The organism is Streptomyces sp. NPDC002018, assembly GCF_042890865.1.
Lineage (GTDB): Bacteria > Actinomycetota > Actinomycetes > Streptomycetales > Streptomycetaceae > Streptomyces.
Window position 1 is genome coordinate 1 of sequence record NZ_JBIASO010000024.1, and the last position, 57,671, is coordinate 57,671.

General features: G+C 72.0%; 42 protein-coding genes (1 of these 42 running past the window's edge). 21 read left to right on the forward strand and 21 right to left on the reverse strand.

Going from position 1 to position 57,671, the window contains the following annotated elements:
• Nucleotides 1-237 precede the first annotated feature (237 nt).
• A complete protein-coding gene (locus ACFYYH_RS29990) occupies nt 238-1,131 on the forward strand; it encodes a helix-turn-helix domain-containing protein (protein WP_388557508.1) in 894 nt (297 codons plus the stop codon).
• Between the two features lie 27 nt (nt 1,132-1,158).
• Here the strand turns inward: ACFYYH_RS29990 and ACFYYH_RS29995 are convergent, their stop codons facing one another.
• The gene (locus ACFYYH_RS29995; protein ID WP_388557510.1) at nt 1,159-1,719 is read right to left on the reverse strand and encodes a TetR/AcrR family transcriptional regulator; all 561 of its coding nucleotides are present in this window, start codon (nt 1,717-1,719) and stop codon (nt 1,159-1,161) included.
• Between the two features lie 88 nt (nt 1,720-1,807).
• Here ACFYYH_RS29995 and ACFYYH_RS30000 point away from each other — a divergent pair, with 88 nt between their 5' ends.
• The 4 genes from ACFYYH_RS30000 to ACFYYH_RS30015 all read left to right on the forward strand — a co-directional run bounded on the left by ACFYYH_RS30000 (nt 1,808) and on the right by ACFYYH_RS30015 (nt 8,546).
• Nucleotides 1,808-2,239 carry a PPOX class F420-dependent oxidoreductase gene (locus tag ACFYYH_RS30000; protein ID WP_388557513.1) on the forward strand — a complete coding sequence of 144 codons (432 nt, stop codon included), beginning with the start codon at nt 1,808-1,810 and terminating at the stop codon, nt 2,237-2,239.
• Between the two features lie 442 nt (nt 2,240-2,681).
• The gene (locus tag ACFYYH_RS30005; protein ID WP_388557516.1) at nt 2,682-3,689 is read left to right on the forward strand and encodes a zinc-binding alcohol dehydrogenase family protein; all 1,008 of its coding nucleotides are present in this window, start codon (nt 2,682-2,684) and stop codon (nt 3,687-3,689) included.
• A 402-nt stretch (nt 3,690-4,091) separates the two neighbouring features.
• Nucleotides 4,092-6,992, forward strand: coding sequence for an ABC transporter substrate-binding protein (locus tag ACFYYH_RS30010; RefSeq protein WP_388557518.1), 2,901 nt, complete (start codon nt 4,092-4,094; stop codon nt 6,990-6,992).
• 342 nt (nt 6,993-7,334) lie between these two features.
• Nucleotides 7,335-8,546 (forward strand): L-dopachrome tautomerase-related protein, encoded by a 1,212-nt coding sequence (locus tag ACFYYH_RS30015; protein WP_388557521.1) that lies wholly within the window; start codon nt 7,335-7,337, stop codon nt 8,544-8,546.
• A gap of 52 nt (nt 8,547-8,598) precedes the next feature.
• Here ACFYYH_RS30015 and ACFYYH_RS30020 read toward each other — a convergent pair whose 3' ends face one another.
• Nucleotides 8,599-9,189, reverse strand: a complete 591-nt coding sequence (locus ACFYYH_RS30020; RefSeq protein WP_388557524.1) for a TetR/AcrR family transcriptional regulator — start codon at nt 9,187-9,189, stop codon at nt 8,599-8,601.
• Between the two features lie 219 nt (nt 9,190-9,408).
• On the opposite strand from ACFYYH_RS30020, the gene ACFYYH_RS30025 reads away from it, so the two are divergent.
• Nucleotides 9,409-10,161: an SDR family NAD(P)-dependent oxidoreductase gene (locus tag ACFYYH_RS30025; RefSeq protein WP_388557527.1), complete on the forward strand. Its 753-nt coding sequence runs from the start codon at nt 9,409-9,411 to the stop codon at nt 10,159-10,161.
• Nucleotides 10,162-10,227: 66 nt separating this feature from the next.
• On the opposite strand, the gene ACFYYH_RS30030 is transcribed toward ACFYYH_RS30025, so the two are convergent.
• The 3 genes from ACFYYH_RS30030 to ACFYYH_RS30040 form a co-directional block, all read right to left on the reverse strand.
• On the reverse strand, nt 10,228-10,674 hold the full coding sequence (locus tag ACFYYH_RS30030; RefSeq protein WP_388557530.1) for a pyridoxamine 5'-phosphate oxidase family protein: 447 nt from the start codon (nt 10,672-10,674) through the stop codon (nt 10,228-10,230).
• A gap of 91 nt (nt 10,675-10,765) precedes the next feature.
• Nucleotides 10,766-11,641, reverse strand: coding sequence for a universal stress protein (locus ACFYYH_RS30035; protein ID WP_388557662.1), 876 nt, complete (start codon nt 11,639-11,641; stop codon nt 10,766-10,768).
• 109 nt (nt 11,642-11,750) lie between these two features.
• Nucleotides 11,751-12,818: a nitroreductase gene (locus ACFYYH_RS30040; RefSeq protein ID WP_388557665.1), complete on the reverse strand. Its 1,068-nt coding sequence runs from the start codon at nt 12,816-12,818 to the stop codon at nt 11,751-11,753.
• A 362-nt stretch (nt 12,819-13,180) separates the two neighbouring features.
• Between ACFYYH_RS30040 and ACFYYH_RS30045 the strand changes: the two genes are divergently transcribed.
• The 5 genes from ACFYYH_RS30045 (at nt 13,181) to ACFYYH_RS30065 (ending at nt 18,614) form a co-directional block, all read left to right on the forward strand.
• Complete coding sequence (locus ACFYYH_RS30045) at nt 13,181-13,870, forward strand: CBS domain-containing protein (RefSeq protein ID WP_388557532.1); 690 nt, start codon at nt 13,181-13,183, stop codon at nt 13,868-13,870.
• Nucleotides 13,867-14,739 carry a universal stress protein gene (locus ACFYYH_RS30050; protein ID WP_388557535.1) on the forward strand — a complete coding sequence of 291 codons (873 nt, stop codon included), beginning with the start codon at nt 13,867-13,869 and terminating at the stop codon, nt 14,737-14,739. The genes ACFYYH_RS30045 and ACFYYH_RS30050 overlap by 4 nt, the downstream gene beginning before the upstream one ends.
• 178 nt (nt 14,740-14,917) lie before the next feature.
• A complete protein-coding gene (locus ACFYYH_RS30055) occupies nt 14,918-15,961 on the forward strand; it encodes a zinc-dependent alcohol dehydrogenase family protein (protein ID WP_388557538.1) in 1,044 nt (347 codons plus the stop codon).
• On the forward strand, nt 15,958-16,725 hold the full coding sequence (locus tag ACFYYH_RS30060) for a pyridoxamine 5'-phosphate oxidase family protein (protein ID WP_388557540.1): 768 nt from the start codon (nt 15,958-15,960) through the stop codon (nt 16,723-16,725). Before ACFYYH_RS30055 ends, ACFYYH_RS30060 begins: the two co-directional genes overlap by 4 nt.
• Nucleotides 16,726-16,895: 170 nt before the next feature.
• Nucleotides 16,896-18,614, forward strand: a complete 1,719-nt coding sequence (locus ACFYYH_RS30065) for a GAF domain-containing protein (RefSeq protein ID WP_388557543.1) — start codon at nt 16,896-16,898, stop codon at nt 18,612-18,614.
• Nucleotides 18,615-18,783: 169 nt separating this feature from the next.
• On the opposite strand, the gene ACFYYH_RS30070 is transcribed toward ACFYYH_RS30065, so the two are convergent.
• From ACFYYH_RS30070 to ACFYYH_RS30095, 6 genes are all read right to left on the reverse strand, one after another.
• The gene (locus ACFYYH_RS30070; protein WP_388557545.1) at nt 18,784-19,488 is read right to left on the reverse strand and encodes a response regulator; all 705 of its coding nucleotides are present in this window, start codon (nt 19,486-19,488) and stop codon (nt 18,784-18,786) included.
• 192 nt (nt 19,489-19,680) lie between these two features.
• A complete protein-coding gene (locus ACFYYH_RS30075) occupies nt 19,681-20,367 on the reverse strand; it encodes a CBS domain-containing protein (protein ID WP_388557548.1) in 687 nt (228 codons plus the stop codon).
• Between the two features lie 177 nt (nt 20,368-20,544).
• A complete protein-coding gene (locus ACFYYH_RS30080; protein ID WP_388557551.1) occupies nt 20,545-21,147 on the reverse strand; it encodes a cadmium resistance transporter in 603 nt (200 codons plus the stop codon).
• 244 nt (nt 21,148-21,391) lie between these two features.
• Nucleotides 21,392-22,159 carry an SDR family NAD(P)-dependent oxidoreductase gene (locus ACFYYH_RS30085; RefSeq protein WP_388557554.1) on the reverse strand — a complete coding sequence of 256 codons (768 nt, stop codon included), beginning with the start codon at nt 22,157-22,159 and terminating at the stop codon, nt 21,392-21,394.
• Between the two features lie 94 nt (nt 22,160-22,253).
• The gene (locus ACFYYH_RS30090) at nt 22,254-23,930 is read right to left on the reverse strand and encodes a hypothetical protein (RefSeq protein ID WP_388557557.1); all 1,677 of its coding nucleotides are present in this window, start codon (nt 23,928-23,930) and stop codon (nt 22,254-22,256) included.
• A gap of 14 nt (nt 23,931-23,944) precedes the next feature.
• A complete protein-coding gene (locus ACFYYH_RS30095) occupies nt 23,945-25,777 on the reverse strand; it encodes a flavin-containing monooxygenase (RefSeq protein ID WP_388557560.1) in 1,833 nt (610 codons plus the stop codon).
• 129 nt (nt 25,778-25,906) lie between these two features.
• On the opposite strand from ACFYYH_RS30095, the gene ACFYYH_RS30100 reads away from it, so the two are divergent.
• Nucleotides 25,907-26,491, forward strand: coding sequence for a TetR family transcriptional regulator (locus tag ACFYYH_RS30100; RefSeq protein WP_388557563.1), 585 nt, complete (start codon nt 25,907-25,909; stop codon nt 26,489-26,491).
• 75 nt (nt 26,492-26,566) lie between these two features.
• Here ACFYYH_RS30100 and ACFYYH_RS30105 read toward each other — a convergent pair whose 3' ends face one another.
• Complete coding sequence (locus ACFYYH_RS30105) at nt 26,567-28,108, reverse strand: FAD-dependent oxidoreductase (RefSeq protein WP_388557566.1); 1,542 nt, start codon at nt 28,106-28,108, stop codon at nt 26,567-26,569.
• 385 nt (nt 28,109-28,493) lie between these two features.
• Between ACFYYH_RS30105 and ACFYYH_RS30110 the strand changes: the two genes are divergently transcribed.
• A complete protein-coding gene (locus ACFYYH_RS30110) occupies nt 28,494-28,820 on the forward strand; it encodes a plasmid stabilization protein (RefSeq protein ID WP_388557569.1) in 327 nt (108 codons plus the stop codon).
• Nucleotides 28,821-29,028: 208 nt separating this feature from the next.
• Here ACFYYH_RS30110 and ACFYYH_RS30115 read toward each other — a convergent pair whose 3' ends face one another.
• Complete coding sequence (locus ACFYYH_RS30115; protein ID WP_388557572.1) at nt 29,029-31,308, reverse strand: catalase; 2,280 nt, start codon at nt 31,306-31,308, stop codon at nt 29,029-29,031.
• 414 nt (nt 31,309-31,722) lie between these two features.
• Entirely contained in the window at nt 31,723-32,709 is a 987-nt protein-coding gene (locus tag ACFYYH_RS30120) for an alpha/beta hydrolase (protein ID WP_388557667.1), read from the reverse strand.
• 185 nt (nt 32,710-32,894) lie between these two features.
• Between ACFYYH_RS30120 and ACFYYH_RS30125 the strand changes: the two genes are divergently transcribed.
• Both ACFYYH_RS30125 and ACFYYH_RS30130 read left to right on the forward strand, forming a co-directional pair.
• Nucleotides 32,895-33,791, forward strand: a complete 897-nt coding sequence (locus ACFYYH_RS30125; protein ID WP_388557575.1) for a helix-turn-helix domain-containing protein — start codon at nt 32,895-32,897, stop codon at nt 33,789-33,791.
• A 121-nt stretch (nt 33,792-33,912) separates the two neighbouring features.
• Nucleotides 33,913-35,586, forward strand: a complete 1,674-nt coding sequence (locus ACFYYH_RS30130; RefSeq protein WP_388557670.1) for a GAF domain-containing protein — start codon at nt 33,913-33,915, stop codon at nt 35,584-35,586.
• A 147-nt stretch (nt 35,587-35,733) separates the two neighbouring features.
• Here ACFYYH_RS30130 and ACFYYH_RS30135 read toward each other — a convergent pair whose 3' ends face one another.
• Nucleotides 35,734-36,303, reverse strand: a complete 570-nt coding sequence (locus ACFYYH_RS30135) for a pyridoxamine 5'-phosphate oxidase family protein (protein WP_388557578.1) — start codon at nt 36,301-36,303, stop codon at nt 35,734-35,736.
• Between the two features lie 263 nt (nt 36,304-36,566).
• Between ACFYYH_RS30135 and ACFYYH_RS30140 the strand changes: the two genes are divergently transcribed.
• The 3 genes from ACFYYH_RS30140 to ACFYYH_RS30150 all read left to right on the forward strand — a co-directional run bounded on the left by ACFYYH_RS30140 (nt 36,567) and on the right by ACFYYH_RS30150 (nt 39,453).
• Nucleotides 36,567-37,298: a response regulator gene (locus tag ACFYYH_RS30140; RefSeq protein ID WP_388557580.1), complete on the forward strand. Its 732-nt coding sequence runs from the start codon at nt 36,567-36,569 to the stop codon at nt 37,296-37,298.
• A gap of 372 nt (nt 37,299-37,670) precedes the next feature.
• Complete coding sequence (locus ACFYYH_RS30145; RefSeq protein ID WP_388557583.1) at nt 37,671-38,285, forward strand: hypothetical protein; 615 nt, start codon at nt 37,671-37,673, stop codon at nt 38,283-38,285.
• Between the two features lie 274 nt (nt 38,286-38,559).
• Nucleotides 38,560-39,453, forward strand: a complete 894-nt coding sequence (locus ACFYYH_RS30150) for a universal stress protein (RefSeq protein WP_388557585.1) — start codon at nt 38,560-38,562, stop codon at nt 39,451-39,453.
• 218 nt (nt 39,454-39,671) lie between these two features.
• On the opposite strand, the gene ACFYYH_RS30155 is transcribed toward ACFYYH_RS30150, so the two are convergent.
• The 3 genes from ACFYYH_RS30155 to ACFYYH_RS30165 form a co-directional block, all read right to left on the reverse strand.
• On the reverse strand, nt 39,672-40,109 hold the full coding sequence (locus ACFYYH_RS30155) for a universal stress protein (protein ID WP_388557588.1): 438 nt from the start codon (nt 40,107-40,109) through the stop codon (nt 39,672-39,674).
• A 184-nt stretch (nt 40,110-40,293) separates the two neighbouring features.
• Nucleotides 40,294-41,265 carry a universal stress protein gene (locus ACFYYH_RS30160; RefSeq protein WP_388557591.1) on the reverse strand — a complete coding sequence of 324 codons (972 nt, stop codon included), beginning with the start codon at nt 41,263-41,265 and terminating at the stop codon, nt 40,294-40,296.
• A 308-nt stretch (nt 41,266-41,573) separates the two neighbouring features.
• Nucleotides 41,574-42,917: a lysine N(6)-hydroxylase/L-ornithine N(5)-oxygenase family protein gene (locus tag ACFYYH_RS30165; protein WP_388557594.1), complete on the reverse strand. Its 1,344-nt coding sequence runs from the start codon at nt 42,915-42,917 to the stop codon at nt 41,574-41,576.
• 77 nt (nt 42,918-42,994) lie between these two features.
• Between ACFYYH_RS30165 and ACFYYH_RS30170 the strand changes: the two genes are divergently transcribed.
• Together ACFYYH_RS30170 and argB are read left to right on the forward strand one after the other, a co-directional pair.
• A complete protein-coding gene (locus tag ACFYYH_RS30170) occupies nt 42,995-43,942 on the forward strand; it encodes a methionyl-tRNA formyltransferase (protein ID WP_388557597.1) in 948 nt (315 codons plus the stop codon).
• Complete coding sequence (argB, locus tag ACFYYH_RS30175) at nt 43,939-44,847, forward strand: acetylglutamate kinase (protein ID WP_388557600.1); 909 nt, start codon at nt 43,939-43,941, stop codon at nt 44,845-44,847. Before ACFYYH_RS30170 ends, argB begins: the two co-directional genes overlap by 4 nt.
• Nucleotides 44,848-44,931: 84 nt before the next feature.
• On the opposite strand, the gene ACFYYH_RS30180 is transcribed toward argB, so the two are convergent.
• The 3 genes from ACFYYH_RS30180 to ACFYYH_RS30190 are packed head-to-tail and all read right to left on the reverse strand — an operon-like array spanning nt 44,932 to nt 47,870.
• Nucleotides 44,932-45,768 (reverse strand): ABC transporter ATP-binding protein, encoded by an 837-nt coding sequence (locus ACFYYH_RS30180; protein ID WP_388557673.1) that lies wholly within the window; start codon nt 45,766-45,768, stop codon nt 44,932-44,934.
• 18 nt (nt 45,769-45,786) lie between these two features.
• Nucleotides 45,787-46,878, reverse strand: a complete 1,092-nt coding sequence (locus ACFYYH_RS30185; RefSeq protein ID WP_388557603.1) for a FecCD family ABC transporter permease — start codon at nt 46,876-46,878, stop codon at nt 45,787-45,789.
• 2 nt (nt 46,879-46,880) lie between these two features.
• The gene (locus ACFYYH_RS30190; protein ID WP_388557606.1) at nt 46,881-47,870 is read right to left on the reverse strand and encodes a FecCD family ABC transporter permease; all 990 of its coding nucleotides are present in this window, start codon (nt 47,868-47,870) and stop codon (nt 46,881-46,883) included.
• Between the two features lie 206 nt (nt 47,871-48,076).
• On the opposite strand from ACFYYH_RS30190, the gene ACFYYH_RS30195 reads away from it, so the two are divergent.
• Nucleotides 48,077-57,671 carry the 5' portion of an amino acid adenylation domain-containing protein gene (locus ACFYYH_RS30195; RefSeq protein ID WP_388557609.1) on the forward strand. Its footprint extends 9,572 nt past the window's final position, so 9,595 of the gene's 19,167 nt are visible here — the first part of the coding sequence; its start codon is at nt 48,077-48,079; the stop codon falls past the right edge of the window.

The window sequence follows — 57,671 nt, forward strand, 5'->3', positions numbered from 1 at the left end:
GAACTGCAGATACTCCTCGCGATCTGGACCGGCGCCTGCCCCACCTGTCACCGCGACATGCCAGACCTCGCACCAACATGACCAAGCACTACTAGGAGCTGTCCGGTCGGTCCGCGCCGGGGCCCGCGACGCCCGGCACAGCACTGCTCATACGTACCGATCAGCACCGGGTCCGGCCACGTTCCTGGGAATGACAGGGCCAGGCACAGGGCTTTTCCGGTCGTTACCGTTGCGGTCATGGACAGCAGCGACAACCGGATCGGTGAGTATCTCCGCGCCCGGCGCAATCTGGTGCGGCCGCAGGACGTGGGGCTGCCGGGCGGCGGACTGCGTCGCGTGCCCGGACTGCGTCGCGAGGAGGTGGCGATGCTGGCCGGTATCAGCGCCGACTACTACCTCCGACTGGAACAAGGGCGCGATCACCGCCCCTCGCCGGAAATCCTCAACGCGCTGGCCCGGGTCCTGCGACTCGACGCCGAAGCGGCTGCCCATCTGCACCGGCTGGCGCAGCCGCTGCCCCGCAAGCGGACGGCACCGAAGCCGGAGCGGGTGCCGACGAGCATTCGCCAGCTGATCGACGGCTGGCCGGACAATCCCGCGTATGTGCAGAACAGGTTTCTGGATGTCCTGGCCGTGAACGCACTGGCGGCGTCCCTGTCTCCGAACTACGCCCCCGGAATCAATCTTCTGCGGGCCGTCTTCCTCGATCCCGCGGAGCGTGAATTGCGCAGGGACTGGGAGGAGGTGACGGCGGAGGGAGTCGCCAGTCTGCGGACCCTCGTCGGGCCCGATGTCGACAATCCTCGGCTGGTGGAGCTCGTCGGAGAGCTTTCGGTCCGGAGCGAAAGATTTCGGCGATTGTGGGGCCGCTATGACGTGCAGCCGAAGAGGGGGCGGGTCAGCCGGCTTTCCCATCCCCAGGTCGGCGATATGGATCTCCACTCCAACAAACTCGCCATTGGCGGTACCGACGGCCTGATTCTGGTGGTTTTCCATGCCGAACCCGGCAGCAGGAGCGCCGAACTGCTGGCGATACTGGGAAGCCTGACCGCGTCCGGCGGCACGGCGGCGCGGGAGCGGGAGCGGGAAGATCCGGTCACCGATCCGTCGACGAGCGGCGAAAAGGAATAATCCGCTCCGCGGGGCGTCGTACGGTGGTCAGCCGGTGGACGGCGATCGCTGGGCGGAGGGGGCGGTGGTGAGCGCGGTCACGATCACGTCGAGTGCCTTCTCCCTCCGGTCCGGTGTGTCGGCGACCTCGACCATGCGTACGAACATCGCGAGGTCGTCGTCCGTGATGTCGGGGCGCAGCCCGTCGGCCTCGCGCAGGCGCGCCGCGACCGGCGAGACCACACTGATGATCAGGCGCTGTGCGTGCCTGCCGGCCCCGGGACTGAACGCGGCGAGCTGAGCGAACAGTGCGATCTCCTGCGGGGTCATGCCGCAACTGTGCGTGAAGACGTACCGGAACGCCTCGCGCGCGTCCTCGATCCGGTCGGCGCGCTCGGCGTTTCGGCGGACGTCCGCGATCAGCTCGTCGAGCATCGCCTCCACCAGGTCCTCCTTGCGGGGGAAGTGCCGGTACAGGGTGCTGGCGCCGAGGTCCGCCCGGACCCGGGCAGGCCCGTCGACGCCGACGAACTGCGCACGGCCCTCGCGGCAGCCCGCCGTCCCGCCCGGTAGGCGCCCCCGTCGTCCCGCCCGGTAGGCGCCGGGCAAAGGGCACCCGGGTACGGCCACCCGGGCCTGTCGTAAACACACCGTGCGGGCTGGAATACGCGGTGTCCCGCCGCGGGTTGGGGTCGGTATGGCAGACACACACTTCGACCCGCACGCGCTGCTCGCGCGAAGTCAGCTCGGCGTGCTCGCGACGATCAAGTCCGACGGCCGTCCTCAGCTTTCCCCCGTCATGCCGTCATACGATCAGGCCGCCGGTGTCGTCCGGGTGTCGACGACCGCGGGGACCGCGAAGATCGCCAACCTGCGCCGGGACCCACGAGCCGCGCTGGAGGTGACCAGCGCGGACGGCTGGGCATGGGCCACCGCCGAGGGCACGGCCACTCTCGTCGGGCCGGGGACCGACCCGCACGGTCCCGAGGTGGAGGCCCTGGTGGAGTACTACCGCGCCGCGGCCGGCGAGCACCCGGACTGGGACGAGTACCGGTCGGTCATGGTGTCCGACCGGAGAGTGCTGATCACGATGACGGTCGACAACGTGTACGGCACCAAGCTCCGTTGACGTCCCGCCAAGCTCCGTCGACAGCCGGCTGACCGCCCGAACCTCCGGTCGCGGAGGACCGGAACGCCCTTCCTGCCGCACGCCCGTCCCGCCGAACGCCCTCCCTGCCGCACGCCCCTCCCGCCGCACGCCCGCCCCCTGTCGCGAAGCCTTCGGATCCACCCGGTCCGGCCGGCCAGGTGGTGCGGGCGTGCCGCCTCCCGGAGTAATACACCGCCTCGCCGGCGCCGGGGCCACCGACCGGCCGTCTCCGCCGCTCACCTCGCCACAGCAGCGACGGGCGGTGCTCTCCTCTGTCACTGTCGCCTGTTCGGAAGGCGCGTCGGACGGGCTGAAGCCCGGTACCGGCGGCAACGTGTATGCCACCGCCCACGAGCACGGCGCCGTCCACGGCACACGCGCCCGACCGGGACAGCCGCGAGAGCACACAGAGGAGCACACCATGACGACGACCACGATGCGGGCGATCGCCTCCTACAAGGGACTGCCGGTCGACGACCCGGAGAGCCTCCAGGACGTCGAGGTCCCCTCGCCGACGCCACGGCCCCGCGATGTCCTGGTCCGGGTCCAGGCGGTGTCGGTGAACCCGGCGGACGTCAAGAGCAGGAGCGCGCTCGCACCGACCGACGACCCGAGGATCCTGGGGTTCGACGCGGCAGGCGTGGTGGAGGCCGTCGGCCCGGAGGTGAGCACGCTGTCGGTCGGGGACGAGGTCTGGTACGCGGGCGATATCACCCGTACGGGCGCCAACGCGGACCTGCACGCCGTGGACGAGCGGATCACCGCCCGCAAGCCCGCGTCCCTGAGCTTCGCCGAGGCGGCCGCCATGCCGCTGACCACGATCACCGCGTGGGAGGCGCTCTTCGAGCGTTTCGGGCTGACCGCCGGCTCCACCGGGACCCTGCTGGCGCTGGGCGGGGCCGGCGGCGTCGGGTCGATCATGATCCAGCTCGCCAAGGAACTCACCGGGCTCCGGGTGCTGGCCTCCGCCACCCGGCCGGAGTCACAGAAGTGGGTGAGGCAGCTCGGCGCCGACGGGATCGTCGACCACCACCGTCTCGTGGAGTCCGTCGGCGAGACGGCCCCCGAAGGACTCGACTACCTCTTCAGCCCGCACTCACGCGGGAACATCGAGGCGTTCGCGCGGATCGTACGGCCCTTCGGCCATATCACCGCCATCGACGAGCCCGAGGGACTGGACCTGCTTCCGCTCAAGCCCAAGAGCATCGCCTGGCACTGGGAGCTGATGTTCACCCGGTCCATGTACCGGACCGAGGACATGAGCGAGCAGGGAAGGCTTCTGGAGACCGTCGCCGGACTGGTCGACGGCAAGCGGATCCGCACGACCCTCACCACGACCATCGACGACTTCTCCGCCGCCGGCCTGCGCGAGGCTCACCGCCTGGTCGAGTCCGGCCGCACCACCGGCAAAGTCGTCGTCACCCGCTGAGCCGGCCCGGTCGGAGCCGACGGAGGGCGAAGGCGCGGGCCGCCTCGGGTCCACCATGAAGCGGAAACCGAACGGCTCACCCGGTGCCGACGCACGAAGGGCCGATTCGGCTTCCGCGTCACCGATACCCGGGCGCCGATAAAAACCGGCGGCACGTGCCGCTGTCACGTAATTGCCGAAGCGCGCCGATCGTCTTCGAAGAACACCCCCGAAAGGCGGAGCCCCACCCTCCGCGGTTTACCGCCCTTTCCTTGTCTACCGGTTGTGCATCGTCGCCGCTCGGGACACCTCCTCCCCTTCCGGCAGCGGTTATTCTCGCAACTCACCAGTGGTGAACGGGGGGTTGCTTTGACAAAGCGGAACCGGCGTGGCCCTGCGGAGTGCGGGCGGGAACACCTGCGGATGTCTTCCCAGGCGGGGATCGATGTCCAGGCCCATATCGAGACACTGATCCATGACTTCCGCACCAGCGATCCTTTGATGCCCGTGATCGTTCTGCACGCCGAGGAGTCCAGCCAGGACGAACGGGTGGGCAGGCTCGTCGAGGAATTACGCGCCGGGCAGGAGGCGCACGGCACCCGATTCGCCGTTCCGCCCAGGGCGTCGGAGGAAGCGGCCGAGCCCGTACGGGCCGCGCATCTCGTACAGAAACTGGGCGAGCCACGGCGCTGGGACTCACCGGGGGCGCTGTACCGGCGCTATGCCTTCCCCCGGCTGCGGCTGGTGCGCGCCATCGAGGAGGCCGTACGGGAACTGGACCGCGACGGACCGCCGCCCTCGCCCACCACACCCGACGCGGAACGCGAGCAGGAGCAGCGGCTGCTCGACCAGCTCGCCAAGCAGCGCTGGCGGCCCAGGACGGGGTCCCGCTGGCGGGCCGGCCCCTCCCTCTTCGACACCGCCCATGTGCTCCCGGCCAGTGTGGTCGCAGGCCTCGCGGTGCTGCTGGCCAGTGTGGATCTGTGGGTGGCACTGGCCGCGGTACTCGGCATCCTGGCGCTGCTCACGGCCCTGAACTACTGGCTGCCGGGGCGCGCGCCGATCTTTCTCTGGCTGCGCCGCGAGAGCCGCTGGTTCCTGACCACGACCTTCCTCCTGCCCGTCTCCGGTCAGCAGCCCTCCGAGGTGCGGCTGCTGCATCCGCTCCGTTCCTGGAGGGCCATCGCGGCGCGCGCCAACGATGTGGCGGACAGCCTGCGCGAGGGCGGGCAGGCGCAGCTCCAGCTCCATGTCCTGGCCCTTCTCGAAGATCTGCGGGACAACCACCGCCGCCGTAGCTGGGACCTGCGCGGTCTCAAACGCATCCGGCCCCCGATGCTGTTCCTGCCCGGCGCCGATGAACAGGGCGGGGGTTTCGCGCTGATCAAGGCGGTCAGTGATGTGCGCAGCGTCCGCAGTGAACTCGACCCGCTGCTGCTCGTGGCCTCGGTGGCCAAGGACGAGGTGCGCCTGCTCGACCAGAGTCACTCCGCCCACCCGGCCCACCCGGCCGCCCAGGTCTCCGACGGGCTGCGGGACAGCATCAGACGGGCCCACCAGGAGTGGGAGCACGGGCTGCGGGCCGGCCAGTCGCCCAGCAGGTCAGGGGCGGTGCCGTGGGAACTGCGCATCGCGCTGCCCACCGAGGAACTGCGGCGCCTGGAGGAGCAGCGACGCTGGTGCACCCGTGCTCCGTCGCGGCCGGCCCTCGCCCGTCTCGTCTGGTCGCTGCCCGTCGTCTCCCTCGCCGGACTGCTGATCGTGGGCTCACTCGGCTACTCCTGGTGGAATCTTCAGGACCGCTACTGCTCCGCCGGAGTACTGACCGCGAACCACGACACGGAGCTGGTCAAGGGAGTGGGCGGCACGGACGAGTGCATCGGGATCGCCACCGGCGGCGTACGGTTCGCCCACGAGGGGGAGGCCGGTGACACGGGCACGGCCGACGACGCGGTCCCATGGACTCTCGGGCAGATGGAGGACCGGATCCACGCCGAGAACGCGAGGATCGAGAAGGAGCACAAGGGCTCCTACGTCACCGTGGTGTACGCCGGACCGCTGAGCACGTCCCCGGAGGCCGGGCGGCCCCCCGTGAAGGGGACCGAGGAACTGGCCGGGGTCTATCTGGCCCAGGCGGCGATCAACAGGAAGAACAGCGTCAAACTCCGTGTCCTGCCGGCCAACGGCGGGCTCGACATGAGCCGGCAGAGGACGATGGCCGACAGGATCGCCGCCTACGCGGAGAAGGATCCCACCGTGGTGGGTGTGGTCGGGCTGGGGCGCGATCTGAAGACCAGCCTGGCCACCGTGGAGCGGCTGGTCGAGGCGGGCCTGCCCGTGGTGTCGGGCACCAACTCGGCCGCCTATCTGCCGCGCCAGATGCCCAACTGGTTCAGCCTCGCCGCACCCGACAACTGGCAGGCCGACCAGCTCGGGATCCTCGTCCGCCAGCTCCGTACCGAGGGGAGGCCGCAGTCCGCCGCCGTCCTCGCCCGCGACACCAGAGGCAGCGACGACCTCTATACCGACGAACAGGCGTACTACGGCCGGAGGATGCTGACGAGGGAGGGTTTCACCACGAGGGAACTGCGTTACCAGGTGAGCGTCGAAACGGCGTCGCTGGAGAACCAGGTCGAGAAGCTCTGCGAACAGGGCGATCCTCCTTCCGTCATCTATTTCGCGGGCAGGACCGAGGACGTCGGCCCGCTGATGACGGAGCTGAGTTCGAGGTGCGGCGACCGGGAGATCGCCGTCATCACGGGCGACGACCTGTCGAAGGCGAATTTCGAACGGGGTGAACCCATGGCCCAGAAGGTGACGCTTTACCACGCTTCCCTGGCCGATCTCGAAACGCCCGCCGGGGGCACGCTCTTCTACACGGACGCCGAGGAGTACCTTCCCGGCCTCGACGGCGAGGACGTCTCGTACACGAGCCCCTTTCTCCGCAACGGCCAGACCGCCCTGTCGCACGACGCGACCCGGGCGCTGTACGAGGCCGCGAGCCGCAGCCGCAGTCAGAAGCCGCAGCGGCCCCTGACCGAAGGCGCGAGCCGCGGCCCGAGCCGAGAACCGCAGAACCGCGCCACCACCTGGGTGAACCTCAGAACGGTCAGCCTCAAGAACATGGCCACCGGCACGATCGACTTCACCAGGGCCCCCGTGTACGGCGACCGCGAGGGCCACGGCATCGCGCTGGTCCGTGTGCGCAAGGGCGACGACGGTGCCGTCGTGTCCACGAAGCTGTGCGCCAGACCGGCGGGCAACCTCGCCGCCCTGACGGAGGAGGGCTGCGCCATCGACGCACCGGACACCCCGGGCTCCTGACCCCCCGGGATGAGCCTCGCCGCGGCGAGGGCGCCGCGGCGGGCGGCGAACGGGGGCCGACTGTGCGAAACCGCTGGTCACCCTCGGTCGCCGGGCGATGGCAGAGCGTTTGCCGTCGGGGAGCCGGTGTCCTATCGTCGGATCCAGTCGACGGGTGGCACCGGGGCGGGAGAGGGTCCGGCATCCGGCATCCGGCATCCGGCATCCGGCATCCGGCATCCGGGGCACCGGCGTACCGGCCACCGGGGCCCCGCGAGGGACGGCCACCCGAGGACCGCTCGGCCGACGCGTTTCCGGCAGGAGACAAGCATCCAGATCGCCTTCTCACAGAATGGCGGAGACATGCTTCTACGACGTCGCACCCTGGTCGCACGCCGTGCCCTCGTCTCGGCGGCGACCCCCGTGGCCCTGACTCTGCTGCTGTCCGGCTGCACCCTCGACGCGGGCGCCGCGCCCCGGGCCGTCTCCACGGCGTTCGGTGGCGGCGCGGCCGGTGGGCGGCTGGAGCCCGTCGCCTCGTTCGACGGTGCCATGCCGACCGGGGTGACCGTCTCCCGTACCGGCAGGATCTTCGTGAACTTTCCGCACTGGGGGGACAAGGTCCCCTACTCGGTCGCCGAGATCCGCGACGGGAAACCCGTCCCCTACCCGGACCAGGCGATCAACGTCGCCGACACCGGTGACCCCGTCCGGCATTTCCTCGGCGTCCAGAGCGTCGTGGTCGACGCCTCCGACCGGCTGTGGGTCGTGGACACGGGACGTATCGAATGGGCCGACGCCCCCGTCGGGGGCCCGAAGCTGGTCGCGGTGGACCTGCGGACGAACAAGGTGGTCCGCACCATCGTGTTCCCCGCCACGGTGGCCGGGCCCCGCAGCTTCATCAACGATGTCCGCTTCGACCTCACCCGGGGCAAGGCCGGCACCGCGTATCTCACGGACGCGTCGACGGACGGCCCGAACGCCCTCATCGTGGTCGACCTCGCCACCGGTGAATCCCGGCGCCGGCTGAACAACGACCCGTCCACCCGCCCGGTTCCCGACTTCGTCCCCACGGTGGAGGGGCAGCCCCTGCTCAACCGGCCGGCGAACGGGCCCACCAGCCCCATCAACGTCGGGGCCGACGGCATCGCGCTGAGCCCCGACGGAAAGTGGCTGTACTACTGCCCGCTGTCCAGCCGCACCCTGTACGCCGTGAGCACGGAGGCGCTCACCGACTTCCGCCGGACCGACGCGCAGGTCGCGTCGACCATCCGCGATCTCGGCACGAAGGGCATGTCCGACGGTCTGGAGACGGACAGCGCGGGGCGTGTCTACGGGGGTGACATCGAGCGGAACGCGCTCGTCCGCCGCGAGACCGACGGGCAGTACCGCGTCCTCGTCCGTGACGACCGGCTGATCTGGCCGGACACCCTGTCGGTCGCCTACGACCACTATCTCTACGTCATGGCCAACCAGCTCAACCGTCAGGCGGTCTACCACGGAGGCGTCGATCTCCGGCGCAAGCCGTACACGCTCTTCCGCCTCCGGATCGACAGCGGTCCCGCCCGACGCTGAAACCGGCCGCGCCTCCCGGCGTCCGATCGCCGCAGGCCGTGCCGGGCACGGCCTACGAGCGGGGCAGCAGGGAGAGCGCGGTCTCGGCGATCGCGCGCAGGGAGTCGGGGCTGCCGCCGCCCTTGCCGAGTGCCTCGATGCCGCGGAGGACGGCGAGGAGGAGTGCGGCCAGCCGGGCGGGGTCCGCGTCCTGGCTGATGTCGCCCGCCCGCTGGGCCGCGGCCACGCAGGAGGTGAGCAGTTCCTCGATGGCCCGGAACGTACGGCGGGCGGTCGCCGTGACCTCCGGATCGTGCTCGGAGAGCTCCGCGGTGCCCTTGGCGAGCAGGCAGCCGCGCAGGCAGACGTCGGCGGCGGTGGCGTTCGCCACGGCCAGCACCTGGGCGCGCAGCCGCTCGAAGGCGCCGTCGTCAGGACCGTCGAGCGACCGGCGCACGGCCTCGACCAGCGCGGCGCAGTAGCCGTCGAAGGTGCGCAGGAACAGCTTGTGCTTGTCGCCGAAGGCGCCGTAGAAGCTGCCCTTGCCCAGACCGGTGGCCGTGAGGATGTCGTCCACGCTCGTCGCCGTGTAACCGGTCGACCAGAACCGGTCCCTGGCGATGCGCAGGACCTCGTCCTCGTCAAAGCTTCGGGGTCTCGCCATGCGCTCATCCTAACGATTCTTGACCGCATCGTCCAGAACGGGCTACGTTATGGACGAAGCAGTCAAGAACCCCGTCGACGGAGGTCGACGGAGTTACGGGCGCGCCCCGGAACACCCGGCGGCGGCCCGGCCCGGCTCACGCGTTCATCCCGTGACTCGCGCACCAGACGCACACGCACGCGGCCCCCGTGACCGCGCACCCTCGGAAGGACATCTGTCATGCACCCCATGGACGGCAAGACGGCCCTGGTCACCGGCGCCTCCAGCGGCATCGGGCGGGCGGTCGCCAAGCGCTTCGCCGACGACGGCGCACGCGTCTACCTGACCGGCCGGCGCAAGGACGAACTCGAAGCCGCCGCGGAGGAGGCGGGCCCCGGCGCGGTCGCCGTGCCGTGCGACGTCTCGCGGGCCGCCGACCTCGACCACGTCATGGACGTCATCCGCGGTGACGGGCGGCGGTTGGACGCCGTCGTGGCCAACGCCGGCCTGGGGAGCCTGGCCGGCCTCGCGGACGCCACGGAGGAGGAGTTCGACCTCACCTTCGGGGTGAACACCAAGGGCACCCTGCTGACCGTGCAGAAGTCGCTGCCCCTGCTCACCGGGACCGCGTCGGTGATCCTGCTCGGCTCGACCACCATCTACCAGGGTGTCGAAGGGATGGGCCTCTACGCCGCGTCCAAGGCCGCGATACGCAGTCTCGGCCGCACCTGGGCGGCCGAACTGGCCCCGCGCGGCATACGCGTCAACGTCATCACGCCGGGCCCCATCGCCACCCCCGCGATCGCGAGGCTGGCGGAGATGAACGGACAGAGCACCGAGGCCTTCCACGGGGCACTCGGGGCCCAGACCCCGCTGAACCGGATGGGCCGCCCCGAGGAGGTCGCGGCACTGGCCGCGTTCCTCGCCGGGCCGGAGAGCTCGTTCATCACCGGTGCCGAGTACTTCGTCGACGGCGGGCAGCTCCAGGTCTGAGCCGCCCCCGGGGCGAAAGGGCTCCGCCGGTGGGGGCCGGGCCGACCCGCCGCCGGAGGCCGCCGGTCACCGGCCGGCGGCCGGCGCGGGACCTATCCGGCGGCCCGTCATCCGGGCGGGGAAGATCGCGAGCCAGAGCCGGCGGTCGTCGCCCGCCCAGGGGGCGGTGTACGCCTGCTGGTCCAGCCCACGGGCGGCCGCGTCCCCAGTCACGGCGTGCGCGGTACCGATGACATTGACACTCCATCCCTGGCGCACCGCGTCGTCGACCTGGTCGACCTCGAAGACGACCTCCTGGTCGGCGGCGGCCGCCGCGGCCGTGCCCGGGGCCGTTCTGTACGCCACCGAACCGTCGTCCGCCATCACATAGTTGACGGGGACGACAGCGGGACCGTTGCGTGTGGACACGGCTACCCGGCCGACGCCGTGCGTGGAGAGCAGGGCACGGCACTCTTCCGTGCTCAGCATCGCGAACTCGGGCCCGTGCGACTGCTTCTGGGTTCGGCTCGTCATGGTCGACCACATCCCTCGCTCTGCTCCGGCTTCTTCGTCTGCCGTCTGCCGTCTGCCGTCTGCCGTCTGCCGTCTGCCGTCCGCCGTCCGCTCAGTTCAGGTCCGGGACGACCGCGACCGGGCAGGCGGCGTGATGCAGCACCGTGTGATTGACCCGGCCGAGCTGGAGACCGACGGAGATGTGCCGCCGCTTCGCCCCGACGACCAGCAGATCGGCGCTCGCCGTCTCGTCGAGGAGCGCCTGGTGGGCCGTGCCCTGTACGAGCTTTCGCCCTACGGCCACGTCGGAGTACTCGTCATCGACCACCCCGAGCACCTGGTCCACATACTCGTCCGCCTCCCGCTGGTCGGCCCCCGCCCGCTCTCCATCGGCCGACGGGTACGTCACGCTCTCGTAGGCCGGGCGGCGCCAGGCCCGTACGGCGAGGAGTTCGCAGCCCCTCAGTCGCGCCTCCCGGAGGGCGAACCGCGCCGCCGCCGCGCTTCCGGCGGAATGCCCGACGCCGAGGACCACGCGGTGGTGGACCGACCGCCGGTCGGGTTGGTCGCCACGGACCACGACCACGGGACAGTGGGCCCTGGCCGCGACGGCCAGGCTCACGGAGCCCAGGAGCATGGCCCTGATCGGGCCGTGTCCGCGCGGTCCCAGCACCACCAGGGCCGCTTCCGGCGCTTCTCTCAGCAGCGCCGTCACTGGGTCCTCCGGCTGTATGTCGGTGGACACCTTCACATCGGGGGTGATCCGGTGCACACGCTCCTCGGCGGTGGCGACGAGATTCTCCGCGAACACCTGCTCGGAGGGGCGGTCGGCGCCGAGCCTCGGCCGTACTCCTTCGTAGTGCTCCCACAGGGAGGCGTGGACCAGTCGCACCGGCAGCCCGGAGCGCTCCGCCTCGGCCGCCGCCCAGTCGACCGCCCGCAGGCTGCCCTCCGATCCGTCCACTCCCACGACCACGGGAAGCTCCATCGCGCTCACCGTCCTTCCTGCTCTCGCGTGTTCTCACGGGTCCACGTGTGTTCTCGTGTCTCCGTGTGACTCCTCGTGTCTCGTCGCCGCGTATGCCGTGGAACGCCGGTCAGTTCCCGACCGTCAGTACGTCCCGCAACGGGCGGCGCGGTGTGCCGGGGCCGCCGGGCCCGTATCCCAGGCGCAGGACCATCTGGACATGGCCGGAGCCCGAGACCGGGTCGCGCAACAGCCATCGCAGTTCGGACCGTTCCAGGGCCTGGGTGGCGGGTGAACCGGTCACTCCGTGCAAGGTGGCGAGGAGCAGGACGCGTTCCATGGCCTGTCCCGCACGCAGCCAGTCGGCCGGTCCGTCTCCCGAGGTGCTCAGCAGGGCCAGTTGGGGCCGTTTCTCGAAGTCCGCCACGGGTCTGCCGGGCACCGCGCCCGTGCCCGCGAGGTCACGGGCCGGAGCGGCGCCGGCCCGCTCGCGCGGTCCGAAGGCGTAGTCGGGGACTCCGTCGGAGGGTGAGTCCGACGCGGCGTTCCAGGTCCACCGGTTCAGCTCGGCGTCGCGCTCGGGTTCCATCCGGCTGTAGGCCTCGGCGTCCCGGATCAGTTCCAGAACGGCTTCGAGGTGGGGGCCGGTGGGAAAGGTGAGTTCGGCGCCCTCCTGCCGGGCGGCCTCGCCGAGCGCGCGCCGTACCTCCGGTGGGATCTCGCGGTCCGTGAAGGGGTAGCGGCTGGTGTGCCGGTCGTGGATCGCCGGGTACAGCGTGGAGAGCCCGTGCTCCGCTGCCTCCCGTGCCTCCCGTGCCTCCCGTGCCTCCCGTGCCTCCTGTGCCTCCGCTGCCTCCCGTGCCTCCCGTGCCTCCTGTGCCTCCTCTGAGTCCCGGGTGTCCTGTGCCTCCCGCGCCTCCTCCCGCGCTTTCTGCGTTTGCGTGCCGGTCGCCGCGGAGTCGAGCCGTACGGTCGCCAGCAGCGTCGGGGTGTGCGGGTCGGGCAGCAGTGCCGTCACCGGGCGGAGGCCTTGGTGGACGGCCGCGACCCGCAGATTCAGCAGCGCGGCACCGCACCCCAGGTGCAGGCCGGATGTGGTGGGGTCGGAGTACGGCATGGCGCGACCGAGGTCCGCGGAGAGCGTGAGGGTACGGCCGGCCCGGGTGTAGTGGAAGCGCCAGGGCTGAGCGTTGTGCATGGAGGGTGCGGCGGTGGCGTCGAGGACGAGACCGCTCACCGTTGTGACATCGAGTGCTGGTGACAACACGGCTGCTCCCGGATAGATGACGCTCCTTGCCTCCAGCGTGCTGCCGCCGCCCGGTTCACGGCAGGGGCCGTAAGGCCCTGTCCGGAGACCTGTCGGCCTGACACGGGTGGCTCTGACACGGAAGGTTCTGACGCGGGAGGTTCTCGTCCGTGAGGAAGGGCTCTTCTCCATGGCGAAGGGCCGAGTGGCTCCTGTCGTCCGGCGGCGACGGCGGAGAGCCTGGAGGTGTGGCCGCGTCCGGCGGTCATGGCCGGAGATCACGGTCATGAAGGGCCATGGAGGGAGTGAGGGACATGGATCACCGCAGGATCGGTGAACTGATGACCCGCGACGTCGTGAGCGTGCGGCTCGATACACCGTTCAAGGAGATCGCCAGAACACTGGCCGACCATGACATCAGCGCCGTACCCGTACTCGATGACACGGGCCGGCCCGTCGGCCTCGTGTCGGAGGCCGATCTGCTGCGCAAGGCGGCCGACCGGTCGGATCTGTCGGGCAGGACACCGCCGCCGGACCTGGAGGCATGGGAGCGCGCCAGGGCGGAGGGAAGCACCGCGGAGGAGGTCATGTCCGCCCCCGTGGTCTGTGCGCACCCCCACTGGACCGTGGTGGAGGCCGCCCGCCTCATGGCGGTGCGGAACGTCAAGCGTCTGCCCGTCGTGGACGAGACGGACACCCTGTCGGGCATCGTCAGCCGCACCGACCTGCTCCGGGTGTTCCTGCGGCAGGACCGTGCCATCCGGGACGAGATCACCCACGATGTCCTGGCCGGAACGCTCGGCCTCGCGCCGATGGCCGTGACGGCCGATGTCAAGGAGGGCGAGGTCATGCTGCACGGCACGGTGGAGGACAGCCGACTGATCCCCGTCCTGGTACGGCTGTGCGAGAGCGTGGACGGCGTCGTCTCCGTCTCCGAGGACCTGAGGCACCCGGTGTACGACATCGGCCCCACCCCGGGCCCGCGCCGCGGGGCGCCGTCATGACAGCGGTCGTCACCGTCGGCCTGGACGGCACCCCCGAGTCCCTCTCCGCCGCCCGCTGGGCGGCCAGGGAGGCGGAACTGCGCCATGCGACGCTGCGCATGACGCACGCGTGGATCCTGCTGTCGGCCGAGCCGACGGGGTCGGCCCCGGAGAGCGAGCAGAACTACTGGCCCAAGCGGATCATGAAGGAAGCCCTCGGCGCCGTCACCTCGGCCCATCCGGATCTGCCGGTGATCGAGGACCTGGTCGCCCAGGACCCGGTGAGCGCCTTGCTGGACGCCGCGGGGGAGTCGCGGATGCTGGTCCTCGGCTCACGGGACATGGCACCCATGGCCAGCTACTTCCTCGGTGATGTGGGTCTGCATGTGGTGGCGAGGGCCGACAGCCCCTCGGTCCTCGTGCGCGCCAGGGAGGAGCGGGACGCCGCCGCGTCCGTGGCGGACGACGGGGACGTGGTGGTGGGGCTGAGCCTGCACGGTCCGTGCGAGTCCCTGCTCGCGTTCGCCTTCGACAGCGCCGCCCGGCGCGGTGTCACGCTGCGGGCCGTCCACGGCAGAAGTCTTCCGGCGCCCGCCTACACCCGTGGTGGCCTCGATCCGTACGACTCCGGAACGGCGGCCCAGGACGCGCGGCGGGAGCTCCACGACGTGCTGAGCCCCTGGCGTGAGAAGTTCCCGGACGTGCGCGTGGCCGGCACCGTATCGACGGAGAGCGCGGCACGAGCGGTCGTCCGGGGCGCGGCGGGCGCCGGACTGCTGGTCGTCGGGCGCCGCAAGACCCGGCCCGTACTCTCCCCCCGGGTCGGACATGTCCTCTCGGCGGCCGTGCACCACGCACCGTGCCCCGTGGCCGTCGTCCCGCACGACTGACCTTCCCGTGCGGCCCTTCCCGTGCGGCCCGTACGACTCGTACCGGACGGGCCGGAGGGGCTACCGGCCCTCGCGCGGGAACCGCTCGGCCCATGCGCCGAGCGGGCACGCCGCCGCACTCTGGGCGTAAGGAGATCGCCGGCGAAGGGTCGCCACGGACCCGGAGGAGATGCGCGACATGAAAGCATTCGTCTTTCACGGGCCGGGGCAGGCCTCATGGGACGAGGTCCCCGAACCCTCCCTCAAGGACGGGGCGGACGTGATCGTCCGCGTCGACTCCGTCACCATCTGCGGCACCGATCTGCACATCCTCAAGGGGGACGTCCCGGAGGTCGTCCCCGGGACCGTTCTGGGCCATGAGGCCGTCGGCGAGGTCGTGGAGACGGGCGGCGACGTGCGTACCGTACGGCCCGGCGACCGGGTTCTGGTGTCCTGCATCTCGGCGTGCGGGCGCTGCCGCTTCTGCCGCGAGGCCCGCTACGGCCAGTGCCGCGGCGGCGGAGGCTGGGTCCTGGGACATCTGATCGACGGGACACAGGCCGAGTACGTCCGGGTGCCCTTCGCCGATCTCTCGGTCCATCCGCTGCCCGGCGCCCTGGACAGCCAGGACGCGGTCCTGCTCGCCGACATCCTCCCCACCGCGTACGAGGTGGGGGTGCTCAACGGCCGGGTCGGGCCCGGCGACACGGTGGTCGTGGTCGGGGCGGGGCCCATCGGTCTGGCCGCCATCGCCACGGCCCGGCTGTTCGCACCGGGCCGTATCGTCGCGGTCGACCTGGATCCGTCCCGCCTCGAAGTGGCACGCAGGCTCGGCGCCGACGCGGTGGTCAACGCGGCGGAGGACCCCGCGCGTCTGGTCGAGGACCTGACCGACGGGCTCGGGGCCGATGTGGCGATCGAGGCGGTCGGCGTCCCGGAGACCTTCGAGCTGTGCACGCGAGTCGTACGGCCGGGCGGTCATGTCGCCAATGTCGGGGTGCACGGCAAACCCGCCGTCCTCCATCTCGAAGACCTGTGGATCAAGGACGTGACCATCACCACCGGGCTGGTGGACACCTTCTCCACCCCGATGCTGATGGGGATGACGGCCGCCCGCCGTCTGCCCACCTCGTCGCTGGTCACCCACAGTTTCGAACTCGACCGGATGGAAGAGGCGTACGGGGTGTTCTCCGCCGCCGGGAGCGGAGCGCTCAAAGTCGTTCTGGAGAGGCCCACGGCATGAGTTCCGGAGAGGCCCACGGCATGAGGGAGGCGAGCGGGATGCGGGAGGACGCGGGAGGTGACGGTCCGCGGCCGGAGGGCGGCCCGACGCACCAGGCCGACCTGGGCCGACGCGCCGAGGCGCGGCGCCGGGAGCTGGGGCTGACGCGTGCGGACGTGGCGCTGCGGTCGGGCGCGGCGCCCGAATACATCCGGTACGTGGAGGAGCGGTCGGCGACGCCGGGCATCGGTTTTCTGCTCCGTCTCGCGTACGCCCTGGACACCACGGTCGCGGAACTGACCGGTGCCACGGCGGACCTTCCGGCCGGTACGGGCGAGGCGGCGCACGCCCCCGAGCTGGTCACGCTCGACGCCGAGGAGTGCCGGGAGCTCCTGTCCACCCACGGCGTGGGCAGGGTGACGGTGACCCTCGACGACGAGCCGGCGGTCTTTCCGGTGAACTACACCGTCGACGGTGACCTCGTGGCGTTCAGGACCGCCGCGGACGCCGCTCCGGCGGCAGCGGCGGGCTGTCGCACCGCCTTCGAGGTGGATCACATCGACGACGCTCTCAGCCAGGGCTGGAGCGTCCTCCTCGTCGGCACCGCACAGCGGGTCACCGACCCGCGGCGGGTGCGCGGCCTGGAGGAACGGGCGCACACGGCGCCCTGGGCGGGCGGCGACCGCGGCCTGTGGATCGCGGTCACTCCCGCGCGTATCACCGGACGCCGCATCCTCACGCACCACGGCCGGCCCGCCGGCGCCCCGCCCCCGCACGCTCCCTGACCCGTACGGCAGGCCGGACCGGGACCGGGCGTCCTCGGTGTCCTCGGCGGCCTTGCGAAGCCCGGCCCCTGGGGGTGTTTCGTGTGCTCGGGATGCCCCGGCACCGTCAGCCGTTACGGTGGAAGTGCGGTCGGCGGTGGGTTCGAGGCGTCGGGCGTGCCGGAGGATCCGTGGGTGACGACGGGAACACGGGGGCGGAGAACGCCCCGAGGCGGCCGGATGCCCTCCCGGCGGAGGTGCAGGCCCATCTGGACGCGGTGCGGCGTGATGCCCCGGAGTCGTTGCACGGGCTGCTCCGCGCCGTGCTGTCCGTGGGGCGTGAGCTGGATCTTCCCCAGGTGCTGCGGCACATCGTGGAGGCGGCGGTCGTGCTCGTGGACGCCGAGTACGGCGCTCTCGGAGTCATCGGCGAGAAGCCGCGGCTCGCGCAGTTCCTGCCGGTCGGCCTCACGAAGGAGCAGGCCGACGCCATCGGCCACCTGCCCGAGGGCCACGGAATCCTGGGCGAGCTGATCCGCCACCCCGAGTCCCTGCGGCTGTCCGAACTGTCGGATCATCCGGCGTCGTACGGTTTTCCGTCCCGCCATCCGCCGATGCACTCGTTTCTCGGGGTACCGATCCGGGTCCGGGACGAGGTGTTCGGCAATCTCTATCTCACCGAGAAGAGGGGCGACAAGGACTTCGACGACGAGGACGAGGCGGTGCTGTCCACTCTCGCGGTGGCGGCCGGTGTGGCCATCGACAACGCGCGGCTGTACGAACGGGCCCGGGACCGCCAGCGCTGGCTGGAGGCCAACGCGGAGATCGTCGCCAGTCTGCTGTCAGGAGCGGACGAGACCCAGGTCATCCCGCTGATCGTGGACCACGCGCGCCGTATCCTCACCGCGGACCTGGGGGCGCTGGCCCTGCCCGACGAGGGACAGGACAGGCTGCGCGTCGCGCTCGCCGAGGGGGTCGACGCGGAGGCACACCAGGATCTGGTGCTTCCCCGGGAAGGCTCGTTCGTCGGGGCGGCGCTCCACGCGGGAGAGCCGCTTCTGAGCCCTGACGTCCAGAGCGATCCGAGGATCACCGCGGGCCCCCCGCGATGGAGGGGACTGGGTCCCGCCGTCGCGGTGCCGATGATCGCCGGCGACGGGGTGCGCGGTGTGCTGCTGCTGGCCCGGGTCCATGGGAGCAACCCCTTCACCCCGGCCGAGACGGCCCCTCTGCTGGCCTTCGCGGGACAGGCGGCCCTCGCCATGGAACTCGCCGCCCGGCGGCGCTCCGCCGAACAGCTCACGCTTCTGGAGGACCGTGACCGGATCGCACGCGATCTGCACGACCTGGCCATCCAGCGGCTCTTCGCGACGGGGATGACCCTCCAGAGCACCGTCAGATTCGTCGAGCATCCGGCGGCGCGGGAGAGGCTGCTGCGTGCCGTGGACGACCTGGACGAGACCATCAAGATCATCCGTTCGACGATCTTCGGTCTGCGCGCCCATGACACCGGACGTGCCCGCCAGGGGCTGCGGGTCCGGGCGACCGTGGTGGTGGAGCAGGCCGTACGGGCCCTCGGCTTCACCCCGTCGCTGCGTATGGAGGGGCTGATCGACACGGATGTGCCACCCGCCGTCGCCGAGCATGTGGTCGCGGTCCTGGGGGAGGCGCTGAGCAATGTCGCACGGCACGCGCACGCGGGCGGGGCGGAGGTGTCCCTCGTGGTGCGCAAGCGCCGGCTCACGCTGACGGTCGCGGACAACGGGACCGGTATGCCGCCGGACCGCCACCGGAGCGGTCTGGACAATCTCGCCAAGCGAGCGGAGGGCCTGGGCGGCACGATGACGGTCGAAGCCCCTGCTCAGGGTGGTACGCGCGTCGTATGGACGGTACCGATCGGCCCGGAGTGACCGGTACCGATCGGCCCGGAGTGACCGGTACCGATCGGCCCGGAGTGAACGGTACGGGCAGGCCCGGTCCGGTCGGCACGGACCGAACCACGAGGCCCGGTCCGCCCGGGTGGTGCTGTTCCGTCGGTGCTGCTCCACCGGTCCCACGGGCCCAACCGGTCCTACGGGCCTACTCCGCCGTGTGACCGTGGCCGACGGGATACGGGTCGGCCTGTGTGGCGAGGACGGCGGCCTGGATGCGGCGTTCCACGCCGAGCTTGGCCAGCAGGCGCGAGATGTGGTTCTTGATCGTCTTCTCGGAGAGATAGAGCCGCCTGCCGATCTGACGGTTCGTCAGGCCCTCGCCGACCAGGGCGAGGATCTCCCGCTCCCGGGGGGAGAGTTCGGACAGGGCGTCGGATTGCCGCTCCCGCGTGGTGTCCTCGCCGCGCAGACTGCTCATCAACCGGGTGGTGGTCGCCGGGTCGAGCATGGACCGGCCGGAGGCCACCGTACGCACGGCCGTCACCAGATCCGCTCCCTTGATCTCCTTGAGCACGTATCCGGCCGCTCCGGCCATGATCGCGTCGAGCAGGGCATCGTCGTCGTCGAACGAGGTGAGCATCAGACAGGCCAGGCCGGGCATGCGCGAGCGCAGTTCCCGGCAGACCGTGATCCCGTCGCCGTCGGGCAGCCGTACATCGAGAATGGCGACATCCGGCCGCAGGGCCGGGCCGCGGGCCAGGGCCTGGTCGATCGACCCCGCGTCACCGGCCACCTCGATATCGGGCTCCGCGTCGAGCAGATCCTGCACACCACGCCGTACGACCTCGTGGTCATCGAGCAGGAACACCCGGATCGGCCTCTCGGGGGAGAAGTTCCGCACCTCGTCCATGTCGTTCCTCCGCGCTGTGTGCTGTGCGCTGTCGCGGTCCTGTCGCCGTCGCGGTCCTGCCGCCGACGGGGAACCACCGCTCCTCCATCCTGACTCGCGTCCCAGGGGCGGACCAGGGCCGAACGGGTCCCGCGTCGCAGCGTGTGGCCTGCCGTGTCCCGGCTCGTGTGCCGTACCGCGTGCGGGAACGGATCAGGACCGGGCCCCCGCCGCGCGGGACGCCATCGGCTCGACGCCCGGACCCACGAGCGCGCACTCGACGTCCACGACCCCTTCGACCGCGCGCGCCAGACGGGCCGCGAGCGGGACGAGAGCGGTGTCATGGATCCGGCCGCTCAGTGTGACCACTCCGTCCACGACGGTGACCTCCACGCTCTCCCGGGACACCAGGAAGAGGCGCTCGACGACCTCCGCGCGTACCTCCTTCGCGAGATCCTCGTCCGGCCTCAGGAACACCTTAAGCAGATCGCACCGGCTGACGATCCCCTGGAGCCTGCCCGAGGAGTCGACCACGGGGAGCCGTTTCAGGGAGCCCCGCGCCATGGTCCGTGCCGCCTGGGCGAGGGTGGCCTCCTTCCCGACCGTGAGGGCGGGAGCGCTCATCAGGTCCCCGGCGGTCGCCCCTCCGGCCTTGCGCAGATCGTCGAGGCGCCGCATCTGTTCCCCACGGCTCGGGTCCGCGTCCCGGAACTCCTCCTTGGGCAGCAGATCCGCCTCGGAGACCACTCCGACCACCCGGCCGTCGCCCTCCAGGACCGGCAGGGCGCTCACGTTCCACCGCTCCATGGTCCCGACGATCTCCTTGAAACCGGCCTTCGGGCCCACCGCTACGACGGTCCGCGTCATCACATCGCCCACGATGTGCGGTGTGTGGTGCATGGTTCCTCCTCGACGGGTCGACCGGCGTCCGTGACACGACCGTGCCGCGCCGGCACCACAAGCCTCGGTCCGCCGAACCTCCCGGCCCAGGGGCTGACCGGCTCTGCCGCCGGTCCGAACGGCTCAACCGGCCGGCCAGCCGGCTGAGCCGGACGCCGCACGCGCGGCGTCGGCGGGTCAGAGGCCGAAGGCGCCGCCCTCGACGAGGATGAGCAGCCCGATGGCGATCAGGACCAGGGGCAGCAGGATGTGTCCCCATCCGCTGAGGGCCTTGGCGATGACGGGCCGGGTGGCGAAGAACATGCCCGCAAGGCACCACACCCCGACCAGGATCAGGAAGACGACGGCGTACACGCTCATGGCGCCGACGCCGGCGGTGGCGAGGACGGGCACGTACACGCCGATGTTGTCGCCGCCGTTGGCGAAGGTGACAGCCGCGACCTCCCACGGGCCGGGCCCGCCGCCCCCGGTGCCGCTCTCCTCCTCCACACCGCCGTTCCTGTGACTCCGCCACGCCCGCCAGGCGGCCTTGAGGCCCAGGGCCAGCGGCAGCAGACCGAGGTAGGGGACGGCGGACCCGGGCAGGAAGGTCGCGCCGAACGCCGCCGCGACGGCGACGGCGAGGATGGCCGCGAAGCCGAGATACTGCCCGGCCACGACGCGCCTCGTCGCCCCGGAGTGCCCGGCGCCCTGGGCGAAGAACAGCGACAGAATCAGAATGTCGTCGATGTTGGTCACGGCGAACAGACCGACCGCCTGTCCGATGATCCCCAGCTCCACTGCCCGCGCCCCGCTCCCGCTCGTCCTTCGCGACCCGGCGACTCTACGGGGGCCGCGCGCCCCGACGCCGGGGGAGGCCGAACGGGGCTCGTTCCGGCCGGGGTTCGGGCTTCCGCGGTGGTGTCGCTGCTGCGGGACACGGGACACGGGACACGGGACACGGGACACGGGACACGGGGGGCGGGACACGGGACACGGGACACGGGGGCGGGGCGGCCCAGGTCGCCCCGGAGGAAGCGGCTGGTCAGGTGGCGGCCCAGCCGTCGTCGACGGGCAGAACGGCGCCGTTGACGAAGGCCGCGGCGTCGGAGGCGAGGAAGACGATGGCGGCGGCCTGCTCCTCGGCGCTGCCGATACGGCCGATGGTGGTGCTGATGAGCGGCCCGATGGTCGCCGGGCCATGGGCCCCGGGGCCGGCGTCGACCCGGATGTTCGTCGCGGTCGGGCCGGGCGCGATGGCATTGGCGCGGATTCCCTGCTTCCGGTACATGACCGCGAGGTTCTTGACGAGGCCAATGACCCCGTGTTTCGACGCGGTGTACGCGGCGCCCGCCGCGCCGCCGCGCAGACCGGCTTCGGAGGCGGTGAAGACGAGGGAGCCGTGCCCCGCCGCCAGCATGTGCGGCAGGACCGCCCGGGTGAGCAGGAACGGCGCGGTCAGGTTGATGCGCAGGGTGCGCTGCCACTCGTCGTCGTCGGTCTCGCCGAGGGCCGACATACGGTCCATGACGCCCGCGTTGTTCACCAGGACATGGATACCGCCGAAGGTCCCGACGGCCGTGTCCACGACCCGGTCGACCACCCGCTGGTCGCTGAGATCACCGACGACGGCCACGGCGGTGCCCTTCGCCCGCCCGATCTCCTCGACGGTCGCCTCGGCGCCCTCCCGGTCGAGGTCGGCGACGAGAACGCGGGCGCCTTCGTCCGCGAACCTGAGGGCGGCGGCCCGGCCGATACCGGACGCCGCCCCGGTGACGATGACACCGCGTCCCGCTGGATCGGTGGTGTTCATGGTGTGTTCCTTTCCGGCCCGCTGACGACCGGGGCCACGGCCGGCCTCGGTGGGAGTGCTGAGCTGCCGCCTCACCGCTGGAGAGGCGGAAGCGTCAGTGCGGCGTGGTGCTCCCTTCACCGGCGGGGGCGCCGTGAGCCCCGGGCGGCGACAGCCGCAGTACGGTGCCCTCGCCGTCGGCCGACAGGAGGAGGGAGCCGTCGGGCGAGGCGGCGAGACCGGCGAACCGGCGGGGCGAGCCGGGCAGGCCGTGCGCGAAGAGCGCCGGTTGGGTGCGCGGGGTGAGGCCGGGGGGCGGTCCTACCGCCAGGTCCTCGGCGTCGATCCTGGTCTCGCCCGTCGTGAGGGAGATGGCCCGCAGCCGCCGCGTCCCGGTCTCCACCGTGAACAGCTCCTCACCCAGGACGGCCAGTCCCTGCGGCGCGCCAAGCCCCTCCGCGACGGCCGCCGTCTCCCCGCCGTCGATCCGGAACACGGCACCGGCCCGGTCGTCACTGACGTAGCAGCGCCCCTCGCCGTCGAAGGCCACGTCCACGGGGTGTTCCAGCCCCTCGGCGAGGACGGTGACGCTGTCGTTCCCGTCGATGGCCAGGACCCGGCCCGCGCCCGTCTCCGCGACGACGAGCCGGCCGTCGGGGGCGACCGTGATTCCCGTGGGCCGGTCCAGTCCGCTCGCCCGTACCCGTGTCGTCCGCTGTTCCGGGTCATGCGTGCGGACCTCGCCGTACTGCGAGGTGAGATGGAGGAGCCCGCCCTCGGCGGTGATCCCGTGGGCGAAGGGCATGAGGGCGTGAGTCGTCACCCCGTCCCCCTCGCCCTCGCCCTCCACGGGCCCGTCGGGGGTGGCCAGACGGTAGTGGTCGGCCGCGTAGACCCTGCCCGCCAGGTCGACCGTCACCCCGAAGGGACCGTCGAGTCCGCGGGGAACGATGTCCCGTGTCCGCCCGTCGGGGTGCATCTCCGTGACACCGCCACTCGCGTAGCTGGAGACGAACATGCGGTTCTCCGCGTCGAACGCCGCGTTGTCCAGCCCCGCGACCCCACTGGTGACGAGCGAACGGGAGCCGGTTCCGTGCAGGTCGAGGCGGGTGACGATACCGGCCGCGCCACGTGACAGGACGGTCAGGACGCCGCCCCGGTCGAAGCGGACGGCGACCGGTTCGTGCACGTCCTCCGCGACCAGCTCCGGCGTACCGCCGTCCGGGGGTATCCGCCAGACCTGACCGCTGACCATGTGCGGGTAGTACAGACAGCCGTCCGGGCCGAGCTGCATCGCGTTGCCCAGGGCCAGCCCCTCGGTCAGCACCGCCGGGTCACGGCCGTCCGGGAACAGCTCCATCAGCCGGCCGTTCATCTTCATCTCGTTGACGAAGAGCCGGTCGCCGACGCAGGTGATGCCGTTGGGCATCTTCACCTGATCGGACACGAGGGTGTACTCCCCGCCAGGACCGCGCCGCCACACCCTGCCGGGCACCAGGTCGGCGATGTACATCGACCCGTCCGCCCCGAAGGCGAGGTCGTCGGGCGACTGGACCGGACCGTCCATCGGCACCACCACCTCGATGTCCCCGTCGGCGGGATCCACGGCGCTGATCTGTCCGGCGAGGAACTGGGCCACGTAAAGACGCCCGTCGGGCCCGAACGCGACACCGTTGGAACCCCACAGCCGGTTCGGGGGATTGAGCCTCCTCACCTTCCAGCGGTCGCTCACCGCCCGCCGGCGGCCGGTCCCGTCGTATCGGCTGGGACATACGGTTTCCGATTCCGTCATCTCCGCGCCCCGTCTCACTCGGCCTCGACGAGCACGTCTCGCATGCCGCCCTCGGCGCGCCATCGCCTGAGCAGGTCATGGAACGCGACGGGCCCGTCTCCGTAGGAGTGGCTGCGCTCCCGGGGCATGCCTTCGTTGTTGTAGTAGCCAGGAGTGCACTCGGCCTGGAACGTGTACAGGTCGGCCGCCTTCTGACGGATCGTGTCCACCCAGGCCGCCTCCGCCTCGCCGGAAGGCTCCACATAACGGGCCCGGCTCCTGCGCGCCTCGGCGACGACCTCGGCCACATGCGTCGCCTGCTCGTCGAGGACATGGGCGAAGTTGACGGCACTGGCGTTCTGGAGCGGACCGAGCTGGAAGAGGTTGGGGAAGCCGTTGCTGTAGAACCCGTGCAGGGTCTTCGGGCCCTTCTTCCACGCCTCGGCCAGGGTGACGCCTCCCCGGCCCCGTACCGGCAGAAGACCGGAGAGGATTCCCGAGACGCCGACCTCGAAGCCGGTCGCGAAGATGACGCAGTCGACCTCGTAGGCGGTCCCGCCGACCACGACGGAGTCCTCGGTGAGGCGTTCCACGCCGTGGCTGTCGGCCGTGTCGACCAGCGTGACATCGGGCCGGTTGAACGTCTGGAGATATGTGTCGCTGAAGGTGGGCCGCTTGCACATGTAGCGGTACCAGGGCTTGAGCGCCTCGGCCGCCGCCGGGTCCTCCACGAGGGCGTCGACCCGGGCGCGGATCTCGTTCATCCTCTGGAAGTCGGCGATCTCGTACGCCCGCTCCCGCTCCTCCGGCGGAACGTCCGCGTAGCTGTCGCTCGGGATCAGTTTCTGCTGGAGCCGGGCGCTGCTGGTCCAGCCGTCGTCGACCAGGTCCTCGTCCACCCGGCCGCCGGTGACGAGCCTGAGGAAGTTGTCCATGCGGCGCCGCTGCCAGCCGGGGGTCAGCGAAGCGGCCCAGTCCCCGTCCGTGGGGCGGTTGCCGCGCGCGTCGACCGAGGAGGGCGTGCGCTGGAACACGTACAGATGCCGGGCGCCGGCCCCGAGGTGGGGCACGCACTGGATGGCGGTCGCGCCGGTGCCGATCAGGGCCACGCGCTTGTCGGCGAGCCGGTCCAGATTCCCGTCGGCGTCACCGCCGGTGTACGCGAAGTCCCAGCGGCTGGTGTGGAACGTATGTCCCTTGAAGGTCTCGATACCGGGGATGCCGGGGAGCTTCGCCTGGCTGAGCGTGCCGCTGGCCACCACCACGTAGCGGGCCCGTATCCGGTCGCCGCGGTCGGTGCTGACGATCCATTCCGAGTCGTTCTCGTCCCACCGTAATCCGGTCGCCCGGGTCTGGAAACAGGCGTCGCGGTACAGGTCGAAGGAGCGTCCGATGGCCTGCGCGTGCTGCCGGATCTCTTCCCCGGGCGCGTACTTCCACTTCGGGATGTAGCCGACCTCTTCGAGCAGCGGCATATAGATGTACGACTCGATGTCGCAGTGGATGCCGGGGTACCGGTTCCAGTACCAGGTCCCGCCGAAGTCCCCGCCCTTCTCGATGACCCGGATCGAGTCCACGCCCGCCTGGCGCAGGCGCGCACCGGCGAGCAGCCCGCCGAGCCCGCCGCCGACGATGAGTGCTTCGACCCGGTCGTGCAGCGGGTCACGGGAGAACGAGGGATCGGCGTGCGGGTCGTCGGCGTAGTAGCCGAACTCCCCGTCCGTGGGCCGGTACTGGCGGCTGCCCTCCGGCCGGATCCTGCGTTCCCGTTCGGCGCGGTAGCGGGCGCGCAGGGCCTCGGGGTCGAAGCCGAGATCCTGGGGGCCGGTGGGGGTGGTGGGGGTGGGGGAGGTGTGGGGGGCGGACATATTTGTCCTGTTCCTCTCTGTAGTCCGTGGTGGTGAGCCACTGGAGCGCCCCCGTAGCCTACAAAATTTTGCCCAGTGCGCAAGATTGCCCTGTGTGCATCTTCAGGGCGGCGGTATGCTCGCCGGGTGATGTCTGCCGGCGGCCTGCGTGAACGGAAGAAGGCGGCGACCCGTCAGGCACTCCATGACGCGGCCGTACGTCTGGCCATGGAGCACGGAGTGGAGAACCTCACGGTCGAGGCGATCGCCGACGCGGCGTTCGTCTCCCGGCGGACCTTCTCCAACTACTTCCCCTCCAAGGAACGGGCACTGCTCCACCGCGACCGGACCCATATGGCGCGACTGGTGGAACTCGTCCGGGCGCGTCCCGAGGGGGAGGCCCCGCTGGAGGCCCTGACCCGCGCCGCCGAGCAGTTGGGCGGCGAACGCCCCGAGAGCGCCGCCGAGGAGCAGAGCTACCGCACCCTGCTTCTGCATCCCGCGCTGCTCACCGAACTGGTGGCCACCTACACCGCGCTCGAACGGGATCTGGCCGCCGCGGTGGAGCAGCGCTTCCGGGCAGGACCGGACACCGCCCTCCAGGCCCGGGTGCTCGCCGCGGCCTTTCTGGCGGTGCTCCGCGTCGTCGGCCAGGCGGCCCTCGAACAGCCCGACCGGAACGTCGCGGACTTCATCCGGATGGCGACCCCCGCGACCTGGCAGAACCTTCGCTGAGAGGGCCTGCGGGGAGCGAGTTCCGGGGGCACGGCCCGGTGCGCCGGTACGGGCCGGGCGCCGGAGCCGCTACGGTCACCCTTCCGGCAGCGGCACTTCTTCGAGCGGCCGGACGGCGGGCCCGTGGAGAACCGCTCCGTCGACACCGAAGCGTGAGCCGTGGCACGGGCATTCCCAGGCCGTTTCGGCCTCGTTGAAGGCGACCAGACATCCCAGATGCGTACAGCGGGCGGACACGGCCGTGGCCGTCCCGTCCTGATCGCGGTAGACGGCGCAGCGCCGTCCTCCCACGCGTACCACGGCGCCGGTGCCCGGCGGGATCTCCGTCACCGAGTCCACGTGCGTGGTGCGCAGCCGGTCACCGACGAAGTGCCGTGCCACGTCCGCCTGTTGTCTGATCATGGTGGGGGCTTCGCGCAGGGTACTCAGCAGCCGGCGGGGGTCGTACAGCCCCGCCCACTCCGGCTCGTCGCCCTCGATGAGCCGGGTGAGCAGCGAGCCGGCCATCACCCCGCCGCTCATGCCCCAGCCGCCGAAGCCGGTGGCGACATAGGTGTGGCGGGCGCCGGGGTGGAACGGGCCGACCAGCGGCACGGTGTCGGTGGAGTCGTTGTCCTGGGCGGCCCACCGGTAGGCCGTGGCTCCCACGGGGAACCGCTCGCGCATCCAGGCGTCGAGGCGCCGGAACCTCTCACGGGTGTCGCCGGTGCCGGGCGTGAAGCTCTCGCCGGTCACGATGAGCAGCCGCCGGCCGTCGGAGAGGGGCGCCGAACGTACGGAGCGTTTCCCCTCCTCCTCGGTGATGTACATGCCCATGGGTGCCTTGTCGGTCGGCAGGGGCGCGGCCACGACCAGTTCGCGGCGCGGCGACAGCCGGGTGAAGAGCAGGGCCCGGTCGAAGAGCGGGTAGTGGGTGGCGACGACGATGTCCCTGGCCGTCACGGTGCGCCCCGACTCGGTGGTGAGCCGGCCGGGGCCGCCTTCCGACAGTCCGGTCACGCGGGTGCGCTCGAAGACCAGGCCGTCGTGGGCCCGGATGTCCTCGGCCACGGCGAGCAGATACACGCGCGGATGGAACTGCGCCTGGTCGTCGACCCGGACCGCGCCGCTGATCCCGAACGGCAGCTCGCTCTCCGTCACATACGCCGCCGGCAGGCCCGCCTCCGAGGCCGCCCGCGCCTCCGCCTCCAGAGCGGGGACCCCCGCGGCGTCCGTGGCGTAGGTGTAGGCGGGGACCCGTTCGAGGTCGCACGCGACACCCAGCTCGGTGACCACCCCGGCCAGGTGCTCCACGGCGCCCTGCTGCGAAGCCGCGTACCACCGGGCGGCCTCCCGCCCCCGGGTCCGGCGCAGCCGGTCGTACACCAGCGTGTGCAGCGCGGACACCTTCGCGGTGGTGTAGCCGGACACTCCGGTGGCGATACGGTCGGCCTCCAGCACGGCGACCCTCCGGCCGGTCCTGGCCAGTTCCCGGGCCGTGCTCAAGCCCGCGATGCCACCGCCCACCACCGCCACATCGACCTCGATGTCCTCGTCCAGGGACGGGTACGAGGTGGAATCGCTGGTGTCCATCCAGAAGGACTCGTCGTATCCCGGCAACTGCGTGGGATGGGTCATCGTCTCGGCCTTTCGGTGCGCGGGCGGGGAGGTGCCGGACCGTCGGCCGGGCGGCATCCCCGTGAGGCCACCGGTACCCCGTCGTCCGGCCCCACAGGCGTTCGATGGTCCGATCATCGCCCCGCGCGCCCGCCGGCCGGGGAGCGCCGGGCACACGTACCGCCGCAGAACCCCTCCAACGGCGGACAGGGGCGGGGCGGCGCCTGTACGGCCCCGCCCGGGTCGCGCGAGGTCGGCCGGCGACGTCCAGTGGACATGAGGGAAGTGGACATGAGGGCGCGGTCCGCGGGCCGATGTGAGACGCGTGGCTCAGCGGGTACGCGCCCGGAACGGAAGCGTTCGGTCCATGACCGGGCCGGTACCGCATGCGAGGAGGAGGAGCGTCATGCCGCGTGGTTCGAGTCCCAAGCGGGAGCGTCAGTACGAGCACATCAAGGAGGGCGCGGAGAAGCGGGGGGAGTCCGAGGGCCGGGCGAAGGAGATCGCGGCGCGCACCGTGAACAAGGAGCGTGCCCGGTCGGGTGAGTCGAAAACGGCGAGCCGTACCTCGACCCGGGACCCCAAGTCCGCCTCCCAGCGCGGGGGACAGCGCTCCCACAGCGGTGCCCAGGGGCCGACCAAGGACCAGCTCTACGCCGAGGCGCGCAAGCGCCATATCGAGGGCCGCTCGACGATGACGAAGGAACAGCTCGCCAGGGCCCTGGGCCGCTGAGAGCCCCACCGGGCCGGGTCCGTACCCGCGTGCGTCGCGGATATGGCCCGGCCCGGCCCGTACTCCCCGTCCGGCCGGGCGGGTGGCCCGGGGACGCGGGCGGGGACGGGGGCGGGGCGGAAGAATGGCGGGGCGCAGGAGTGCGGTGCGCCGCCGCGCAGGAGTGCCGTGCGCCGCCTCCGCCCCGCCGGAACACCTCGGACACCGATCAGATGCCGACCGGGAATCGCTCCCATACGCGGTGACGGCCGAGCAGCCGGGTGATCTGTTCCAGGGTGGCGCCGCCGTCGGCGCCCCTCACCACACCCGGGGCGTCCGCCGGGATCCCCGCCATGTCGAGGACCGGCTCCGCGCCGCCCCAGCCGCCGAGGGCCTTCCCGTGGCGGAAGGCCTCCGCGAGCATCAGCAGGACCCGGGGATCGGTCGCGGTGCCCGAGGCGGGTGTGCCGTTGCCCGCCTTGGCGTCCCGGGCGCCGTAGGCGTCGGCGCCGGGACCGGGCGCGCCGGCCAGCAGGAGAGCGTCGTACTCGACGGAGCGGGCGGTGGCGTAGGTGCGCTGGACGGCGATCGGCTCGCCCTCAGAGTCGAGCTTTCCGCCCGCCGGCGCGATCACCAGCGGAACCATCCCCGCGGCCAGCACCGCCCGGCGGACGGCGCGTACACCGTCGAGATCCCCGCTCTCGTCGGTCACGATGCCGACGACCCGCCCGTCCAGCGGCCAGGTCCGGCCGAGCTGGGACAGGGCGGGGCTGGGGTCGGGCGTCAGGAGCGGCACGGAGGCCTCCGGGGCGGGCAGGCCGAGTCCCGCGGCGACCTGCTCGCACAGTTCCGGGTCGATGTTGGCGAGGACCTTCAGGGCCCGCTCCTTGATCGCCTGCTCGTAGCACTTGTTCAGTTCGAAGGTGTAGGCCGCGATGATGTGTTCGCGTTCGACCGGCGTCATGCTGAGCCAGAACAGCCGGGGCTGGCCGAAATGGTCGTCGAAGGAGGCCGGCGCGTCACGGACCTTCTTGGCCGGGGGGAGTTCGAGGGGCACCTCGATGTACGCGCCCGTCCCGGGCCCCGCCTGGAACGGGCAGCCGCCGTCGAGGGAGTTCGGACGGTACGGCGCGGCTCCGCGGTGCACGGCCGTCTGGTGCATGCCGTCGCGGAGCATGTCGTTGACCGGCGCGTGGGTGCGGTTGACCGGGATCTGGCCGAAGTTCGGTCCGCCGAGCCGGCTGATCTGGGTGTCCAGATAGGAGAACAGCCGTCCGGTGAGCAGCGGGTCGTCCGTGATGTCGATGCCGGGTACGAGATGGCCGGGGTGGAAGGCGACCTGCTCGGTCTCGGCGAAGTAGTTGGACGGATTCGCGTCGAGGGTCAGCAGCCCGACCGGCCGGACGGGAGCCAGTTCCTCGGGAACGATGTTCGTCGGGTCGAGGAGATCGATGCCCTCGAAGGTCTGCTCGGCGTTGTCGGGGAAGGTCTGGACGGCCAGTTCCCACTGGGGATGGGCACCGGCCTCGATCGCGTCGGCGAGGTCGCGGCGGTGGAAGTCCGGGTCCATGCCGTTGATGATCTGGGCCTCTTCCCACACCAGTGAGTGCACACCGAGCCGGGGCTTCCAGTGGAACTTCACCAGTGTGGTCGCGCCCTCGGCGTTGACCAGCCGGAACGTATGGATGCCGAAGCCCTCCATCATCCGGAAGGAGCGCGGGATGCCCCGGTCGGACATGTTCCACAGCGTGTGATGGGTGGCCTCCGTGTGCAGGGTGACGAAGTCCCAGAACGTGTCGTGCGCGCTCTGCGCCTGCGGGATCTCCCGGTCCGGGTGGGGCTTTCCTGCGTGGATGACATCGGGGAACTTGATGGCGTCCTGGATGAAGAACACCGGGATGTTGTTGCCGACCAGATCGAAGGTCCCCTCGGCGGTGTAGAACTTCGTCGCGAAGCCGCGCGTGTCACGCACGGTGTCCGACGACCCACGGGAGCCCAGCACCGTCGAGAACCGTACGAAGACCGGTGTCTCGACGCCCTCGGCGAGAAAGGCCGCCTTGGTGATCCCCGCCGCCGTGCCGTAGCCCTGGAAGACGCCGTGCGCGGCGGCCCCCCGGGCGTGGACCACCCGCTCGGGGATGCGTTCGTGGTCGAAATGGGTGATCTTCTCCCGCAGATGATGGTCCTGAAGGAGGACGGGGCCGCGGGGGCCCGCCTTGAGCGAGTGGTCGGTGTCGTACAGCCGGGCGCCCTGGGCCGTGGTGAGGAACGCGCCTGCCTGGGCCACGGCCGCCTGGTCGATGCCGGTGGTCTGTCCCGTCGGGCCGACCGTCGCGGGGCCGCTCTGATCCGGCTTGGGCGGCAGCGGCTCCCGTGGCTCGACCGGCTCCGCGACCGGGGGCGACTCGGGCCCCGGCTTGCCCGGGATGCCGTCCGCGGGGCCGGTGTCACGGCGCAGGGCACCGGCCGCCGTCCTGGCGGCGGCCTTGAACGGGTTCTTCTCAGTCATGGTTTCTCCAACCGTGGGGGCGGTGTCACAGCCATGACCTGCGAGGCGGTCTCCGAAACGGGCCGTCAGCACATCGGAAGGGCGGCGAATCCGCCGCATGGGCCGGGTACGCGGGGGCCAGGGAGGTTCCTGAGCCGTGCGGCGGGTGGGCCATCCGGCCGTCATCCGGGGTGACCGCCGACCCCGATCCGCCGGCCCTGGCCCGCCGGCCCCGCCGGCCCTGCCCCGGCGGCCCCGATCCTCCGTCCCCGACCGCCGGCCCTGGCCCGCCCCGCCATCTCCGATCCGCTTGGCCCCTGGCCCCATGGGCCCTTCCGGCTCCCCGGTCTCGGCCCCGGCCCCTGGCCGACGGGCATGCGGCCGAGGGGCTCCCACGTGACCGGCCGGTCATGACCGGGAACGACGGTCACGAGGTCAGGGGCGCGGTCCCGTCCCGACCAGGTGGGTCCCGAAGAAGTCGGTCAGCTTCGCGACCGCTGTCGGCACGTGTTCCTCCCTGTCGTACAGGTCGACGTGGGTGGCGCCGTCGATCCGGAAGAGTTCCCTGGGCTCCCGGGCCTTCTCGGTCGCCTCACGGGAGAAGTAGTCGGTGACGGCCTCGGATCCAACGATCATCAGCAGCGGGCGGGGCGCGATGAGGTGGACCAGGTCGAAGGCGTCGAACTGCGCGAGCAGATCGATGCTGCGCAGCGCGAAGAAGTTCGCCGACCGCGGGTGCCGACCGCGCGGAGTGCGGTAGTACTCCCAGCCGTCGTAGGTGTGCCGCACCAGGCTCCTGGCCCGCTCGCCGCGCTCCGGCGGGGTGTCCGGGTGGATCTGCTGCGCGGGCGCGGGCTCGCCCCGGCCCTCCTCGGTGCGCGCGGCGGCGGACGCGTCCAGCATGGCCTGGAGGATCTCCGGCTCCTGCCCTCGGCCGACGCCCTCGCGGAACGAGCTGCCGGTGCATACGGCGCTGATGGTCGCGACGGCCCTGATCCGGTGGTCGGTGGCCGTGGCCGGTACGACATAGCCGCCCGAGGCGCAGATCCCGAGCGCGCCGATGCGCCCGGCATCCACCTCGTCCCGTCCGGTCAGGAAGGTGACGGCGGCCTTGATGTCCTCGACGCGGTGGAAGGGGTCCTCGAGAAGACGGGGCTCACCCTCGCTCTCGCCCTGGTGGGCCGCGTCGAAGGCCAGGGTGACGAAGCCCGCGCGCGCCAGGCGCTCCGCGTAGAGGGCCGCCGTCTGTTCCTTCACCCCGCTCATCGGGTGGCCCACGACGATCGCGGGACGGCCCCCGCCTTCCCGTCCGCCGGTCCGGTCGGTCCCGTCGGTCTGTTCGGTCGGGTCGGTCCCGTCGGGGGTGTAGAGATGTCCGGCGATCTTCAGACCGGCGCTGGGAAAAGTGACGTCTGTCCTCACGGTGTTGCTCTCCAGCCGTACGAGAAAAAGGGTGGCGGGGCTCGCGGGGTGCGAGCGTCGGCGGCCCCGAAGCCGGTCGGCCACGTCCCTCACCGTCGCGCCGCCCGCCACGGGGCGCCAGGGAGGGATCTGCCTATGCGGACCAGTACCAGGCACATGGCCGCGGCCCGACGGAGACTGGACCCATGGAGCACCATGGCGACTCGTCCGGTGGGAACCGGCTGGGCGACTTCCTGCGCGCGCGCCGCGCCGCGCTCGACCCGCGACGGGCGGGCATGCCGGACGACGGCAGAGCGCGCCGGGTGCCGGGCCTGCGCCGTGAGGAACTGGCCCAGCTCGCGCATGTGAGCACCGACTACGTCGTACGGCTGGAGCAGGGCCGGACCCGCCGTGTGTCACGCCCGGTCCTCGACGCGCTCGCGGACGCGCTGCGGCTGGCGGCGGACGAGCGCGCGTATCTTTTCGCCGTGGCCGATGTCACCCAGGCCACGCCCGCACGGCGGCCCGCGGAGCAGCGCGTCGATCCGCAGTTGCTCCGGCTGCTCGACGGCATGCCCGACATCCCGGCCCTGGTACTGGGCCGCCGCCAGGACGTGCTGGCCTGGAACTCGGCGGCGGTGGCCCTGCTGACCGACTTCGGGGCGCTGCCCCCGCACGAGCGCAACCTGTTCCGGCTGACGTTCCTCCACGACGCGTTCCGTTCCCTGTACGACGACTGGCCGCGCGTCGCGCGCGAGTGCGTGGCGGTGCTGCGGATGGAGGCGGGCCGTCACCCCGACGACCCCGTCCTGACCGCACTGGTCGACGAACTCGGCGCCCGGGACGCGGACTTCAGGACCTGGTGGGACGACCACCAGGTCCGGGGCCCCCGAGAGCTGACCAAGACCTATCGCCACCCGGTGGTGGGCACCCTCACCCTCGACGTCCAGCAACTGTCCGTCGAGACCCGGCCCGACCAGCGTCTGGTCGCCTACACCGCACCACCCGGTACCCCCGCCGAGGAAGCACTCCGCTTCCTCCTCCAGTGGTCCGCCCACACCACCGACCGCCGGCACGACCCCACCGACCCGAACACGCCCTAGGCGCGGTCCGGTCGCTGTACTTCGCGTGGCGTTCGGCGGGGGCGGTTAGTCTGGCTCCCCACGTCGGGAGACCGGAGGTTACGGGGTGGGCGAACGGGATCCGTTCTCGCAGATACCGAAGATGCGGCTGGACGAGCTGCTGGAGGAGCTCCAGGCGCGTATCGACGCGGCCCGGGGAACGAGGGACCGGATCCACAGTCTGCTGGAGGCGGTCGTCTCCGTGGGGCGGGAGCTGGACCTCGCCCAGGTCCTGCGCCGGATCGTGGAGGCCGCCGCCGTACTGGTCGAGGCGCGGTACGCGGCTCTGGGCGTCATCGGCCCGGACGGCCGGACCCTGTCGCAGTTCCTGACGGTCGGTCTCACGGAGGAGGAGATCGAGGCCATCGGACCGCTGCCGGCCGGACACGGTCTGCTCGGTGAGCTGATACGCAAGCCGGAGTCGCTCCGGATCGAGGATCTGGGCGCGCACACGGCGTCCTTCGGCTTCCCGGCCCACCACCCGCCGATGCGTACGTTTCTCGGCGTCCCCATCCGCGTACGCGACGAGGTCTTCGGAAATCTGTACCTGACCGACAAACAGGGCGGCCAGGACTTCGACGCGGAGGACGAAGGCGTCATCTCCACCCTCTCGGTGGCGGCGGGCGTCGCCATCGACAACGCCCGGCTGTACGAGGGAGTGCGGCGCCAGCAGCGGTGGCTGCGGGCGAACGCGGAGATCACCAACAGCCTTTTCTCGGGCAGTCCACGGCTGGAGGTCCTGGGTCTCATCGCCGACCGCGCGAGGGAGATCACCGGTGCCCGGCTCGCGGACGTGTCGCTCCCCGTGCCCGGCACCGACAGCCTTGTCGTCGAACTCGCCGTCGGGACGGAGGGCGAGGAACACCCGGGTCTGGTCGTACCGGTCGACGGCACACTCGCCGGCGCCGCCCACCGCTCCGGCGCGCCGGTCACCACGGCCTGCCTGGCGGACGACGACCGTTACGCCGGCGGCCCCCACGATCTCACCGGGCTGGGGCCCGCCGTCGCCGTCCCGCTCGGGGCAGGGGAACAGCGGCTCGGCGTGCTGCTGCTGGCGCGGGCCGCCGGCGAACCGGTTTTCACCGCCGGTGAGATCGACCCGCTGCTCGTCTTCGCCGGGCAGGCGGCGGTCGCCCTGGAACTGGCCGAACGCCGTCGCGACGCCGAGCAGTTGACGCTGCTGGAGGACCGCGACCGCATCGCGCGGGACCTGCACGACCTGGCCATCCAGCGGCTGTTCGCCACCGGGATGACCTTGCAGAGCGCGGCGCGCTTCGTGGAGCACGCGGGCGCCGCCGAGCGGGTCGCCCGCGCCGTCGGTGATCTGGACGAGACCATCAAGATCATTCGAAGTACGATCTTCGGCCTGCGTGTCAGGGACGAGACGACCGGGCACAGCCTGCGGGCCCGTGCCGCCCGCGCGGCGGGCGAGGCCGCCTCGGCCCTGGGGTATCCGCCGCGCCTGAGCATGGAAGGGCTGCTGGACACGGACGTGCCGTTGCCGGTCGCCGACCATGTGCTGGCCGCGCTGGGGGAGGCGCTGAGCAATGCCGCACGGCACGCGCACGCCACCCGGGTGGAGGTGGACCTCCAGGCGACCGACGGAGAGGTCGTCCTCACCGTCACCGACAACGGCCGGGGCTTTTCCGCCGACGGCCGGCGCAGCGGGCTGGAGAACCTCTCCGAGCGCGCCCGGAGCGTGGGGGGAACCTTCACGATCGAGACCCCCGCGGACGGCGGCAGCCGGCTCGTCTGGCGCGCCCCGCTGCCCCGGTGAGGCGTCGGCCGGCCCGCCGGGCGACTGTCGCCCGCGGCGCGAGGCGGGCCTTGGGGGCGGGGCCTGGGGGGGCAGGGCCGTAGGGGTGAGGACCGGGGCGGAGGGACGGGGCGGAGGGACGGGGCCGCCGCTGTACGACGACGGACGCTATGCGGCTCCGGTGGGCGAGGCCCCCGTGGACGCCGTGCCGGTGGTCGCTGAACCGGCGGGCGCCGTACCGGCGGGCGCCGTCCCCAGTGGGACCGCGTCGACCGGAGCGGAGACGAGCCGGAATCCGGTGACCAGTTCCGGCCGGATTCGCAGCGCGTCCGTCATGGCGCGGGAGACCCAGGGCCGGAGCAGGCTCTCGTAACGCCGCAGATCGGCCGGGTCCTCCACGACACGCGCGTACCCCGTGACGACCACGCTCCAGCCCAGATGCCGCTCGGGATCGATGGCGTCCGCCTCGTACGCCACGACGGCACCTGGCCGGCCGTCGGCCGGGTCCGTCAGCGACGCGAGTGCCGCACCGTCACCGAGCCGGATGATGATGTCCTCCCCGTCCAGGAGGTGGTTCACCGGACGGACCGCAGGCAGGGCCTGCCGGGTGAAGACGATGCGGCCCAGGGAGACACTGCGCAGCAGACGCAGTGCCTCCCCGCGGTCCAGCGGCTTCATGTGCCGCGGCGCCGACGGCTCCGGAACGCCCGGCCACGGCCGCGTGGTTGGGTCACTCATCATGCACACCCCTTGCTCCCGCCCTGTCCGGTCACGCACACGCTGCCGGACAGTCAGCGTCCCCTTCGACCTGCCACCTACGACAGGGCCGAACGGACCATGCCGCGCGGGGACGGCGCCCCGGCCGGGTCCGGACGCGCCGCCCCGGACCCGGCCGGGGCGCGCGGAAGGGCCGAACGGCCCTGGCCTTCCGGCCCGTTTCCGGGGACGATGCGGGATGCCGGTCGCCGAGGGCGGGGCCCAGGAACGTACGGGAGTGCGCCATGACTGACAGCGGGAGCGGTCCGGACGCGAAGACGCCGGTGAGCGTCTTCCTCCTCGACGACCACGAGGTGGTCCGCCGGGGCGTGCGCGACCTGCTGGACGCCGAACCCGATCTGTCCGTCGTGGGGGAGGCCTCCACGGCAGAGCAGGCGCTCGTCCGCATTCCCGCGCTGCGCCCGCGGGTGGCCGTGCTCGATGTGCGGCTGACGGACGGTGACGGCGTCGCCGTGTGCCGGGAACTGCGCTCACGCATGCCCGAACTGGCCTGCCTGATGCTCACCTCCTTCGACGACGAGGAAGCGCTGCTCGACGCGGTCATGGCGGGGGCGTCCGGCTATGTGCTGAAGCAGATCACCGGCACGGATCTGGTCACCGCCGTACGGACCGTCGCCTCGGGACAGTCCATGCTCGATCCCGGTGCCACCACCCGCCTGATGGCACGGTTGCGCGGTGGGCCCGCGCCGCAGGCGCCGGAGCACGCGCTGCCCGATCTGACCGAGCGCGAGTGGGACATCCTCGCCCTGGTGGGGGAGGGACTGACCAACCGTGAGATCGGAGAACGCCTCTACCTCGCCGAGAAGACGGTGAAGAACAACATCTCGCGGCTGCTGGCCAAACTCGGGGTCGAACGCCGTGTGCAGGCGGCGGTGCTGGCCACCGAGGCGCTCGCCGCGCAGGAGCGCCAGGGCGCGGGACAGCCGCCGCGGCCCGAAGGCCGTACGCACCGCTGAGTCTTCACGGGCCGCTTCCGGCCGCCTCGTTGCCCGGTTGTCCGGTCGCCTCGTTGTCCGGTTGCCCTGCCGCCCCGATGCCTGTCGCCCGTTACCCGTCGCGTGCGTCGTGCCGTCGTGCCGTCGTGCCGTCGCGCCCTCGCACATCGCTCAGTCTTCGGCGGGCCGTTCCGGCTGTCCCCGCAGGCCCGTGCCCGCCCGTATGTCTCCGGTACCGCCCTCTCCCGTAGAAGCGGCTCAACAGCCCTCCGTAGAGGGGCCGTTCGGCCCGCGGGTCAGGGCCACCTGCCAGCAGCGCGCGAGGGACGGCCGGCTCGATAGTGAACACGTAAGCGACACCGGGCGTTCAGCCCCGCTGAGAGGATCACCATCATGGCACTTCACGAGGGTTCGCACCGGCCGCTCATCTCGTGGTCCCGGCCCAAGGACCAGGGCGCGACCGCCGTGGACGCCGCAGAGGCCGTCTCGGCCACGGTCCTCGCCAGGACGTTCGCGGTGGTGCGGCTGGCCCTGGGCGGCGTCTTCCTGTGGGCGTTCGCGGACAAGGCCTTCGGCTGGGGGTACGCGACTCCCGCCGGGCGGGGCTGGATCGACGGCGGTTCGCCGGCCAAGGGCTTCCTGAGCGGTGTCTCCGCGGGGCCGCTGGAGGCCACCTTCCACGCGTGGGCCGGCCAGGCATGGGTCGACTGGCTGTTCATGCTCGGTCTTCTCTCGATCGGCGTGGCCCTGGTGGCCGGCGTCGCGCTGCGGCTCACCGCGGCGGCGGGCACGGTGATGATGGCGTTCATGTGGGCGGCGGAGTGGCCGCCGGCCAGGCACCTCTCCGACGGCGCGCCCAGCATGTCGAGCAATCCGCTCATCGACTACCACCTCGTGTACGCGGCGGTCCTGATCACTCTCGCCGTCGCCTACGCCGGTCGTACCTGGGGTCTGGGCCGGCTGTGGGAACGGCTTCCGATCGTCAGCCGCAGCCGCTGGCTCCACTGACCGACCGACAGCCGAGGGGCCGGGACACGCGGTTACGTGTCCCGGCCCCTCGGCATGTCCGACGGAGCCCGGCAGCCACCCGCATGTCATCGCCTCCCGCCTCCCGCCGCCTGCCACCGGCCGAGGGCCGTTCGCCCCGTCCACGGGCCGTTCGGACCTCGGGCCGGGGGACCGGCGGCCCTGCTGCCGGCCACTGCCGCGGCGGGACGATACGAGCGAACGAACGGCCCCTCCCCGTACGGCTGTTCCGCCCGACAACCCAGGAGTGCGCATCATGCTTCGACCGGTCACCGCAGGAGTCGACGGGTCCCCCGAGAGCCTTGCCGCCGCGCGCTGGGCGGCGGCGGAATCGGTACGCCGCGGCGCGCCGTTAGGGCTCGTCCACGCATGGGAGTGGTCCTCGCACCCGTCGGTCTCGGTGCCGACCGACACCGGCCAGCGCCACTGGGCCCTTCGCATCGTGCGAAAGGCCACGGACCATGTCCAGAGCCGGTACCCGGAGCTGAACATCGAAGGCCGGCAGGTTCCCGTCCCCGCCGTCACCGCGTTGCGGGTGGCGGCCCGGGAGTCACAGCTCCTGGTCCTCGGCAGCCGGGGGATCAGCGGTTTCGCCGGCTACTTCCTGGGGTCGGTCACCCTGCGCGTGGTCGCGCGGGCCGACTGTCCCGTCGTGCTCGTCCGTGCCGGACAGCGGAGTGAGGACGAGCATCTCCCGGACGCGGACGGCGGTCCCTCGGCCAGGACCCCCTACCGGGAGGTGGTCGTCGGGGTCGACCTCGGTCACCCCTGCGACGAACTGATCGAGTTCGGCTACGAGGCCGCGCGTCTGCGGGGGACCGGCGTACGGTTCGTCCACGCCTTCAGCCCGTCCCCCTTTCACCGGGCGGGAACCGGGACGACCGGCGGGCCGGGGCCGACGGCGGAACGCCGGCAGCTCCTCGAAGCGGTCGTGGGGCGGTGGCAGGACAAGTATCCGGACACCGCCGCCACGGTGATTGCCACACCGGGCCGGGCGGCGCCTCATCTGCTCCACGCCGCGACGGAGGCCGGGCTGCTCGTCCTCGGCCGTCACCGCCGTCCCGAGCACACCGGCCCGTACAGCGGTCCGGTCACGCAGGCGGCCCTGCACCACGCGCCCTGCCCCGTGGCCGTGGTCCCGCACGACTGACCGGCCATCGACCGGACCGGCCATCGACCGGACCGGCCATCGACCGGACCGGCCATCGACCGGACCGGCCATCGACCGGACCGGCCATCGACCGGAACAGCCATCGACCGGAACGGCCGAAGCCCGCGAGGCGGAAGGCCGTTGCCGGTCCTTACGCCTCGCGGGCTTCGGCCCGCCTCCAGGTGCCCGCTGTCGGGCGCCCGGCCGATCAGGGCGGATCAGTCCGCCCTGACGATGACCACCGGGCACTGGGCGTGGTGCACGCAGTGCTGGCTCACGGATCCGAGCAGTGCCTGGGTGAACCCTCCGTGCCCACGGTTCCCCACCACCAGCAACCGCGCCCCGCGAGCCGTGTCGAGCAGTGCCTGACTCGCGTCGCCGGACAGCACATGCCGGCGGACCTCCACCGAACTGTTCGGATCCAGCGCGCGGGAGAGGCTGTCATTCAGTGTCTTGCCGGCCCACTCCGAGAGATCGGCCTCCGCCGGCATCACGGGCCAGCCGTAGGCCGCCGGATACTGCCAGGCGATGACCGCGTCGACCACACCCCCCACCAGTTCCGCCTGGGAGACGGCCCACCGGAGAGCCGCCTCCGACGACGGTGAACCGTCCACACCGACGACGATGCGACCTGATGCGGATTCCTGCGTGTCCATGGTGTGCGTCCATTCGTGAGAGTTCGACCGCTGCGGATTCGACCACTGCGGATTCGATGTCTCCAGCGTGCTCGCGCCGACGGGCCCGGGGACAGGGCCGCCCGTCCCGAGCCGAGGGACCACCAGCCCTGTCCCGGCGCGGAGGATGTCCTCAGGGTGCCGCGGGGCCGTCGGCTCCTCCCGCTCACCGGTCCACGGGGACGACCAGCACCTGGCAGCGGGCGTGATGGAGCAGGGCGTGCAGGGTGTGTCCCGGGCGCAGCCCCGTACCGCCGTGGCGATGGCGGGCGACCACGATGACATCGGCCTCGGCGCCCGCGGCGATCAGGTCACGCACGGAGACCCGGGAGACGACCTGTGCCTCCTCATGCCGAGGGCCGTCGAACGAGCGGCCCGCTTCCCGCGCGGCCGTCGCGTCCACGGTCTCGGCCGTCTCGGCCGTGCCCGCTGTCTCGGCCGTGCCCGCCGCTTCCGTCGTGCCCGTTCCGCTCGTCGTGCCGGCCGCTTCCGTGGTGCCCGCCGCTTCCGTTCGCCCGTGCCCCGTGCTCCGCAGCCGGCTGTCCGTCTCGGCACACGGGACCTCGGGGAGCGGCCCGTCGTTCCCGGTGTGCAGGAAGCGCACGCGCGCTCCCCTGCGTGCGGCCTCCTCGAAGGCGACCGCCGCCGCTTCGATGTCGGCGTCGCTCTCGACGACCAGCAGAACGCCGCCGGTCCCGCCCGTCCCGCCCGTCCTGCCGGTCCCGCCCGTCCCGCCCGTCCCGCCCGACCGGCCCGCGCGGGCACCGGCGCCCACGATCAGCAGGGGGCAGCGGGTACGTTCGACCAGCCGACGGGCCACGGAGCGCGAGGCCAGCGAGGCGAAACCGCCGAGGGCACGGGTACCGACCACCGTGAGAGCCGCGTGCTCGCCCCGTGCCACCAGCGCTTCCACCGGATCTCCGGCCACGGGTGTGACCCGGACGGAGAGGTGGGGCGAACGTTCCCGGACCCGTGCCACGGCGGCGGCGAGGATCGGCCCCGCCACATCCAGGTCCGGCACGGCGTACACGATCTCCAGGGGGAGCGAGCGGCGCGTCGCCTCCTCGGCGGCCGCGTCCTGCGCGCGAGTCGAGACCATCGAGCCGTCGACACCCACGACCACATGGCGTTGGAGCATGTCCACCCTCACTTCCGGCGGTGTTCCCGATGTACGGTCGCTCCTCAGCGTCGGGTGCCGGGTGGTCCGGCCGGCAGGGGCCGACCGGCCGTCGGACGGCGCGGACCGGCCCTCACCTCCACGCCGGGAGGCCCTGCGGAACACCGGTCGTACGGAATGCCGGTCTCACGGAACACCGGCCGCACGGAACGCCGGTCTCACGGAACCACCGGCCGCACGGAACACCGCTCCTCACGCAACGCCGAAACGGGCGTGGGCACGCGGCCCGCCCGCGCCGTGTGCCCACGCCCGATGTCCTCCGCCGTGTGTCAGGGCGCGTCGACCGCCGCCGAGAAGCTCCTCGTACGGCGCTCCGCCAGCAGGGCGTCGCGTATCTCCCCCGCCCGTACCGCCGTGTTGGACAGCAGGGTCGAGGTGATCCCATGCGTGTGCTCGGTGCCGCCCTGGAGATAGACGCCCGCCGTCACGTTCGGGGCGGTCACGACCTGGTGGTCCCGGTCGACCAGGAGCGCGTCCTCCTCGTCGCGCAGGCAGAGCTTGCCGATCCCGCCGAGGCGCTCGCCGAGGTCCTGCGGCCGGTAGCCGGTGGCGTGGACCAGGATGTCGGCGGCGAGTACCTCCCGTTCACCGGTGGGCAGATACTCCACGGTGACGTCGAGCCCGTCGTCGTGCGCCTCGACCTCGCGGATGCGGGAGACGTTGAGCATCCGCAGCCGCCGGTTCCCCTGAACCTTCTCCTGGTACATCGTCCGGGACAGGGACTCGATCAGGTCCATGTCCACCACGGAGTAGTTGGTGGAGCGGTGGTAGTCGAAGAGCGCCTGCTTCACCCCGCGCGGCGCGTTGTAGTAGACGTCGACGGCCTCGGGATCGAAGATCCGGTTGGCCATGGGGCTGTCATCGGCCGGGGTGTACCCGTACTTGGCGAAGACGGAGCATATCTCCGCGTCCGGGAAGCTGCGGTGGAGGTAGTCGACCGCTTCCGCCGCGCTCTGCCCGGCACCGAGCACCACGGCCCGCCGCACCGGAGTGCGCCGGCCGGTCAGCTCGGTCACCCTGGGCAGCAGTTCGCTGTTGTGCCAGATACGGTCCGACAGGACGGTCCCCGGCGGCAGATGGGGCTCCATACCGGTGGCGACGACGATGTTGCGGGCCCGGCGCACGGTCAGCCGCTCCGGGTCGCCCGCCTCGCGGACGGTGATGTCCAGCCAGCGCACCTCGCCCTCGACCGTCACCGGGTCCACCGAGACGACCTCCGAGCCGTACTCCACGAGATCGTCGACCCGGGCGGCGGCCCACTCGAAATAGTCGTGGAACTCGATGCGCAGCGGGAACAGGGTCTTCTGGTTGAGGAAGTCCACCAGTCTGCCCCGGGCGCTCAGATACGACAGGAAGCTGAAGTCGCTCGTGGGGTCCCGCATCGTGACCAGGTCCTTGAGGAAAGAGACCTGCATCGTGGCGTCGTCGATGAGCATGCCCCGGTGCCAGCCGAAACGGGGTTGCTTCTCCAGGAATCCAGCGCTTATTCGTTCATTGTCCGGAACTTTCGCATTGTGCTCCTGGACTGCTATCGCGAGAGCCAGGTTCGACGGCCCGAAGCCGATACCGAGTACGTCATGGATGAAGTCCGGCCCGCTCTGCAGTGGGTTCACCGCGTCATCGCCTCCCTAAGTGACTACATATTAGGTAAGGTAAGGCTAACCTTGCAATGTTTGAGGAAGGATTCACCATGCGGGTCGTCATGTTCGGCTACCAGACCTGGGGTCACCGAACGCTCCAAGCGCTGCTGGACTCCGAGCACGAAGTGGTCCTGGTCGTCACCCACCCCAAGAGCGACCATGTCTACGAGAAGATCTGGGACGACTCGGTGGCCGAACTCGCCGAGAAGCACGGCGTGCCGGTGCTCCTGCGCAACAGGCCCGACGACGAGGAGCTGCTGCGGACTCTGCGCGAGGCGGCGCCGGACATCATCGTGGCGAACAACTGGCGTACCTGGCTGCCCCCGGAGATCTTCGACCTCCCCCCGCACGGCACCCTCAATGTCCACGATTCGCTGCTGCCCGCCTACGCCGGCTTCTCCCCGCTGATCTGGGCGCTGATCAACGGCGAGCCGGAGGTCGGGGTGACCGCGCACCGCATGGACGCGGAACTCGACGCGGGGGACATCGTGTTCCAGCGGTCCGTGCCGGTCGGGGCCACCGACACCGCCACGGACCTCTTCCACCGGACGGTCGACCTCATCGGGCCGATCGTGACCGACTCCCTGGACGCCATCGCCTCCGGCACCGCCCGCTGGGTCCCGCAGGACCGCTCCCGGGCCAGCTTCTTCCACAAGCGCGCCATCGAGGACAGCCGGATCGACTGGTCCTGGCCCGCGGAGGACCTGGAGCGGCTGATCCGCGCCCAGTCGGACCCGTATCCCAACGCCTTCACCCACCACCGCGGACGGCCCATACGGATCGTCTCGGCGGCGGTCTCGGAGGCCCGTTACGGCGGCACCCCGGGCCGGATCTTCATCCGTGAGGGCGACGGCGTGGTCATCGTCGCCGGTCCCGACGCCCGTACGGGCCGTGGCCGGGGCCTGGTCATCAGGCGCCTGCGGACCGAGGACGGCACCGAACACGCCGCCACGGACTACTTCCGCACGATGGGCGGCTACCTGACCTCCCGCCCGTGAACGGATTCCTCACCCGGACGGTGCCGGAACGACTGCGCGGCCGGACCGTCGTCGTCAAGTTCGGCGGCCACGCGATGGTGAACGAGGAGCTGACGCGCGCCTTCGCCGAGGATGTCGTCGAGCTGCGGCGGGCCGGGGTGCGCACCGTCGTCGTGCACGGCGGCGGGCCCCAGATCAGCGCCCAGCTCAGCCGGCAGGGAATCGGTTCGCGGTTCGCGGCCGGCCTCCGGGTGACCACCCCGGAGACGATGGACGTCGTCCGGATGGTGCTCGCCGGCAAGGTACAGCGTGAACTCGTCGGCCTGCTCAACGAGCACGGGCCGTACGCGGTCGGGCTCACCGGCGAGGACGCGCACACCCTCGTCGCCCGGCGGCGCTACGGCGAGGCCGGTGGCGTGGCCGTCGACATCGGCCTGGTCGGGGACATCATCAAGGTCGAGACCACCCTCGTACGGATGCTGCTGGACCACGGCCATATCCCGGTCGTCTCCCCGGTCGCCCGCGGGGAGGCGGGGGAGATCTACAACATCAACGCCGATACGGCGGCGGGCGCGATCGCGGCCGCCCTGGAGGCCGAGACGCTGGTGGTCCTCACCGATGTCGCCGGTCTCTACGCGGACTGGCCCGCGAGCGACCGGGTCGTCGAACGGCTCACCGCGGGGGACCTGGACCTGCTGCTGCCCCGGCTGGACGGGGGCATGCGGCCGAAGATGGAGGCGTGCGGGCAGGCCGTCCGGGCCGGAGTCCGTACGGCGCGCGTGCTCGACGGCAGGGCCGCCCATGCCCTGCTGAGCGGTCTGCTCCATCCGGAGCGTGGCGGTACGACGGTGCTTCCGGACGCGGCCCGGGAGGAGCCGGAGACCGTTCCGCCGCTCCTGCGGACGGCTGCCGTGCCCAGCGCCTGATCCCGTCCGCCTCCTCCCCGTTCGTCCGTCCCCTCCCTGTCCGTACGGCCGTCGGCACGGCCGTACGGGCCCCGGGCCGCCGTCTCAGCCGAGTGACGCGGGGGCGGCGGGCTGGACCGGTGTGTCGTGGTGACGGCTCACCGGGATGACCATCGGCGTCCCGCTGACGGGATCGGTGGCGACCTGACAGCGCAGGCCGAAGACGTCCTCGACCGTCTGGGCGGTGATCACCTCGGCCGGGGCGCCCTCCGCCGCGATCGCGCCCGCCTTCATCGCGATCACATGATCGGCGTAACGGCACGCCTGGTTGAGATCGTGCAGCACCATGACGACCGTGCGCCGCTCATGCCGGTTGAGGTCCTTGACCAGGTCGAGGACATCGATCTGGTGGGCCAGGTCGAGATAGGTCGTCGGCTCGTCGAGCAGCAGTACGGGCGTGCCCTGGGCGACCGCCATCGCGATCCACGCGCGCTGCCGCTGCCCGCCGGAGAGTTCGTCCACGGGCCGCTCGGCGAGGTCCGTCATGGCGGTGGCGCGCAGGGCGTCGTGGACGGCCTGTTCGTCGCTCTTCGACCACTGACGCCACCAGGTCTGATGGGGCGAACGGCCGCGGCCGACCAGGTCGATGACCGTCAGCCCTTCCGGTGCGACCGGGCTCTGCGGCAGTATGCCGAGCCGCTGGGCCAGCTCCCGGGTCGGGATGGAGTGCAGGGCGAGGCCGTCGAGCTGTACGGTGCCGGCGCGCGGCGACAGGAGCCGGGCGAGCGCGCGCAGCAGGGTGGACTTGCCGCACGCGTTGGCCCCGACGATCGCGGTGATCCGGCCCGGCGGTATCGCGACGTCGAGGCCGTCCACGACCACACGGTTGTCGTACGCCAGCCGCAGGCCCTCGGCCCGCAGGTCCGGGTCGGCGGGATGCACGGGTTTCGATGACACGGTTCAGCCTCCTGAGCCGACACGGTTGGCACGGACGAGCAGCCAGAGCAGGACCGGAGCGCCGAGCACTCCGGTGACGACGCCGACCGGGAGTTCGGTGCCGGGGATCACCTCGCGTGCGAGCAGATCGGCGGCCAGCACCATCAGCGCGCCGGTCAGCCCCGCCGCGACCGGCGGGGGCCAGGCGGTACGGGCCAGCCGCTGGGCGACCTGGGGCGCGGCGAGCGCCACGAACGCGACCGGGCCCGCCGCTGCGGTGCCGAACGCGACCAGTCCGACCCCGGTGAGCAGCGTGGCGAGGCGGACCGGCTGCACGGGTGTCCCCAGCCCCTTCGCCACGTCGTCGCCGAGCTGGAGCGTCCGCATCCAGCGGCCGAGCAGCAGCGCGACGGGTACGAGGACGGCCAGGGCGATCGCCAGCGGGCCGACGGCGTTCCAGTCACGTCCGTTGAGGTTGCCGACGAGCCAGCCGAGCGACGCCTGTGCCTCGAACTGGCCGCCGTGCGCCATCAGATAGTCCGTGACGCTGGTGCAGATCCAGGAGATGCCGATGCCGACGAGCACGATGCGGTAGCCGGTCGTACCGCGCTTCCAGGCCAGCATGTACACCAGCAGCGCGGTGACCAGCGCGCCGAGCAGCCCCAGCGACTGGGTGCTCAGGCCCGCGTCCCAGCCGAGGACGATACCGGCCACGACGGCGGCGCCGGCGCCCTGGGTGATGCCGATCATGTCCGGGCTGGCGAGCGGATTGAGCGTCACGGTCTGGAAGAGGGCGCCGGAGACGCCGAAGGCGATGCCGACGAGCAGCCCGGTCAGGGCCCTCGGCAGCCGCAGTTCCCGGACGATGAGATCGGTGGCCGGATCGCCCGCCCCGGCCAGGGAGCGCATCACATCGGTCAGTCCGAGCGGGACCTCGCCCACGGACAGCCCCAGACAGAACACCAGGAAGGCGGCGAGCGCCAGCCCTGCGCCGACGGCGATCAGCCGGGGCCGCACCACACCGGAGACCGGCGGGCGGGCCAGCCGGAACGCGACCCGGGCGGGGATGCGGGAGGGGCCGCGGGAAGGCGTACGGGGAGAGAGCAGACCGGTCATGTTCACAGCTCCGCGAGTCGGCGGCGGCGGACCATCGCGATGAAGAACGGGCCGCCGATGAAGGCGACGAGGACACCGGCCTGGATCTCGACCGGGCGGGCGACCAGGCGTCCCGCGATGTCGGCCAGAAGCAGCAGACAGGGGGCGAGTACGGCCGACAGCGGAAGGAGCCACCGGTGATCGGGGCCGATCCCCGCCGCCTGGGTGAGGATACGCGCGACGTGCGGGACGACGAGACCGACGAACACCACGGGCCCGATGACGGCCACCGCCCCGCCGGTGAGCAGGGTGACGGAGAGCACACCCAGGATCCGGATCAGCCCCAGCCGCGTCCCCAGTGAGGCCGCCACATCGTCACCGAGGGCAAGGCTGTTGAGCGCGGGAGCCAGGAACAGGGCGAGCAGCGCGCCGACGGCGAGGAACGGCAGCACCTGGGCGAGGCTGTCGCCGTTCTGGCCGGCGAGCGAGCCGGCCTCCCAGAAGCGGAACCGGTTCAGGGCGTCGGGATCGGTGAGGACGACGGCACTGGTGAGCGAGGAGAGCAGCGAGGTGATGGCGACACCGGCCAGCGCCAGCTTCACCGGCGTCGTACCGGACCGTCCGAGCCCGCCCAGGAGATACACCAGCACACTCGCGAACAGCGCGCCGGCGAACGCGAACCAGATGTACCCGTAGACCGTGCTCAGTCCGAACACCCCGACGGAGACGGCGATGGCGAAGGCCGCGCCCGCGCTGACGCCCAGTACGCCCGGGTCCGCCAGCGGATTGCGCGTCAGGGCCTGCATGAGACAGCCGGACAGCCCGAGGGCCGCCCCCGCCGCCAGTCCGAGCGCGGTACGCGGTATTCGGACCGACCAGACGACATTGTCGATCCGGCTGTTCGGGGCGTTCCCGAAGAGTGTCGACACGACCTCGTCGAGCGGCACGCTCAGGGCGCCGAACGCGAGGGACAGCAGGCACAGGGCGACCAGGGCCGCTCCGGGCAGTGCCACCAGAAGCACCGCGCGAGGGGCTTTCCCCCCGGTCACCGAGCTCTCTCCACGTCAACATCCTCACGTCGCGTCCGGGCCCTCACTGTAGTCAGCGCTCCGGCCACCCGAAGAGAAGAGCCCCTATGTGATTAGGTAACCCTTACCTTAGTATGACGGCGACTCGGGCTCGACCCGGGGACCGATCTGCTTGGGGAGGCGCGGCCAACGTGTCCGGTATCGAAGAACTCATCGGCTACTGGCGTGACTTGCTGACGGAGTCCGCAGCCGAAACGGCGCTGCCGGCCGATCGCCCCTATCCACCGGTGTCCTCGCAGGACCGGGCGGTACGGACCCGGAGTGTGGCCGCACAGGCGACGAGCGAGACCTCGCTGGCCGCTTTCTTCGCACTGCTGCACCGCTACAGCGGCGCGGCCGACATCACCGTCGGACATGAGGCGCTGCCGGTCCGCGTCCACCTCGGCGACGGCCCGTCGTTCCACGAACTGGTGGCGCGGGTGGCCGGGGCGCGGGCGGCCGCCAGGGAGCACCGGCTCCCGCTGTCCACGCTCGCCGACGAGCTGCGGCCCGAGCCGACCCGTGCCGGCGGACGCTTCTTCAACACCGCCTTCGACACCGACACCGACACCGCTCCGGAGCCCGGCACTCGGGCCGGCACCGGCACCAACACCGGCACCGGCACCGCCTTCGGCACCGGCACCGGCGTCGCGGAGGATCTGAGCGGTGTCCTCGATCTGTCGCTGAGCGTCGTACGGGGGACGGTCCGGGCGACATACCGTCAGGACCTCTTCGACGACGCGACGGTCGACCGGCTGCTCGGCCACTACGAGACCCTGCTGACGGACGGAATCGCCCGCCCCGGCACGGCGGTCGCCGATCTGGCCCTGACCACCCCGCGGGAGCTGCACCGGCTGCTCGTGGAGCGGAACGCCACCGAACACACCGTGCCGGCCACCACCTGGCCCGCCCTGTTCGCCGAGCAGGTCGCGCGGCACCCCGACACGACCGCGCTCGTCTTCGAGGACACGCGGTACACCTACGCCGAACTGGACGAGCGGGCCAACCGGCTCGCCCACGCGCTGATCGCCCGGGGAGCGGGCCCCGAGCGGGTCGTGGCCCTCGCCCTGCCCCGCTCGGCCGAACTGATCGTCGCCGAGGTCGCCGTACTGAAGTCCGGCGCCGCGTATCTGCCCGTCGACCTCGACTACCCGGCCGACCGGATCGCGTACATGCTCGCCGACGCCGAGCCCGTCTGCCTGGTGACCACGGCCGGCTCCGCCGACGACCTCCCGTCTCAGGACGGCGTCGCCCGGTTCTTCCTGGACCTGCCGGAGACCGTCGCCGAGCTGGCGGGGCGCCCCGCGCACGACCCCACCGACGCCGACCGCGGCGGCGCGCTGTCCGTGCTGAACGCCGCGTACGTCATCTACACCTCCGGATCCACCGGCCGGCCCAAGGGCGTCGTCCTCTCCCACAGCGGCGTCGCCAAACTCGTCGCCACCCAGAGCGAGCGGTTCGGCATCGGGCCGCACAGCCGCGTCCTGCAATTCGCCTCGCCGAGCTTCGACGTGGCCTTCTGGGACCTGTGCCTCGGTCTGCTCTCCGGGGGACGCCTCGTCGTCGTACCGAGCGAGCTGCGCGTGCCCGGTGTGCCGCTCGCGGACTACGCGAACGCGCACGGGATCACCTTCATGATCCTGCCCCCCGCCCTGCTGGCCGCGATGCCCGAGGAAGCCGTCCTGCCGGCCACCGCGACCCTGCTGGCCGGGACCGAGCGCGTCTCGCCCGAGCTGGTGGGCCGCTACGCGCGCACCCGGATGATGTTCAACGCCTACGGTCCGACCGAGGCCACCACCAACTCCACCCTCGGGCTGTGCGACCCGGACACTCCGGCCGGCACGGTCGTCCCCATCGGTGTCCCGGACCCCGGCACCCGCGCCTATGTCCTCGACGCGCGGCTGCGGCCCGTCCCCGACGGCGTGCCCGGCGAGCTGTACCTCGGCGGCGCGGGACTCGCCCGCGGCTACCTCGGCAGGCCAGGACTCACCGCCGAGCGGTTCGTCGCCGATCCCTTCGGCGCGCCGGGCGAGCGGCTCTACCGCACGGGCGACCTGGTGCGCTGGAAGGCCGACGGACGGCTGGAGTTCCTCGGCAGGACCGACACCCAGATCAAGATCCGCGGCTTCCGCATCGAACCGGGCGAGATCGAGTCCGTGCTGCGCGGCCACCCCGCCGTCGAACAGGTCACGGTCGTCGCCCGCGAGGACCGCCCGGGAGAGCGCAGGCTCGCCGCGTACATCGTCCCCTCGCTCGACACCGGGTCCGGCGACGAGACCGGCCGGGTCGAGGAGTGGAAGGATCTCCACGACCTCTTCTACAGCGCCGCCGGATCCGAGGGCCGGACCGAGGGCGGGCCCGTCCGTGAGAACTTCGCGGGCTGGAACAGCATGTACGACGGCACCCCCATCCCCGTCGAGGAGATGCGGGAGTGGCGCGACGCGACCATCGACCGCATCCGCGAACTGGGCACCCCCGGCAGGGTGCTGGAGATCGGCGTCGGCAGCGGACTGATCCTGTCCCGTCTCGCGCCGGACAGCGAGGCGTACTGGGGCACGGACCTCTCGCACGAAGCGCTGCGGGCGCTGCGCGCCCAGGTGGACGCGGTGCCAGGACTGGCCTCGCGCGTGGAACTGCGGGCCCGGCCGGCCCATGAGACCGACGGACTGCCCCGGGGCTTCTTCGACACGGTCGTCATCAACTCGGTGGCCCAGTACTTCCCGAGCGCGGACTACCTGTCCCGCGTGCTGCGGGAGATCGCGACACTGCTGGCCCCCGGCGGCAGGATCTTCCTGGGCGACATCCGCAACCTCCGGCTGCTGCGCACCCTGCGCGCCGCTGTGGAGAGCCGTCGGCCCGCCGTGTCCGACGACCCGGACAAGACGGCCCTGCGGACGGCCGTGGAGCGCTCGGTGAGCTGGGAGGGCGAACTGCTCCTGGACCCGGACTACTTCACCGACCTGCCGGATCTGCCGGGCTTCGAGGCGGACGTGCTCGTCAAGCGGGCCACGCACCACAACGAACTGAGCCGCTACCGGTACGACGTGGTGCTGCGGGCGCCCGGGACGGCACCCGCCGGCGAGAGCGTGCCCTCCACCCGGGACGAGGACTCCGTACCGGCCGGCTCCCGCCCCTCCGCACCGGCCACCACCCCGCGGGACGTGCGCTGGTCCGCGATCGACGGCCTCGCCGGGCTGGAGGAACTGCTCCTGACCCGGCCCGCCCGGATCCGTGTCACCGGTGTGCCCAACGGGCGTCTCGGGGAGGATCTCGCGGCGCTGCGGCTCCTGGAGGACAGCAGCACCCCCGCCCCCGACGGGGTCGACCCCGAGGCGTTCCACCAGCTCGCGGGCCGCCACGGCTACCGCTGCGCGGTCACCTGGAACGGGCACGCCGAGGACGGCCGCCTCGATGTCGTCCTGGTCGAGGGCCACGCGCCCGTCGGCCCGGTGTACCGGCCGGGCGGCGCCTTCCCGTACGCCAACCGGCCCGCGCCCTTCCGCGACATCACCGCGCTGATGAGGACCCTGCGCGCCCACGCCGCCGACCGGCTTCCCGAGTACATGGTGCCGTCGGCCTTCGTCCCGCTCGACCGGCTGCCCGTCACGCCCAGCGGAAAGCTCGACGAGAAGGCCCTGCCCGCACCGGACTACGGCTCCCTCAGCTCGGGCCGGGCCCCGCGCGACGCCCGCGAGGAACTGCTCTGCCGGCTGTACGCCGAGGTGCTCGGGCTGCGGTCGGTCACCATCGACGACGACTTCCTCGCGGTCGGCGGCGACAGCATCAACGCCATCCACCTGCTGATCCGGGCCCGCGCGGCGGGTGTCCGGCTCACCACCCAGGACGTGTTCCGGCACCGTACGGTCGCCGCTCTCGCGGCCGTCACCGCCGATCGCGCGGAGCCGGGCCCCGCCGCCTCCGACGGCCCGCTCCTCGCCCTCACCCCGGACGAGATCGCCGGACTCCAGGGCACCGACCCCCTGCTCATCGAGGACCTGCTGCCCCTGGCCCCGCTCCAGCAGGGCTTCTTCTACCACTCCCTCGCCGGTGGCTCCGACGCCGACGCGTACACCGTCCAGCAGATCATCGAGCTGGCCGGACCGGTGGACGGCGAAGCCCTGCGCGCCGCCGCGCAGGGTCTGCTCGACCGTCATGCCCCGCTGCGCGCGGCCTTCCGCCAGCACGGCACCGACGGCGGCGCCGTGCAGATCATCGCGGGCGGTGTCACACTGCCGTGGCGCGAGGTCGACCTGTCGAACCAGGACGCGTCCGTCAGGGAATCACTCGCCGCGGCCGTCGCCGCCGACGAACGGGCCCACCGCTTCGACCTGGCCCGGCCACCGCTGCTGCGGTGCGCTCTCGTACGGTACGGACCCGAACGCGGCGCGCTCGTCCTGACCTTCCATCACATCGTCGCGGACGGCTGGTCGCTGCCGGTGCTGCACCGCGAGCTGATGGCCTCCTACGGCCGCGGTGTCCCGGACCTGCCCGAGGTGGCCCCGTACCGCTCCTACCTCCGCCATGTCGCCTCCCTCGACCGTGAGGCCGCCCGCGCGGCCTGGCGCACCGCCCTGGCCGGTCTCGACGAACCGACCCGGCTGGTCCCGGTCCCGGCCGGCGCCGGGCCGATCGATCCCGGTCAGATCCGTCTCGAACTCTCCGAGCGGACCACCGGGCGGCTGGCGGCGCGGGCCCGCGAACTCGGCGTCACCCTCGGTACCGTCGTCCAGGGCGCGTGGGGCCTGCTGCTCGGCCGGCTCACCGGCCGGCAGGACGTGGTGTTCGGCACGACCGTCTCCGGCCGGGACGGCGCGGTCGACGGCATCGAGTCGATGGTCGGCCTGTTCATCAACACCCTGCCGACCCGGTTCGTCTGGCAGCCGGCCGACACGCTCGCGGCGCTGCTCGGCCGTCTCCAGGACGAGCAGGCCCGGCTCCTGGACCACCAGCACCTCGGGCTGGCGGAGATCCAGCGGATCGCGGGCCTCGCGGGCAGCGGTGAACTCTTCGACACCCTGCTCGTGTTCGAGAACTATCCGGCCGACACCGGCCCGCGCGACCCGTCGGACACGATCCGTATCACCGGCCACGAGTTCCACGACGCCGTCCACTACCCCCTGGCCCTGATCGTCAAGCCCGGCCGACGGCTCGACCTGCGCCTCAAGCACCACACCGGGCGGCTGGACGGCGAGGCCGTACGGGCCGTCGCCGAGCGGCTCTCCCTGATCCTGGAGACACTCGCGGACGACCCCGCGCGGCCGGTCGCGCGGATCGGTCTGCTCTCCCCACGGGAACTGGCCGAAACGGAGAACCTCCTCACCGGGGCCACGCGCGAGGTCCGCCCGGACACGCTGTCCGCCGCCTTCGAGGACCAGAGGGCGCGTACACCGGACGCGACGGCCGTCGTCTTCGGCGAGGAGCGCCTGACCTACGCCGAACTGGACACCCGTGCCGAGTCCCTGGCGCGGCGGCTGCGCGCCCGGGGCGCCGGCCCGGACGGGATCGTCGGCGTCGCCGTCCCGCGCTCCACCGAACTGATGGTGGCGCTCCTCGGTGTCCTCAAGTCGGGCGCCGCCTATCTCCCGGTGGACCTGGACTACCCCGCCGACCGGGTGGCCCACATGCTGGCCGACTCGGGCGCCCGCACCGTCGTCACCGTCGCGGACTCGGCCGCCCGGCTGCCGGGGATCGACGGCCTCACGGCACTCGTCCTGGACGCACCGGAGGACGGCTCCGCCGAGGTGGCTCCCGGGCCCGCTCCCGAGGCGACTCCCGAGCCCGCTCCCGGCACCTCCCCGGACGGCCACCGCGCCGCCGGCCCCGACGACCCGGCATACCTCATCTACACCTCCGGTTCCACGGGCCGCCCCAAGGGCGTCGTCGTCACCCACCGCGCGGTCCGCAACCGACTGGCCTGGATGCAGGGGCAGTACGGCCTGCGGGCCGACGACCGGGTCCTCCAGAAGACACCGTCCAGCTTCGACGTGTCCGTATGGGAGTTCTTCTGGCCGCTGACCGAGGGCGCGGCCGTCGTCCTCGCCAAGCCCGACGGACACCGCGACCCGTCCTATCTCGCCGCACTCGTCCGCGAACAGGGCGTCACCACCCTCCACTTCGTGCCGTCGATGCTCGAGGCGTTCCTCGGCTCTGAGGACGTCACCGGCGATCCCGGCTGGGCCGCGACCCTGCGCCGCGCCTTCAGCAGCGGCGAGGCCCTGGCCGCCTCCGCCGCGAGCCGCTGGCACACACTCACCGGTGTGCCGCTGCACAACCTGTACGGCCCGACCGAGGCGGCCGTCGATGTCACGCATCACACCTACCGCCCCGAAGGGACCCAGGACAGCACCACCGTCCCCATCGGGCGGCCCGTCTGGAACACCGGCCTGCGGGTGCTCGACAGCTGCCTGCGGCCGGTCCCGGCCGGTGTCCCCGGCGAGCTGTACCTCACCGGTGTCCAGCTCGCCCGGGGCTACCACGCCCGGCCCTCGCTGACCGCCGAACGTTTCACCGCGGACCCGTACGGCCCGCCCGGCAGCCGGATGTACCGCACCGGCGACCTGGTACGGCGCCGCGCCGACGGCACGGTCGACTACCTCGGCCGCACCGACCGGCAGATCAAACTCCGCGGCAACCGCATCGAACTCGGTGAGATCGAGGCCGCTCTCGTCCGTCAGCCGTCCGTCGGCCAGGCGGCCGTCACCGTCCGCGAGAACGCCCTCGTGGCCTATGTCGTCGGTACGGGTGACCAGGTGCCGGACGGCGCCGGACTCCAGGCCGCGCTCGCCGGCCTCCTGCCCGCCCCCGCCGTGCCCACCGCCTATGTCGTCCTCGACGCCCTGCCCCTCACCCCGAGCGGCAAGCTGGACCGGGCCGCCCTGCCCGCCCCGCGGGCCGTACGGGCCGGGGCCCGCGCCCCCCGCGACGCCCGGGAACGGATCCTCACCGAGATCTTCGCGGCCGTGCTGAAGCTGACGGACGTCTCCGTGGACGACGACTTCTTCCTGCTCGGCGGCGACAGCATCAGCTCCATCGGGGTCTCGGGACGGGCCCGCCGCGCGGGTCTGGACATCGGACCCCGGGACATCTTCGAACACCGCACCCCGGCCGCCCTCGCCGCCACCGCGACCCTCACCGCCGCCCCCGCACCGGACCGGACGGCCGCGGCCCCGTTCACCCTCACCGCCGAGGAGACCGCGCGGGTGGAGCGGCTCGCGCCGGGCGGGGTCGAGGACATCTGGCCCCTCGCGCCCCTCCAGGAAGGACTGTTCTTCCACTCCACGTACGACGAGAACGCCCTGGACGTGTACACCGTCCACGAGTCGTTCGACTTCGCGGACCGGATCGACACCGGCCGGCTGCGCGCCGCCGTACGGACGCTGCTCGCCCGCAACCCCGCCCTGCGCGCCGGATTCACCAGCGAGGGGCTGCGCCAGCCGGTGCAGTTCATCGTCCGCGATCCCGCGATCCCGCTCGAAGAGGTCGACCTCACGGGCCTCCCCGCCGCCGAACAGGACGAGCGGCTGCGCGCGCTGATGGACGAGGAGCGGCTGCGCCGCTTCGACCTCACCGAGCCGCTGCTCTTCCGGCTGCTGCTGATCCGGCTCGGCGAGGAGCGCGGCGACCGCCTGGTCATCGGCCGCCATCTCATCCTCTGGGACGGCTGGTCGGCCTGGCTCTTCCTCGACGAACTCTTCGCCCTGTACGAGAGCGGCGGTGACCCGGAGGGCCTGCCGCGCCCCGGTTCGTACCGCGATTACCTGTCCTGGCTGGAGCGGCAGGACACCGACGAGGCCACCCGGGCCTGGCACACCGCTCTCGACGGGCTGGAGGAGCCGACCCTGCTCGTACCGGCCGTCTCCGACCGCGGGCTGGAACCCGTCGTCCCGGAGAGCCTCGACTCCCTCCTGACGCCCGGGGCGAGCGAGCGGCTGGGCGACACCGCACGCCGCCACGGTCTGACCCTCAACACCGTTCTCAACGCGGCCTGGGGACTGACCCTCGGGAGCGCCACCGGCCGCACCGACGTGGTCTTCGGCACGACCGTCGCGGGCCGGCCGAGCGATGTGCCCGATGTCGCGAACGTCATCGGGATGTTCCTCAACACCGTGCCCGCGCGGATCGCGTTCGACCCGGCGGAACCGGTGCTCGACCTGCTGCGGCGCGTGCAGTCCGAGCGCCTGGAACTGCTGCCGTACGAGTATCTGGGCCTGGGGGTCCTCCAGGCGGAGACCGGCCACCGCCGCCTCTTCGACACGCTGTTCGTCCTGCGCAACGCCGACACCGAGGACCGGCTCGCAGAACTGCGCGACCACCACGGCGCCACCGCCGTCGCCAATGTGGACGCCACCCACTACCCGGTGAACCTCGTCGTCACCCCGGGCCGGCGGATCCGCATCACCCTCTCCTACCGTCCCGACCTGATCGAGGCCACCGACGCACAGGACCTGCTCACCCGGTTCACGCTCCTGCTGGACGCGCTGACGGCCGACCTCGCCGCTCCCGTCGGCGGCCTCGACCCGCTGCTGCCCGCCGAACGGGAGGCCCTGGCACGGGAGAACACCGCCACCAGGGAACCCGTCCCGGACGAGACGGTCGCCGATCTGCTCGCCGCCCAGGCCGTCCGCACCCCCGACGCGACCGCCCTCGTCTTCGGCGCCCGGACGCTCACCTACGCCGAACTCGACGCGCGGTGCGACGACCTGGCCCGGCTGCTGATCGCACGCGGGGCCGCGCCCGAACAGGTGATCGCGCTCGGGCTGCCGCGCTCCCTCGACATGGTCGTCGCGCTCTTCGCCGTCCTGCGCACCGGCGCCGCCTATCTGCCGCTGGAACTGGACTACCCCGCCGACCGCCTCGCTCTCATGCTCGCCGACGCGAAGCCGCTGCTCCTGCTCTCCACCACCGAGGTCTCGGCCACCCTCGAAGGGGAGGTGCCGCGCGTCCTGCTGGACGACCCGGCCGTCGACGCCGAACTCGCCGCGCTCTCGGCGCGGGACCCGGGGCCGGTGCGTGTCCGCTTCAGCCTGGAGCACCCCGCCTACGTCATCTACACCTCGGGCTCCACCGGCCGCCCCAAGGGCGTCGTCACGCCGTACCGGGGTCTGACCAACATGCAGCTCAACCACCAGAAGGAGATCTTCGGCCCGGCCATCGCCTCGGCGGGCGGCAGGCGCCTGCGCGTCGCGCACACCGTCTCCTTCGCCTTCGACATGTCGTGGGAGGAGCTGCTCTGGCTCGTCGAGGGCCATCAGGTGCACATCTGCGACGAGGAGCTGCGCCGCGACGCCGAGGCACTGGTGGCGTACTGCGAGACCCACCGGATCGACGTCGTCAACGTCACGCCCACCTACGCCCATCTCCTCATCGAGGAAGGGCTGCTGGAGGGCCACCGGCCCCCGCTCGTCCTGCTCGGCGGCGAGGCCGTCACCGAGACCGTCTGGAACCGGCTGCGGGACACCGAGGGCACCTACGGCTACAACCTCTACGGGCCCACCGAATACACCATCAACACCCTCGGCGGCGGCACCGACGACAGCCCGACCCCGACCGTCGGCCGCCCCATCCGCGCCACCCGGGCACACCTCCTGGACGCCTGGCTCCGGCCGGTCCCGGACGGGGTTCCCGGCGAGCTGTACATCGCGGGTGTCGGTCTGGCCCGGGGCTATCTCGGCCGGCCGGGGCTGACCGCCGAGCGCTTCGTGGCCGACCCGTTCGGCGCGCCCGGCGAGCGGATGTACCGCACCGGCG

What these genes read in the sequence shown, in the direction of transcription:
- ACFYYH_RS29990 (WP_388557508.1), top strand. Translation starts at nt 238, where the DNA reads ATGGACAGCAGCGACAACCGGATCGGTGAGTATCTCCGCGCCCGGCGC.
- ACFYYH_RS30000 (WP_388557513.1), top strand. Translation starts at nt 1,808, where the DNA reads ATGGCAGACACACACTTCGACCCGCACGCGCTGCTCGCGCGAAGTCAG.
- ACFYYH_RS30005 (WP_388557516.1), top strand. Translation starts at nt 2,682, where the DNA reads ATGACGACGACCACGATGCGGGCGATCGCCTCCTACAAGGGACTGCCG.
- ACFYYH_RS30010 (WP_388557518.1), top strand. Translation starts at nt 4,092, where the DNA reads ATGTCTTCCCAGGCGGGGATCGATGTCCAGGCCCATATCGAGACACTG.
- ACFYYH_RS30015 (WP_388557521.1), top strand. Translation starts at nt 7,335, where the DNA reads ATGCTTCTACGACGTCGCACCCTGGTCGCACGCCGTGCCCTCGTCTCG.
- ACFYYH_RS30020 (WP_388557524.1), bottom strand. Translation starts at nt 9,189, where the DNA reads ATGGCGAGACCCCGAAGCTTTGACGAGGACGAGGTCCTGCGCATCGCC.
- ACFYYH_RS30025 (WP_388557527.1), top strand. Translation starts at nt 9,409, where the DNA reads ATGCACCCCATGGACGGCAAGACGGCCCTGGTCACCGGCGCCTCCAGC.
- ACFYYH_RS30030 (WP_388557530.1), bottom strand. Translation starts at nt 10,674, where the DNA reads ATGACGAGCCGAACCCAGAAGCAGTCGCACGGGCCCGAGTTCGCGATG.
- ACFYYH_RS30035 (WP_388557662.1), bottom strand. Translation starts at nt 11,641, where the DNA reads ATGGAGCTTCCCGTGGTCGTGGGAGTGGACGGATCGGAGGGCAGCCTG.
- ACFYYH_RS30040 (WP_388557665.1), bottom strand. Translation starts at nt 12,818, where the DNA reads ATGCACAACGCTCAGCCCTGGCGCTTCCACTACACCCGGGCCGGCCGT.
- ACFYYH_RS30045 (WP_388557532.1), top strand. Translation starts at nt 13,181, where the DNA reads ATGGATCACCGCAGGATCGGTGAACTGATGACCCGCGACGTCGTGAGC.
- ACFYYH_RS30050 (WP_388557535.1), top strand. Translation starts at nt 13,867, where the DNA reads ATGACAGCGGTCGTCACCGTCGGCCTGGACGGCACCCCCGAGTCCCTC.
- ACFYYH_RS30055 (WP_388557538.1), top strand. Translation starts at nt 14,918, where the DNA reads ATGAAAGCATTCGTCTTTCACGGGCCGGGGCAGGCCTCATGGGACGAG.
- ACFYYH_RS30060 (WP_388557540.1), top strand. Translation starts at nt 15,958, where the DNA reads ATGAGTTCCGGAGAGGCCCACGGCATGAGGGAGGCGAGCGGGATGCGG.
- ACFYYH_RS30070 (WP_388557545.1), bottom strand. Translation starts at nt 19,488, where the DNA reads ATGGACGAGGTGCGGAACTTCTCCCCCGAGAGGCCGATCCGGGTGTTC.
- ACFYYH_RS30075 (WP_388557548.1), bottom strand. Translation starts at nt 20,367, where the DNA reads ATGCACCACACACCGCACATCGTGGGCGATGTGATGACGCGGACCGTC.
- ACFYYH_RS30085 (WP_388557554.1), bottom strand. Translation starts at nt 22,159, where the DNA reads ATGAACACCACCGATCCAGCGGGACGCGGTGTCATCGTCACCGGGGCG.
- ACFYYH_RS30090 (WP_388557557.1), bottom strand. Translation starts at nt 23,930, where the DNA reads ATGACGGAATCGGAAACCGTATGTCCCAGCCGATACGACGGGACCGGC.
- ACFYYH_RS30095 (WP_388557560.1), bottom strand. Translation starts at nt 25,777, where the DNA reads ATGTCCGCCCCCCACACCTCCCCCACCCCCACCACCCCCACCGGCCCC.
- ACFYYH_RS30100 (WP_388557563.1), top strand. Translation starts at nt 25,907, where the DNA reads ATGTCTGCCGGCGGCCTGCGTGAACGGAAGAAGGCGGCGACCCGTCAG.
- ACFYYH_RS30105 (WP_388557566.1), bottom strand. Translation starts at nt 28,108, where the DNA reads ATGACCCATCCCACGCAGTTGCCGGGATACGACGAGTCCTTCTGGATG.
- ACFYYH_RS30110 (WP_388557569.1), top strand. Translation starts at nt 28,494, where the DNA reads ATGCCGCGTGGTTCGAGTCCCAAGCGGGAGCGTCAGTACGAGCACATC.
- ACFYYH_RS30115 (WP_388557572.1), bottom strand. Translation starts at nt 31,308, where the DNA reads ATGACTGAGAAGAACCCGTTCAAGGCCGCCGCCAGGACGGCGGCCGGT.
- ACFYYH_RS30125 (WP_388557575.1), top strand. Translation starts at nt 32,895, where the DNA reads ATGGAGCACCATGGCGACTCGTCCGGTGGGAACCGGCTGGGCGACTTC.
- ACFYYH_RS30130 (WP_388557670.1), top strand. Translation starts at nt 33,913, where the DNA reads ATGCGGCTGGACGAGCTGCTGGAGGAGCTCCAGGCGCGTATCGACGCG.
- ACFYYH_RS30135 (WP_388557578.1), bottom strand. Translation starts at nt 36,303, where the DNA reads ATGAGTGACCCAACCACGCGGCCGTGGCCGGGCGTTCCGGAGCCGTCG.
- ACFYYH_RS30140 (WP_388557580.1), top strand. Translation starts at nt 36,567, where the DNA reads ATGACTGACAGCGGGAGCGGTCCGGACGCGAAGACGCCGGTGAGCGTC.
- ACFYYH_RS30145 (WP_388557583.1), top strand. Translation starts at nt 37,671, where the DNA reads ATGGCACTTCACGAGGGTTCGCACCGGCCGCTCATCTCGTGGTCCCGG.
- ACFYYH_RS30150 (WP_388557585.1), top strand. Translation starts at nt 38,560, where the DNA reads ATGCTTCGACCGGTCACCGCAGGAGTCGACGGGTCCCCCGAGAGCCTT.
- ACFYYH_RS30155 (WP_388557588.1), bottom strand. Translation starts at nt 40,109, where the DNA reads ATGGACACGCAGGAATCCGCATCAGGTCGCATCGTCGTCGGTGTGGAC.
- ACFYYH_RS30160 (WP_388557591.1), bottom strand. Translation starts at nt 41,265, where the DNA reads ATGCTCCAACGCCATGTGGTCGTGGGTGTCGACGGCTCGATGGTCTCG.
- ACFYYH_RS30170 (WP_388557597.1), top strand. Translation starts at nt 42,995, where the DNA reads ATGCGGGTCGTCATGTTCGGCTACCAGACCTGGGGTCACCGAACGCTC.
- ACFYYH_RS30185 (WP_388557603.1), bottom strand. Translation starts at nt 46,878, where the DNA reads ATGACCGGTCTGCTCTCTCCCCGTACGCCTTCCCGCGGCCCCTCCCGC.